The organism is Staphylococcus sp. HMSC071G07 (genome assembly GCF_001811435.1).
In the GTDB taxonomy this organism is placed as follows: domain Bacteria; phylum Bacillota; class Bacilli; order Staphylococcales; family Staphylococcaceae; genus Staphylococcus; species Staphylococcus pettenkoferi.
Window position 1 is genome coordinate 1 of sequence record NZ_KV804788.1, and the last position, 46493, is coordinate 46493.

At 41.1% G+C, this 46493-nt stretch carries 44 protein-coding genes and 1 pseudogene; 44 read left to right on the forward strand and 1 reads right to left on the reverse strand.

Features of this window, described 5'->3' with window-relative positions; all coding sequences use genetic code 11:
- The first annotated feature begins 1145 nt into the window (after positions 1 to 1145).
- The 20 genes and pseudogenes from HMPREF2802_RS11400 (at position 1146) to spoVG (ending at position 18108) form a co-directional block, all read left to right on the forward strand.
- On the forward strand, positions 1146 to 1997 hold the full coding sequence (locus tag HMPREF2802_RS11400; protein ID WP_070504797.1) for an SDR family oxidoreductase: 852 nt from the start codon (positions 1146 to 1148) through the stop codon (positions 1995 to 1997).
- Positions 1998 to 2322: 325 nt separating this feature from the next.
- A pseudogene (locus tag HMPREF2802_RS11405) lies at positions 2323 to 3403 on the forward strand (PTS sugar transporter subunit IIC).
- A gap of 185 nt (positions 3404 to 3588) precedes the next feature.
- Complete coding sequence (locus HMPREF2802_RS11410) at positions 3589 to 4932, forward strand: aminotransferase class V-fold PLP-dependent enzyme (protein ID WP_070504799.1); 1344 nt, start codon at positions 3589 to 3591, stop codon at positions 4930 to 4932.
- A 1-nt stretch (position 4933) separates the two neighbouring features.
- Positions 4934 to 5554: a dTMP kinase gene (tmk, locus tag HMPREF2802_RS11415; RefSeq protein WP_070504802.1), complete on the forward strand. Its 621-nt coding sequence runs from the start codon at positions 4934 to 4936 to the stop codon at positions 5552 to 5554.
- 30 nt (positions 5555 to 5584) lie between these two features.
- Entirely contained in the window at positions 5585 to 5914 is a 330-nt protein-coding gene (locus tag HMPREF2802_RS11420) for a cyclic-di-AMP receptor (protein ID WP_002473077.1), read from the forward strand.
- Between the two features lie 121 nt (positions 5915 to 6035).
- A complete protein-coding gene (locus HMPREF2802_RS11425) occupies positions 6036 to 6962 on the forward strand; it encodes a DNA polymerase III subunit delta' C-terminal domain-containing protein (RefSeq protein WP_070504805.1) in 927 nt (308 codons plus the stop codon).
- Positions 6963 to 6964: 2 nt separating this feature from the next.
- Positions 6965 to 7768: a PSP1 domain-containing protein gene (locus HMPREF2802_RS11430; RefSeq protein ID WP_070504808.1), complete on the forward strand. Its 804-nt coding sequence runs from the start codon at positions 6965 to 6967 to the stop codon at positions 7766 to 7768.
- Positions 7769 to 7782: 14 nt separating this feature from the next.
- The gene (yabA, locus tag HMPREF2802_RS11435; protein WP_049405774.1) at positions 7783 to 8121 is read left to right on the forward strand and encodes a DNA replication initiation control protein YabA; all 339 of its coding nucleotides are present in this window, start codon (positions 7783 to 7785) and stop codon (positions 8119 to 8121) included.
- A 112-nt stretch (positions 8122 to 8233) separates the two neighbouring features.
- Positions 8234 to 8959, forward strand: coding sequence for a tRNA1(Val) (adenine(37)-N6)-methyltransferase (locus tag HMPREF2802_RS11440; protein WP_070504811.1), 726 nt, complete (start codon positions 8234 to 8236; stop codon positions 8957 to 8959).
- The gene (locus HMPREF2802_RS11445; protein ID WP_002473035.1) at positions 8952 to 9200 is read left to right on the forward strand and encodes a GIY-YIG nuclease family protein; all 249 of its coding nucleotides are present in this window, start codon (positions 8952 to 8954) and stop codon (positions 9198 to 9200) included. Before HMPREF2802_RS11440 ends, HMPREF2802_RS11445 begins: the two co-directional genes overlap by 8 nt.
- Positions 9201 to 9202: 2 nt before the next feature.
- Positions 9203 to 10036 (forward strand): 16S rRNA (cytidine(1402)-2'-O)-methyltransferase, encoded by an 834-nt coding sequence (gene rsmI / locus HMPREF2802_RS11450; protein WP_070504814.1) that lies wholly within the window; start codon positions 9203 to 9205, stop codon positions 10034 to 10036.
- Between the two features lie 353 nt (positions 10037 to 10389).
- Entirely contained in the window at positions 10390 to 12381 is a 1992-nt protein-coding gene (gene metG / locus HMPREF2802_RS11455; protein WP_070504817.1) for a methionine--tRNA ligase, read from the forward strand.
- A gap of 122 nt (positions 12382 to 12503) precedes the next feature.
- Positions 12504 to 13274 carry a TatD family hydrolase gene (locus tag HMPREF2802_RS11460; protein ID WP_049409963.1) on the forward strand — a complete coding sequence of 257 codons (771 nt, stop codon included), beginning with the start codon at positions 12504 to 12506 and terminating at the stop codon, positions 13272 to 13274.
- A gap of 158 nt (positions 13275 to 13432) precedes the next feature.
- Complete coding sequence (gene rnmV, locus HMPREF2802_RS11465) at positions 13433 to 13981, forward strand: ribonuclease M5 (RefSeq protein WP_049405784.1); 549 nt, start codon at positions 13433 to 13435, stop codon at positions 13979 to 13981.
- Positions 13982 to 13993: 12 nt separating this feature from the next.
- Positions 13994 to 14884, forward strand: coding sequence for a 16S rRNA (adenine(1518)-N(6)/adenine(1519)-N(6))-dimethyltransferase RsmA (rsmA, locus tag HMPREF2802_RS11470; RefSeq protein WP_070504820.1), 891 nt, complete (start codon positions 13994 to 13996; stop codon positions 14882 to 14884).
- Between the two features lie 99 nt (positions 14885 to 14983).
- Positions 14984 to 15247 carry a Veg family protein gene (locus HMPREF2802_RS11475; protein WP_002473059.1) on the forward strand — a complete coding sequence of 88 codons (264 nt, stop codon included), beginning with the start codon at positions 14984 to 14986 and terminating at the stop codon, positions 15245 to 15247.
- A 381-nt stretch (positions 15248 to 15628) separates the two neighbouring features.
- On the forward strand, positions 15629 to 16477 hold the full coding sequence (ispE, locus tag HMPREF2802_RS11480) for a 4-(cytidine 5'-diphospho)-2-C-methyl-D-erythritol kinase (RefSeq protein WP_070504823.1): 849 nt from the start codon (positions 15629 to 15631) through the stop codon (positions 16475 to 16477).
- A gap of 14 nt (positions 16478 to 16491) precedes the next feature.
- Positions 16492 to 17346 carry a pur operon repressor gene (gene purR / locus HMPREF2802_RS11485; RefSeq protein ID WP_002473054.1) on the forward strand — a complete coding sequence of 285 codons (855 nt, stop codon included), beginning with the start codon at positions 16492 to 16494 and terminating at the stop codon, positions 17344 to 17346.
- Complete coding sequence (locus HMPREF2802_RS11490) at positions 17333 to 17707, forward strand: RidA family protein (RefSeq protein ID WP_002473070.1); 375 nt, start codon at positions 17333 to 17335, stop codon at positions 17705 to 17707. Before purR ends, HMPREF2802_RS11490 begins: the two co-directional genes overlap by 14 nt.
- Before the next feature lie 71 nt (positions 17708 to 17778).
- Positions 17779 to 18108, forward strand: coding sequence for a septation regulator SpoVG (gene spoVG, locus HMPREF2802_RS11495; protein WP_002473066.1), 330 nt, complete (start codon positions 17779 to 17781; stop codon positions 18106 to 18108).
- Positions 18109 to 18264: 156 nt separating this feature from the next.
- Here the strand turns inward: spoVG and HMPREF2802_RS12205 are convergent, their stop codons facing one another.
- Positions 18265 to 18432 carry a hypothetical protein gene (locus HMPREF2802_RS12205; RefSeq protein ID WP_161801801.1) on the reverse strand — a complete coding sequence of 56 codons (168 nt, stop codon included), beginning with the start codon at positions 18430 to 18432 and terminating at the stop codon, positions 18265 to 18267.
- A gap of 364 nt (positions 18433 to 18796) precedes the next feature.
- Here HMPREF2802_RS12205 and glmU point away from each other — a divergent pair, with 364 nt between their 5' ends.
- From glmU to lysS, 24 genes are all read left to right on the forward strand, one after another.
- On the forward strand, positions 18797 to 20158 hold the full coding sequence (gene glmU, locus HMPREF2802_RS11500) for a bifunctional UDP-N-acetylglucosamine diphosphorylase/glucosamine-1-phosphate N-acetyltransferase GlmU (RefSeq protein WP_070504826.1): 1362 nt from the start codon (positions 18797 to 18799) through the stop codon (positions 20156 to 20158).
- A gap of 293 nt (positions 20159 to 20451) precedes the next feature.
- On the forward strand, positions 20452 to 21417 hold the full coding sequence (locus HMPREF2802_RS11505; protein WP_002473064.1) for a ribose-phosphate diphosphokinase: 966 nt from the start codon (positions 20452 to 20454) through the stop codon (positions 21415 to 21417).
- A 128-nt stretch (positions 21418 to 21545) separates the two neighbouring features.
- Positions 21546 to 22208, forward strand: coding sequence for a 50S ribosomal protein L25/general stress protein Ctc (locus HMPREF2802_RS11510; protein WP_002473042.1), 663 nt, complete (start codon positions 21546 to 21548; stop codon positions 22206 to 22208).
- A 491-nt stretch (positions 22209 to 22699) separates the two neighbouring features.
- On the forward strand, positions 22700 to 22831 hold the full coding sequence (locus HMPREF2802_RS11940) for a teichoic acid D-Ala incorporation-associated protein DltX (RefSeq protein ID WP_002473071.1): 132 nt from the start codon (positions 22700 to 22702) through the stop codon (positions 22829 to 22831).
- 23 nt (positions 22832 to 22854) lie between these two features.
- Positions 22855 to 24312, forward strand: a complete 1458-nt coding sequence (gene dltA, locus HMPREF2802_RS11515; RefSeq protein WP_070504829.1) for a D-alanine--poly(phosphoribitol) ligase subunit DltA — start codon at positions 22855 to 22857, stop codon at positions 24310 to 24312.
- On the forward strand, positions 24309 to 25529 hold the full coding sequence (gene dltB / locus HMPREF2802_RS11520) for a D-alanyl-lipoteichoic acid biosynthesis protein DltB (protein WP_070504832.1): 1221 nt from the start codon (positions 24309 to 24311) through the stop codon (positions 25527 to 25529). Before dltA ends, dltB begins: the two co-directional genes overlap by 4 nt.
- Before the next feature lie 38 nt (positions 25530 to 25567).
- Positions 25568 to 25804 carry a D-alanine--poly(phosphoribitol) ligase subunit 2 gene (gene dltC, locus HMPREF2802_RS11525; protein WP_002473079.1) on the forward strand — a complete coding sequence of 79 codons (237 nt, stop codon included), beginning with the start codon at positions 25568 to 25570 and terminating at the stop codon, positions 25802 to 25804.
- A 14-nt stretch (positions 25805 to 25818) separates the two neighbouring features.
- Positions 25819 to 26976 carry a D-alanyl-lipoteichoic acid biosynthesis protein DltD gene (gene dltD, locus HMPREF2802_RS11530; protein ID WP_232587173.1) on the forward strand — a complete coding sequence of 386 codons (1158 nt, stop codon included), beginning with the start codon at positions 25819 to 25821 and terminating at the stop codon, positions 26974 to 26976.
- A gap of 199 nt (positions 26977 to 27175) precedes the next feature.
- Positions 27176 to 27748, forward strand: a complete 573-nt coding sequence (gene pth / locus HMPREF2802_RS11535; RefSeq protein WP_002473074.1) for an aminoacyl-tRNA hydrolase — start codon at positions 27176 to 27178, stop codon at positions 27746 to 27748.
- A complete protein-coding gene (mfd, locus tag HMPREF2802_RS11540) occupies positions 27745 to 31257 on the forward strand; it encodes a transcription-repair coupling factor (protein WP_070504834.1) in 3513 nt (1170 codons plus the stop codon). The genes pth and mfd overlap by 4 nt, the downstream gene beginning before the upstream one ends.
- Positions 31247 to 32785 (forward strand): polysaccharide biosynthesis protein, encoded by a 1539-nt coding sequence (locus HMPREF2802_RS11545; protein WP_070504837.1) that lies wholly within the window; start codon positions 31247 to 31249, stop codon positions 32783 to 32785. The genes mfd and HMPREF2802_RS11545 overlap by 11 nt, the downstream gene beginning before the upstream one ends.
- Entirely contained in the window at positions 32782 to 33972 is a 1191-nt protein-coding gene (locus HMPREF2802_RS11550) for a MazG nucleotide pyrophosphohydrolase domain-containing protein (RefSeq protein ID WP_070504840.1), read from the forward strand. Before HMPREF2802_RS11545 ends, HMPREF2802_RS11550 begins: the two co-directional genes overlap by 4 nt.
- Positions 33969 to 34232 (forward strand): RNA-binding S4 domain-containing protein, encoded by a 264-nt coding sequence (locus HMPREF2802_RS11555; RefSeq protein ID WP_002473046.1) that lies wholly within the window; start codon positions 33969 to 33971, stop codon positions 34230 to 34232. The genes HMPREF2802_RS11550 and HMPREF2802_RS11555 overlap by 4 nt, the downstream gene beginning before the upstream one ends.
- A gap of 14 nt (positions 34233 to 34246) precedes the next feature.
- Positions 34247 to 34648 (forward strand): septum formation initiator family protein, encoded by a 402-nt coding sequence (locus HMPREF2802_RS11560; protein WP_002473078.1) that lies wholly within the window; start codon positions 34247 to 34249, stop codon positions 34646 to 34648.
- Positions 34649 to 34826: 178 nt separating this feature from the next.
- The gene (locus tag HMPREF2802_RS11565) at positions 34827 to 35225 is read left to right on the forward strand and encodes a S1 domain-containing RNA-binding protein (RefSeq protein ID WP_002473075.1); all 399 of its coding nucleotides are present in this window, start codon (positions 34827 to 34829) and stop codon (positions 35223 to 35225) included.
- Positions 35226 to 35529: 304 nt separating this feature from the next.
- Positions 35530 to 36831, forward strand: coding sequence for a tRNA lysidine(34) synthetase TilS (tilS, locus tag HMPREF2802_RS11570; protein ID WP_242250005.1), 1302 nt, complete (start codon positions 35530 to 35532; stop codon positions 36829 to 36831).
- A complete protein-coding gene (hpt, locus tag HMPREF2802_RS11575; protein WP_070504847.1) occupies positions 36821 to 37360 on the forward strand; it encodes a hypoxanthine phosphoribosyltransferase in 540 nt (179 codons plus the stop codon). Before tilS ends, hpt begins: the two co-directional genes overlap by 11 nt.
- Before the next feature lie 356 nt (positions 37361 to 37716).
- Entirely contained in the window at positions 37717 to 39816 is a 2100-nt protein-coding gene (gene ftsH, locus HMPREF2802_RS11580) for an ATP-dependent zinc metalloprotease FtsH (protein WP_070504850.1), read from the forward strand.
- Between the two features lie 213 nt (positions 39817 to 40029).
- Positions 40030 to 40905, forward strand: coding sequence for an Hsp33 family molecular chaperone HslO (hslO, locus tag HMPREF2802_RS11585; protein WP_002473060.1), 876 nt, complete (start codon positions 40030 to 40032; stop codon positions 40903 to 40905).
- Between the two features lie 109 nt (positions 40906 to 41014).
- Complete coding sequence (gene cysK / locus HMPREF2802_RS11590; RefSeq protein WP_002473056.1) at positions 41015 to 41947, forward strand: cysteine synthase A; 933 nt, start codon at positions 41015 to 41017, stop codon at positions 41945 to 41947.
- A 263-nt stretch (positions 41948 to 42210) separates the two neighbouring features.
- Complete coding sequence (gene folP / locus HMPREF2802_RS11595) at positions 42211 to 43014, forward strand: dihydropteroate synthase (protein WP_070504853.1); 804 nt, start codon at positions 42211 to 42213, stop codon at positions 43012 to 43014.
- Entirely contained in the window at positions 42992 to 43363 is a 372-nt protein-coding gene (folB, locus tag HMPREF2802_RS11600; protein ID WP_070504856.1) for a dihydroneopterin aldolase, read from the forward strand. The genes folP and folB overlap by 23 nt, the downstream gene beginning before the upstream one ends.
- On the forward strand, positions 43356 to 43835 hold the full coding sequence (folK, locus tag HMPREF2802_RS11605; protein ID WP_070504859.1) for a 2-amino-4-hydroxy-6-hydroxymethyldihydropteridine diphosphokinase: 480 nt from the start codon (positions 43356 to 43358) through the stop codon (positions 43833 to 43835). Before folB ends, folK begins: the two co-directional genes overlap by 8 nt.
- 260 nt (positions 43836 to 44095) lie before the next feature.
- Positions 44096 to 45583, forward strand: a complete 1488-nt coding sequence (lysS, locus tag HMPREF2802_RS11610; protein WP_070504862.1) for a lysine--tRNA ligase — start codon at positions 44096 to 44098, stop codon at positions 45581 to 45583.
- Positions 45584 to 46493 lie beyond the last annotated feature (910 nt).

Genomic DNA, 46493 nt, shown 5'->3' on the forward strand with positions numbered 1-46493 from the left:
TCCGCAAGAGTAGGACGTTGCCAGGCAAACCGAACCCTTAAGGGTTCTTTTTTTTATACACTCGAAAGAAGCTTAACTTCTTTCCAAAAACCTATTCGAAGTAAATGAGCTCAGGATCGACGAAACAAGCGAAAGACGCAACGAGCTTACTCGAGGTAAGTGAGTAAGGAAAGAGTGCAGTTGAGAAAGATAATGACCTCTATTTACGAGAAGAGAAAGCTCCTTAGCGCCGATGGTAGCAGACTTACAAAGGTTTACAATTGCAAAGGCAATTGTATAAGTATAACTAACATACTAAAGTATGAAGTTATGCTTTAAGAGTAGGACGTTACCAGGCAATCATTAAAAGAGACCTGAAAAGGTCTCTTTTTTTCGTATATATAAAGGGATTGAATGAAAACGCTTGGCACCTAAGGAAGCGCAATGAAATAACGACGAGATTTTACAAATGTAAATGAGCAAGTTGTTTTATAAGCTGACGAAAGATGCGAGCGTTTGCCATCAATCACTTGAGCCCGTGAGGGTTCTTTTTTTACCATAAGTTAACCCAAAATTTGATTTCTTTTATCCATGAAAGAAAATGACTAAACTAAATACATTAGAAGAAAAAGATATTTACTTCCCAATAGATATAGGCTATTATAAAGAAAACATTAAAGGAGACATGCATCATGACACAAACAACAGATACAAGTTTAAAAGTTTATATTATATTGGGTTGAATTTTTGCAGGAGTAGCACTACTTCTTTTACCGCCTATTTTTGGTATAGCAAGTATTGTATTTGGAGCTTTAATTATTGCTAAGGGAAGAACATTGCATGGTATATTAATGATCGTTACAGCAGTTATTTGTACGCTTATCGGTTTGATAGCATCATTTGTAATATTTGCAAGTCAATCTGGATTTATTCTTTTCTAATTTAAAATGAGGCCTATTGAGGTCTCATTTTTTGGTTTATAAGTTGACTCAGACTTTATGATATTAGCTCTCTGAAGTATCTCGATTTCTCTCAACCTTCCAATCATTTTTCAACATTACCATCTATTGTATAAAACCAATTAATTGTCATCCTTTTCCACTTCAACTACACTTTATTCAAACCCAAAGACCTTATAGAAAGAATAAAGATAGGTGGTAATAAATATGAATATACTACTCACAGGTGCAACAGGACATTTAGGTACGCATATTACGGAACAGGCGATTGAAGCTCAAATTCCTAACTTTCATATCGGTGTGCGTAACAATAACAAAGTTCCTGACGACTGGACGCAATCAGTCAATGTTAGAACGTTGGACTACTTCGATAAAGACAAAATGGTAAAAGCCTTTGAAAATATCGATTTAATCATCTTTATACCAAGTATTATTCACCCATCATTCAAACGACTCCCGGAAGTTGAGAATTTAGTAGCTGCAGCTCAAGAAGCGCAAGTGTCACATATTATGTTTATCGGTTATTATGCAGATCAACATAACAACCCGTTCCATATGAGTCCGTACTTTGGATATGCGGAAAGATTACTGGCCTCAAGCCCGATCGACTACACGTATGTCAGAATGGCTATGTATATGGATCCACTCGTACCTTATTTACCTGAGTTAAAAGAACGTGGAAAATTAATTTATCCAGTAGGCGAAGGTAAGATCAATTACATTTCAAGAGCAGATATTGCAAAAGGCGTGGTTGCGTTACTCCAACAACCTGAGAAATGGGGTCAACGCTATTTGCTTGCAGGCTATTCATATACGATGCACGAGCTTGCTGATATCTTATCAGAAGTGGCTGATAGTCCTATTCAATACGACCCAGTGACGCGTGAAGAATTTGGTGAGATGTATGATGAGCCTCAAGGGTTCGGTCCGTTACTCGCCTCTATGTACCAAGCAGGCGAAATGGGACTGCTCGATCAAACTTCTGATGACTTTGAACGACTCACAGGCGAATGGCCTACGCCTTTTAAAGATTATTTAAAACAACATTACACTGAGTAATGCGAGTCATTATTCAATAACAATTGAAGTCCATAGTGTATTTAATACTTCAGCAACGTATAATATTTCGCTGAAGCCGAATGCATCTGTGGACTTCTTCTACTATGCATGATCTGAAAACCCTCCAACTCCGCCCTCATCTTCATATAAAATTTGTCACAATAATACGAAATTAAAGTAAATTTTATAAAAATCTAAAAAACTCAAATAATATTATTAATTATGTGTTTAATGCATCTATCTTCGGTTATTACAAGAAAGGTGACTATTTTATGAAGAAATTGAAACACATCCAATAATAGATAATAGAAGGGAGTTTTTTGGGATGCAAATGCTACTAGGTGGAGGGACATTGCTACTCCTACTCGTAGCGATGATTCTATTCTTGAAATTTGCACCTTATGGTAAGTCAGGGCTTGAAGCGCTATCAGGTGCAGCCTGTGCTTGAAGCGCTATCAGGTGCAGCCTGTGCGACATTCCTACCTCAAGCCTTTCTCAGCTATGTGATTGGCGGTATTTTTAATATTGAATTTATGAAACAAATCGGGGACAACCTCGGCAGCTTAGGCGGACTCGCAGTCGGGGTACTCACTTGCCTCAAGATGAAGACGAATCCTGTTTATGCGGTCATCATCGGTCTGGTTCTCTATAACTTCAGTTTACTACCAGCATTTATCGCAGCTTATCTCATCTCATTTGGACTGAAATTTATCGATAAGAAAGTGCCTGAAGGTTTAAATCTCATCGTTGTGATTCTATTAGCGCCAGCGATTACATATGGAATTGCTAGCCTGATCAATCCAGGTATCACACTCATGCTTGAAGCAATCAGTAACGCGGTCAATGTAGTAGGTGACAGCAACCCTTACTTACTCGCAGCGATTCTCGGTATCTTAATGCCTATTACAGGTATGACGCCGTTAAGTTCAATGGTTGTTGCCAGCTTCTTAGGCATTACAGGCAACCTTATGGCCATCGGTGCGTTAACTTGTATGGGTGCGTCATTCGTTAACTTTGTTTTATTCAAACGCTTAGGTATCGGTAACTGGGGTACGAGCATCTCTGTCGGTATTGAGCCACTTACTCAAATTGACAAGATTGTCCAATATCCACTCCAACTTTATAGCGTGAATGCGATTGTTGGGATTATCAACGGCTGTATCATTACGTTCAGCGGTCTGATCATCAATGCTGAAGGTGTCGCAACGCCAATTGCTGGACCTATCGTGCTCTTCGGTTTCAACGGTCCGGTTCAATCCATTATTACGATTGTAGTTGTAGCGATAAACAGCTTAGTTTGGAGCTTTATCTTTAGTATGATTATTAAACACTTCAATTTAGTGAATATCGATTTCAAATCGCTTTTCAAAGGTAAAAGTAAAGGCGCTCAAGGCAGTCAGTCTTAATTAGATTGTGCGAGCCGCAAGAGTGATAGAGACGGAGGTAGAATAGTCTTCTGCCTCTGTTTTTTTATTTGTTGTAAAATGACTGAAGTTACTCGCCCATTTATGACATACTCAAGAACGTGCTATAATAATTTCTAAAAGTGCTAACTTACTTAACGCAAAATTTTACGAAAAAAGGTGTCTGTATGACAACGCCACTTTACCAACGGTTACAACAATACATCAATAACGAAGCGATTTCGCTACATGTGCCAGGTCATAAGAATAATACGATAGGTCAGCTCGATAAGCTAAACTGGGCGATGGATATGACTGAGATTACAGGGCTAGATGATTTGCATCAACCTGACGATGTCTTAGCACAAAGTATGGCGGGGATAAATAAGCATCCTGACTATCAAGCGTACTATCTTGTTAATGGGACGACCTCGGGTATTCTTGCGGTAATGCAAGCTTTCAAATATGTGGAAGGTGACTATCTACTCGCACGCAATTCCCACAAATCTGTGTTCAACGGTCTAGATCTCGTGGAAGGTCAGGCGGAACTCGCAGCGACAACAGTGAGTGCTGACACGCATCAGTACGTCGCACCTCTATTTGATCAAGAACGACTTCAGAATAAACGTTTAGCTGTCGTTACTTATCCGAACTATTATGGTGAGACCTTTGATATCGCAAGTTTCGTCAACGCGTCTCATCAAGCAGGCGTACCCGTGTTAGTAGACGAAGCGCATGGTGCACATTTCGGTCTTAATGGCTTTCCGGAGTCAGCTCTGCAAACAGGTGCCGATTTCGTGGTGCAGTCTTACCATAAGACGTTGCCTACGTTAACGATGGGTTCAATCTTGTTTATTCATAAAGACGCGTCTCAGAAAGAAGCGGTCGAACGTTATTTAACGTATTATCAATCTTCGAGTCCGTCGTATTTAATCATGACAAGCTTGGAGTTAGGTCATGCATTTTATCAGCAGTTTCGTGACACACATTTTACCTATAAAAGAAATCAGCTGATCGCAGTGTTACGAGAACGCGGTTTAACCGTAAAGGAAGTGGCAGATCCGCTGAAGTTGGTGGTGTGTAGCCCGGGCTATGATGGTGAAACGCTTCAACTTAAATTTGAAGAACAAGACATCTACTGTGAGTTAGCGGATGATCGACAAGTGCTGTTGATATTGCCACTGTGGCATGAGGGAGATACGTTCCCGTTCGAGAAACTCATTGAACGCTTGCGCCGTATTCAAATTGATGAGCAAGCTTCAGAGACCTCAGTACCAGATTCAATGTCCTTAACGACAACACATGGGTATATCGCAAGTCAGCGAATGAACAAAGATAAAGCGGTCAGTCTAGAGGACAGTCTCGGGTGCGTCTTAGCAGAACCGATTATTCCTTATCCACCAGGAATTCCGCTTATGTTTAAAGGTGAAGTGGTCACGATTGAAATGATTGAACGATTACGTCAATGGTCAGAGCGACAATTACGCGTTGAAGGCCTGAGACACGATACTATACGAGTGAAGGATGAATGATATGTCAAAGTTTATTACCTTTGAAGGTCCAGAAGGGTCAGGAAAGACAACAGTTATACGCGAAATTACGCAGCGTTTAGAATCAGAAGGTTGGGAGGTCGTAGTCACACGTGAGCCAGGCGGTGTGAAGACCGGTGAAGATATCCGCAAGATTCTCTTAGAGGGAGAGGCGATTGATGATCGTTCAGAGGCCTTGTTATTTGCGGCGTCGCGTCGTGAACATTTAGTTAATAAAGTGCTTCCTGCTTTGCGTGAGGGAAAAGTCGTACTGTGCGATCGTTATATTGACAGCTCATTAGCTTATCAAGGTTATGCGAGAGGTATTGGAGTAGAAGAAGTACGTAGTATTAATGAATTTGCGATTAATGGATTGTACCCCGACCTTACGCTTTATTTAGATATTCGCGCTTCAGTGGGTATTCAACGTATTAATGATAATCAAAGAACCCAGAATCGTTTAGACCGAGAAAAATTAGATTTTCATGAGAAAGTAGTTGAAGGTTATCGCCAAATTATCCATAATGAACCTAACAGATTTGCTGTGATTAATGCGGAACAAAGTATTGAAGAAGTGGTCAACTCTGCGTATGAATCTATCATCAAATACTTAGAGAAAATATGATATAATGTTACGAAGAGGTGTTATGTTGTTATGAAGATGATTATAGCAATCGTACAAGATCAAGATAGTCAAGAACTATCAGATGAACTCGTAAAGCACGATTTCAGAGCGACAAAGCTTTCTACTACCGGGGGCTTCTTGAAAGCAGGAAATACGACATTCTTATGCGGTGTAGAAGACGAACGTGTCGATGACATCCTCAAGGTAATTGACGATACTTGTGGTAATAGAGAACAACTCGTTTCTCCAATCACGCCAATGGGTGGAAGTGCAGATTCTTACATTCCTTACCCAGTTGAAGTGGAAGTTGGAGGCGCTACAGTCTTCGTCATGCCTGTCGAAGCGTTCCATCAATTCTAACTATAACGGTTGCTTTATATGCCTTGGTTTCTGCGTCTAGATGAGATGATTGCTCCGCGCGATGTCTTTGAACAGCAATCACGCATATATAGCAGCCTTTTTACATAAAGGAGTCAAAGTGATGGATGAACAACAAATGTTGACTCAATCATACCAATCGAACCGGCTCTCACATGCCTATCTCTTTGAAGGCGATGACGCAGAGTCAATGAAACAAGTTGCGATGGACTTTAGTTCCATGATTCTGTGTGACGATGCGGAACAATGCCGCTCTAAAGTTGAGCATCACAACCATCCTGACTTTCTCTACGTCTCAACAGATGAGAACACGATTAAGAAAGAACAGATTGAGCGACTCGTACGTCACATGAATCAATTGCCAATTGAAAGCACGCATAAAGTTTATATCATCGAATCCTTTGAGAAACTCAGTGTCCAAGGTGAGAATAGTATCCTAAAGTTTCTCGAAGAACCTCCAGAGAACACGATTGCGATATTATTGACTACGAAACCTGAACAAATCCTAGACACAATCCACTCTCGTTGCCAACACATTCACTTTAAACCGATTGATAAACAACGTTTCATACAACGTCTAGAGGACCGTGATGTGCCTCGTGCGGCTGCTGAAATGTTGAGCACTTATACGACGCAAATTGAGACGGCTCTAGCGTTACATGAGGAAACAGATCTCCTTACTTTGCGTAAAATGGTCTTAAAGTGGTGTCAGCAATTAATGACGCAGTATTCTATGGCACTCATCGGCATCGTCGACTTATTGAAACATGCGAAGAATCGACGTTTGCAATTGCTCACACTCGCTGCAATTAATGGGTTCTTTGAAGATATGATGCATGTTAAAGTAGGTTTGGATCAACAATTAATTTACTCTGATTTAGGTGAACAATTTGAGCGTTTAGCTCAGAAACTGGACTATACACAAATTGTGTTAATGTATAATCGCATCACAGAAGCACATAAGAAGTTAAACCAGAATGTGAACCCTACATTAGTATTTGAACAAATCGTCATAAATGGGGTGAAATGACAATGCAAAATGTGGTAGGCGTATATTTTCCTAAAGCAGGAAAGCTTGAATATTATTCTCCACAAAGCTTCGATTTAAGTGAAGCACAATACGTTGTAGTTGAATCTACACGTGGTATCGAAATGGGCTACATTAAATATGGACCGTTAAACGTGGCGGATGAGGATGTCACTTTGCCTTTAAAGCACATCATTCGTGTAGCTACAGAAGCGGATAAAGCCCAATTTGAACAGAATGAACAGGATGCCGAAGTAGCATTCGACATATGTAAGACAGTCATCGATCAACTTAAATTGGATATGCGTCTCGTCAATTGTGAATATATATTGGACAAGTCTAAAGTGATCTTTAACTTCACCTCAGATGACCGTGTAGACTTCCGAGAGTTGGTAAAAATACTCGCTCAGAAGTTAAAGACACGCATTGAATTGCGCCAGATAGGGGTGCGCGACGAAGCAAAGTTGCTCGGTGGGATTGGTCCATGTGGCAGATCCCTATGTTGTTCAACATTCTTGGGAGATTTCGAACCGGTCTCTATCAAGATGGCGAAAGACCAGAACCTCTCACTTAATCCAACAAAGATATCTGGAGCGTGTGGCCGCCTGATGTGCTGTCTGAAGTATGAGAACGATCACTACGAAGAAGCGCGCGCACAGCTTCCAGATGTAGGTGAAGCGGTCGTTACCCCAGACGGACAGGGTGAAGTCGTAGGTCTCAATATTCTAGATATTTCAATGCAAGTGAAGATCGAGGGCGTTGAACAACCTTTAGAGTACAAGATGGAAGAATTAGAAGCATTGAAATAGGAGGCGTATGCACGTTGAATCGAACAGAAATATTTGAACGTTTAACGTGGTTAGAGAAGAACGTAGAAAGCATTAATCAGAATATGTCTGAGCTCAAGACGTTAGCTGTTGAACTTGTAGAAGAGAACGTCGCGTTGCAAATAGAGAATGAGAATTTACAAACGCTTATCGAGAAGAATGAATCAGCTAAAGATACTGACGTAGAACAGCGTAAACCTAAGAAGCCGCTAAGAAGTAAAGATAACTTAGCGATGTTATATAAAGAAGGTTTCCATATTTGTAACGGCGAGCTGTTTGGAAAGCACCGTAAAGGTGAAGATTGTTTATTCTGTTTAAAAGTGTTAGACGATTAATAAGCAATCAACGTAGTAATAGAGAGAAACGAAGGGATAGGATGTTTGCGATAGGCTTACTACAAGCATCGCCGTCCTATCCTTTTAATTTGAATGGAGGGCGTGGTAACTCATGTTACGTGAGCACGAGCGTTTAGATTATTTAACGAAAGAACATTTGCGCATTATTCAGAATGATGCGGTCTTCTCTTTTTCAACAGATGCCTTGTTACTCGCGCATTACACAACTGTGCGTAAGAATGACAAGGTAATGGATCTGTGTTCAGGCAACGGTGTGATCCCGTTACTGTTAAGTGCGAAGAGCACGCAATCTATTGAAGGTATCGAAATTCAGTCGCAACTCGTAGATATGGCTGAGCGTTCTTATCATTATAATCAACTATCAGACCGGTTGACGATGCATCATATGGATCTGAGGGAAGTTGCCACACATTTTAAACCTGCGCAATATTCATTGATTACGTGTAACCCGCCCTATTTTAAAATGAATCAACAACATCAACACCATAAAGAAGCGCATAAGATTGCACGACATGAGGTCATGTGCACGCTGGACGATTGTTGTAAAGCAGCGCGTCACTTACTCAAAGAAGGCGGTCGTTTCCTCATGGTTCACCGTGCGGACCGTCTTATGGACGTCTTAACGACAATGCGTCAGTACCGTCTAGAGCCCAAACGCTTAACGATGATATATAGTAAACCCGGCAAGCCTGCCCAGATGATGATTGTAGAAAGTCGACGTGGCGGCCAACAAGGCTTGGAAATCACTCCGCCGTTCTATATTTATACAGCAACGGGTGAGTATTCTGAAGAAATGCGAGTGATTTATTATGGATAAACATTATGTGTATATCGTGAAATGTAAGGACGACAGTCTCTATACAGGTTATGCTAAAAATGTGGAGCAAAGAGTCGCGAAACATAATAAAGGGTTAGGTGCCAAATATACGAAAGTAAGACGTCCGGTCGTGTTAGTTTATCAAGAAGTGTACGAAACGAAGTCAGAAGCATTGAAACGTGAGTATCAAATTAAGCAATATTCGAGAAATAAGAAGTTAGCATTGATTAAGGAGGGGTAGTGATGGCGACTTTATATTTAGTAGGAACACCAATTGGTAACTTAGCTGATATGACCTACAGAGCGGTTGATACATTACAAACAGTAGATCTCATCGCTTGTGAAGATACGAGAGTAACACAGAAGTTGTGCCAGCATTATGAGATACATACACCATTGAAGTCTTACCATGATCATAATAAAGAGAAAGAGACGGCACATCTCATCGAGTTATTACAGCAAGGAAATGACATTGCGCTCGTTTCTGATGCGGGATTACCATTGATTAGTGATCCAGGTTACGAGTTAGTAGTGGCTGCCAGAGAAGCACAATTACGTGTAGAAACGGTCCCAGGCCCTAATGCAGGTCTTACGGCATTGATGGCGAGTGGGCTTCCGTCTTTCACTTATACCTTCCTGGGCTTCTTGCCACGTAAAGACAAAGAGAAAGTCGAAGTGCTCAAGCAACGAATGTACGAAGAGAGTACATTAATCATCTATGAATCACCGTATCGCGTAAAGGACAGCTTACAAGCGATTGCGCGCGTGGATGACGAACGTCAAGTTGCGCTCGGAAGAGAATTGACGAAGCGATTTGAACAAATCGAAACAGGAACACCGAAGACGTTGATGCAGATGATTGAGCGTGAAGACATACGTCTGAAAGGTGAATTTGTCATCTTGATTCAAGGAGCTGCTTCAGAAGCTGATAATGCCTGGTTTGAAGACTTAACGATTCATGAACATGTCGACTACTACTGTGAACAAGGACAGAAACCGAAAGCAGCGATTAAACAGGTCGCGAAGGATCGACAGATGAAGACTGGCGAAGTCTACGATATTTATCATAAAGTTTAGTGCGAGATAGCGGTAGTTTCTGAGAAGGATAACGGCTTAGAGACATGAGCAAACGAGCGTTATAACATTGAAAATGACATAAGTTTAAATTTTGTGTTGGACCGTTTTACTAGCCAAAAAATCAAGATGAATCTGCCCATAGCATAGGTGAATTATGGTATTGTTAATAAGATAGGGCATTTGAAATACACACGACAAATGATTAAGAAAATAAAGAAATTCTAAATTCAATATGTGACGAATATCCAATACTATTAAGGTGCAGGATTGGCTCAATCAGCCTACCATCGTCCATTGAAACCATAGTTGAAGTTAGCTATTATTTATAATGTAAGAAATGAGGAGGAACACTGATGGCTCAAGAAACATTTTATATTACAACGCCAATCTACTATCCTAGTGGCAACCTACATATCGGGCATGCCTATACTACAACAGCAGGAGATGTCATTGCGCGTTATAAAAGAATGCAAGGCTATGATGTGCGCTACCTAACTGGAACTGACGAGCATGGTCAGAAGATTCAAGAGAAAGCGCTCAAAGCCGGCAAGACGGAGAAAGAATACTTAGACGAAATGATCGCGGGCATTCGCGCGTTATGGGACAAACTTGAAATCTCTAACGACGACTTTATTCGCACGACAGAAGAGCGTCATAAGCAAGTCGTGCAACAAATCTTTGAACGTCTGCTTAACCAAGGGGACATCTATCTCGGTGAGTACGAAGGTTGGTATTCTGTACCTGACGAAACGTACTATACTGAAACGCAATTAGTAGATCCAGTATACGAAGACGGTAAGATTGTCGGAGGTAAAAGTCCGGATTCCGGTCACGAAGTTGAATTAGTCAAAGAAGAAAGCTACTTCTTCAAACTTTCTAAATACACGGATCAGCTCTTAGAATTCTATGATGAAAACCCAGATTTCATTCAACCTGCTTCTCGTAAGAATGAAATGATTAATAACTTTATCAAGCCTGGACTTGAAGACTTGGCTGTTTCACGTACATCATTCGACTGGGGTATTCGTGTGAAATCGAATCCTAAACACGTAGTCTACGTGTGGATTGACGCACTAGTGAACTATATTTCTTCACTTGGCTACTTGTCAGATGATGACAGTTTATATCAAAAATATTGGCCAGCAGATATCCATATTATGGCGAAAGAAATTGTACGTTTCCACTCTATTATTTGGCCAATCTTACTCATGGCTTTAGACCTTCCACTTCCTAAGAAAGTCTTTGCGCATGGTTGGATTCTTATGAAAGATGGTAAGATGAGTAAATCTAAAGGTAACGTGGTGGATCCTAATGTACTCATCGATCGTTATGGCTTAGATGCGACACGCTATTATTTAATGCGTGAACTCCCATTCGGCTCTGATGGTGTATTTACACCTGAAGGTTTCGTAGAGCGTACGAACTATGACTTAGCGAATGACTTAGGTAACTTAGTGAACCGTACCATCTCTATGATTAACAAATATTTCGATGGTGAGCTTCCTGCTTACCAAGGTCAGAAACACGACATTGACCCAGACTTAGAACAACTTGCGACAGAAACAGTAGAAGTGTTCCATGAGAAGATGGACGAACTTCAATTCTCAGTCGCATTATCTACAGTATGGAAACTCATCAGTCGTACTAATAAATATATCGACGAAACAACACCGTGGATTCTCGCTAAAGACGAGTCTCAACGCGATATGTTAGGCAACGTTATGGCGCACTTAGTAGAGAACATCCGTTATATTGCGGTCTTACTACGTCCGTTCTTAACACATGCGCCGAAACAAATCTTTGAACAACTCAACATCAATACACCTGAATTATTTGAGTTTGAAAGCTTAACAACATATGGTGCATTAACTGAACCTATTATGGTGACTGAGAAACCACAACCGATCTTCCCACGCTTAGATAGCGAACAAGAGATTGCATATATTAAAGAATCTATGCAACCTCCGAAAGCGGATGAAAGTAACGAAAGTGAAGCGGCAGAAGAGGAAGAAGATAGCAAACCACAGATTGATATCAAAGCTTTTGATAAAGTAGAAATCAAAGCGGCCACAATTACAGATGCGGAACAAGTGAAGAAGTCTGACAAACTTTTACGCATCCAAGTTGAACTGGCTAACGAACAACGCCAAATCATCTCAGGTATCGCTAAGTTCTATCAACCTGAGGATATTATTGGTAAAAAGGTTGCAGTAGTGACGAACTTGAAACCTGCGAAACTCATGGGTCAGAAATCGGAAGGTATGATTCTGTCAGCTGAAAAGGACGGCGTATTAACGTTAGTCAGCTTACCTAGTGCCGTACCAAATGGCGCAATCATTAAATAAACGACTAACAGAACGCAAGTCAGGGAATAAGTTGAATGACGACAGGCTGCGAGTGGTGACAGGAGAGGTAGAACGCTTCTTCTGAGAGCTACTACAGCCTACCTTAATGGAGGAGTGTTAGTATGCTAATCGATACACATGTACATCTTAATGCAGAACAATACGACGAAGACTTAGAAGAAGTAATTCAACGCGCACGCGATAATGGCGTAGATCGCATGTTCGTTGTTGGTTTCGATACACCTACAGTAGAGAGAGCGATGGAACTCATCGACCAATACGACTTTCTATACGCGATTATCGGCTGGCATCCCGTTGATGCGATTGATTGTACAGAAGAGCGTCTCAACTGGATTGAAGAGCTTGCGCAACATCCTAAAGTCATAGGCATTGGTGAAACAGGTCTTGATTATCACTGGGATAAATCACCGAAAGATGTACAACAAGATCTATTGCGCAAACAGATTGCATTAGCTAAACGCGTAAACTTACCGATTATCATTCACAACCGTGAAGCGACACAAGATTGTGTAGATATCTTGCTTGAAGAACACGCAGAAGAGGTTGGAGGCATCATGCACAGTTTCAGTGCCTCTCCAGAGATTGCAGATGTAGTGATTAACAAACTTGGTTTCTACGTCTCTCTTGGCGGCCCTGTGACGTTTAAAAATGCGAAACAACCGAAAGAAGTGGCAGAGCACGTCCCATTTGATCGCTTGCTCGTCGAAACAGATGCACCATTCTTGTCTCCGCATCCTTATCGCGGCAAACGTAACGAGCCTGCCCGCGTGACTTTAGTAGCGGAAAAGATCGCCGAACTTAAAGGCGTTAGTTACGAAGAAGTTTGTCGTCAAACAACTGAAAACGCAGAACGTCTATTTAAATTATCATAGACTAAGACGAAAGATGTCGGTAAGACTGAAGATCATCCATGTGTTTACGTTCTTCACAGCCAACCGACATCTTTTTTAATAAATAGAGCTGCCAACGGAGAGAGGAATCTATACACTTCGTCAGGCGTGAAGATCATGAGAGAAAGGTGTCATCTATAGTGAAGATTAATGAGTTTATCGTCGTTGAAGGACGAGATGATACAGCACGTGTTAAGGAAGCGGTGCAGTGTGATACGATAGAGACGAATGGCAGTGCTATCAATCGTCAAACGCTAGAGGTCATCGCGCAAGCACAAGAGACGCGTGGTGTGATTGTCTTGACGGATCCAGACTTTCCTGGGGACAAGATTAGATCGATTATTACAGAACACGTGCCGGGCGTTAAACATGCGTATCTCGACCGGGCGTTGGCCAAGAGTAAGCGTGGTAAGATTGGTATTGAACATGCCTCAGAGGACGCAATTCGCCAAGCATTGTCACACGTGAGCAGTCCTTATGAAGAAGGAGAAGAATCGATTAGTAAGGCGACGTTGATTGATCTTGGGTTAATCATTGGTCCAGATGCACGTAGACGCCGTGATTTGATTGGAAGCCGTCTGCACATCGGTCATTCCAATGGTAAACAGTTATTGAAGAAGCTTAACGCGTTTGGTTACACTGAAGCTGATGTACGTCGTGCATTGGCTGAAAGCGAAGAAGAAAGGTAGGAACGTAATTCTATGGAGCATAAAGATATAGCGACACCGAGTCGAACACGGGCGCTGTTAGAACAACATCATTTTAACTTTAAGAAAAGCCTCGGTCAGAATTTCCTCGTCGATGTGAACATCATTCGTAAGATTATCGACGCTAGCGAGATTGACGCGACTACAGGTGTGATTGAGATTGGACCAGGGATGGGCTCGTTGACTGAGCAGCTCGCTAAGAAAGCACAGAATGTCTTGGCGTTTGAAATTGACCAACGTCTCATGCCAATTCTGGATGAGACACTCGCACCTTATTCGAATGTGCAAGTGATAAACGAAGATATTCTGAAGGCGGATATTGCGCACTATGTTCAAACCTACCTTGGCCATTGCGAACGTATCATGGTCGTAGCGAATCTGCCGTACTATATCACGACACCAATCTTGCTCAATCTGATGCAGCGTTCCCTTCCTATCGATGGCTACGTGGTGATGATGCAGAAAGAGGTGGGCGAGCGTTTAAATGCGCAAGTAGGAACGAAGGCTTACGGCTCACTTTCTATCGTCGCGCAATACTATACAGAGACGAGTAAAGTCTTAACCGTGCCTAAGACGGTATTTATGCCGCCGCCGAATGTGGATTCCATCGTCGTTAAATTGATGCAACGTCCATATCCTCAAATCGATATCGATGACGAAGATCGTTTCTTTAAGATGACCAAAGGCGCTTTCACACAGCGACGCAAGACGATTAACAATAACTACCAAAGTTTGTTTGTAGATGGTAAAAAGCATAAAAAAGCGATTACGGCATGGCTTGAAGCAGCGAATATTGATCCGAAGAGACGTGGAGAAACGCTAACTATTGAAGAATTTGCGACACTTTATGAGCAGTTGAAAAATTTTCCGGAATTGGAAATTTAAAATATTGACATCCTTATAGTAGGTTGATAAAATTGAATGTTTGTTTGACAAATCGCTTCAAATTGTGTTATTATACAATATGTAGCGAGGTGGAGCAATATGCCAAAAAGTATTGGAGACATCAAAAATTCACTTGATTGTCATTTAGGAAACCGAATTGTACTCAAAGCAAACGGAGGACGTAAGAAGACGATTGAACGCTCAGGCGTATTAAAGGAAACATACGCTTCAGTATTTATTGTGGAACTTGATCCTGAGAAACACAATTTCGGCCGCGTATCTTACACTTATACAGACGTGCTTACAGATAATGTACAGGTTTCTTTCGAAGAAGATAATCAGCAAGAAGCAGTTGCACACTAATTGAAGACAGTGATGTATTGTAGGTGAAATGAGATACATAATTTACTGCAGAGTGAAACAAGCGTAGGATGAGAGCTTAATGACGAGTTAAGATGCTTGTACGGCACGCAGACATCTACAATAAGAGGATAGGTTGAAGAGATATATTGGTAACGAACTTGCCAATATATCTCTTTTTCATTATGTGAAAACTTGCTACACTGTTAACTAACGACGCAAACGAATGATAATAATACTTAATGAGCAATTCAAAGGAGTAGTAACTCTTTTTATAAAATAGTTAATAAATAGACGATTGTAAATAGGAAAATAAGGACGTCAATATGCGGATTATGTTAAAATTTAAAGCAGAGAATTATTGAAACGAAAGAAGGTGGGAAGATGATAATAGAAACGGCTCCAGCGAAGATCAATTTCACATTAGATACACTGTTTAAGCGACCGGATGGCTATCATGAAGTTGAAATGATCATGTCGACGATTGACTTAAATGATCGCTTGTCTTTCGAACGTCGACAAGATCGACGCATCGTTGTGGAAGTCGAGCAGAATTATGTTCCTACCGATAGTAAGAATTTAGCGTATCGTGCAGCAAAGCTCATGACTGACACGTATCATCTCAAGCAAGGTGTCACCATTACGTTAGATAAAGATATTCCAGTTTCAGCTGGACTCGGTGGAGGGTCGTCTGATGCGGCAGCTACCCTTAGAGGTATCAATCGCTTGTTTGATTTAGGATGTTCGATGGAGGAGCTCCGTCAACTTGCGATACAAATCGGTACAGACGTCCCATTCTGTGTTCAAGGTCATACGGCCTTTTGTACAGGAAAAGGTGAACATATCCAACCGCTTAACAAACCACCTTCTGCTTGGGTTATTGTAGCCAAGCCAGATTTAGGTATCTCCTCACCAGACATCTTCCGAACACTCAATTTAGAAGAGAAACATGAGGTTTATACTCAATCGTGTTTACAAGCGCTAGAGATAGGTGATTATGAACGCTTGTGTCGTAGCCTCTCTAATCGGTTAGAGCCGATATCTGGGGAGAAACATCAAGAGATATTGAAGATTAAAGGCAACATGTTGCGCAGTGGCGCAGATGGTGCTGTCATGAGTGGCAGTGGTCCGACCGTATACGCACTCGCGCAGAAAGAACGCCAAGCTAAGAAAGTCTTCAATGCTGTAAGTGGTTGTTGTAATGAAGTATATTTAGTTAGATTGCTAGGATAGAAGGGATGAATAGAATGCGATTTAAGAGAAGTGAACGTATCGTCTTTATGACACAATATTTAATGAATCACCCAAACGAAGTGGTGCCACTCACTTTCTTCGTGGACAAGTTTAAACAAGCGAAATCATCAATTAGTGAAGATGTACAAATTATTCGCGAAACATTTTTAAAGGAAGGGCTAGGCGTTGTGAAGACCGTAGCTGGTGCAAGTGGCGGTGTAACGTACAAACCTAAGATGGGCGCTGAAGAAGCACGTAAAGTGGTTGACGAAGTGATCGACCGCTTACAAGAGAAAGATCGCTTACTTCCAGGCGGCTACCTCTTCTTGTCAGACTTGATGGGTAATCCTGCTCTACTCAACAAGATTGGTAAATTGATGGCGACGCTCTATATGGATGAAGATTTAGACGCTGTCGTGACGATTGCAACGAAAGGTATTTCCTTAGCTAACGCAGTGGCAAACATCTTAAACTTGCCAGTTGTGGTTATTCGCAAAGACAATAAAGTGACAGAAGGCTCAACAGTTTCAATTAATTACGTCTCAGGCTCTTCACGTAAGATTGAAACAATGGTATTATCTAAACGAACATTACCTGAAGGTTCGAACGTTCTTGTCGTCGATGATTTCATGCGAGCAGGTGGCTCTATTAACGGCGTGATGAATTTAATGAATGAGTTTAAGGCACGCGTAAAAGGGGTATCAGTACTTGTAGAATCCAAAGAAGTTAAACAAAGATTGATTGAGGATTATACTTCCTTAGTAAGACTATCGAACGTAGACGAATACAACCAAGAATTTACGGTAGAAGAAGGTAATAGTTTAGATAAGTTTGTACAGGAGGAGAGTCAACAACATGAGAGTGATTAATACTACTAAAGCACCGGAAGCTTTAGGACCTTATTCACATGCAACAGAGGTCAATGGTGTTGTCTTCACATCAGGTCAAATTCCACTAACACTGGAAGGAGAAATTGTGAGCGACGATGTGAAAGCGCAGACGAAACAAGTATTAGACAATCTTAAAGTTGTTCTTGATGAAGCAGGATCAGATTTAGATTCTGTCATTAAAGCAACTATTTTTATTGCGGATATGAACGATTTCCAATTTATTAATGAAGTTTATGGTCAATACTTTGAACAACACCAACCAGCAAGAAGTTGTATCGAGGTTTCACGATTACCGAAAGACGTAAAAGTTGAAATCGAACTTGTTGCTAAAGTAAAATAGTTTAAGGAATATAATTTTAATTAAAGATTGTTAAGCTTCTATACAAAGAGATACTAGGGGGGGCTCACTACATGAAAGTGACAGATGTAAGACTTAGAAAGATAGAAACAGACGGTAGAATGAAAGCACTTGTTTCAGTTACGCTTGATGAATCATTCGTAGTTCATGACTTACGCGTAATTGAAGGCAACTCAGGTCTTTTCGTCGCGATGCCAAGCAAGAGAACACCCGACGGTGAATTCCGTGATATCGCACACCCAATCAATTCAGACATGAGACAAGAAATTCAAGACGCAGTCATGAAAGTATACGATGAAACTGATGAAGTTATTCCAGATAAGAATGCGAAACCATCAGAAGATGATGCGGAAACAAGTGACTCAGAAGATACTGAAGCATAAGATTGAATACAGATGTGTGGCATGATTTGAAACATGACACACACCCTATAGAGATAGATTAATTGAGTTCTGATAGCAGATAAAGCTGTCAGAACTCAATTTTTTTGTTAAGTGAAGTGTAATATTGGATATAGTGAACACTAAGCTGTGGCGATCTTATGAATTGTTCTTTCGCTGCTCCCTATGTGCTTGGCGTCTTTTTTCTTCATCAGATAGGAAATTAGGATATTTATGAGGATTTCTAATTCCATCTACTGCTCCAAAAATGAGCACGATGATAAAGCATACTGCTGCGATACCTATCGTAATGACCCACCACCACATTGATTACACACCTCCTCATGTTATCTTTCAGTTCTACTTTAACATTTATAACAATAGAAAAATATACTAATTGTTAATAAAGAATAATCGTATATATTTCGAAAACTTACTTTAAATTAAAAAAGATGTAATAAGTGCGCTATAAATACCTATTGTTGAAGATTCTCCCCACACTCTTAACTTCTATAGCGAGCTGGCGTGCGTCTACCCCAATGCAATACCTCCCCAAATGAATCCTAATTTTTTGACGGAACAGTTAAATATTTTGAATTCAGTTTACATTCACCCTTTCGACCTTGAAAGGTAGTATTGCGTTAAATTATAATAGGATAGAAGTGTAATTTTTAATGGAGGGTTAGCATTCATGCATAGACGTGCAATCGTACTCGCAGCGGGCAAGGGTACACGTATGAAATCGAAGAAGTACAAAGTGCTACACGAACTTGCAGGCAAATCAATGATTGAACATGTGGTCAATAACGTGAAAGGTTCAGGCGTGGAGGACATTGTCACAATCGTCGGTCATGGTGCTGAGCATGTTAAGGAAACGCTAGGTGAGCAATCACAATATAGTTTCCAAGAAGAACAGCTTGGTACAGCGCATGCAGTTAAGATGGCTGAAGAACATTTTGCCAACCAAGATGGAACAACGTTAGTCGTATGTGGTGACACGCCACTCGTAACAGAAGAAACATTTCGCGCATTGCTCGAACACCATGAATCACATCATGCGCAAGCGACAGTGCTTTCGGCTACAGCGCCTAATCCATTCGGATATGGCCGTATCGTGAAAGACGAAGCAGGACAACTCGTAAAGATTGTCGAGCAGAAAGATGCAAACGACGAAGAGCAAGCGATAGACGAAATCAGTTCAGGCATCTTTGCCTTTGATAACGCTGTGCTATTCGACAAATTAGCTCAAGTGAAGAATGATAATGCGCAAGGTGAGTACTATTTACCAGATGTGTTGTCGCTCATCTTGGAAGATAACGGAACTGTGGAAATCTATCATACTGATGACTTTGATGAAATTATGGGCGTAAACGATCGCGTCATGTTGAGTCAAGCAGCTCAAGTATTACGTTTACGCATTAATGAGCAACATATGCGCAATGGTGTAACAATCATTGATCCAACAACTACATACATCGAAAGTGACGTCACAATCGGTATGGATACAGTTATTGAACCTGGTGTGAAACTCGCAGGTAAGACGTCTATCGGTGAAGATACGGTAGTCGGTCAGTATTCCGAAATCACGAATAGTACGATCGGCAACAATGTGTCTATTAAACAGTCTGTCATCGATGCATCTCACGTGGAAGATGACGTGAAGATTGGGCCGTTTGCACAACTTCGTCCAGAGTCCAATATTGGTGAGGGTGTGAAAGTCGGTAACTTTGTTGAGGTTAAGAAATCCGACGTCAAAGCAGGAGCGAAACTGCCTCACCTCAGTTATATTGGCGACGCTGAGATTGGCGAACGCACGAACGTGGGTTGTGGCTCTATCACGGTGAACTATGATGGTAAAAATAAATTCAAGACCGTCATCGGTAAAGAAGGTTTCATCGGTTGTAACACGAACCTCATCGCGCCTGTCACTTTAGGTGATCGTGTAACGACTGCAGCAGGTTCTACAATCACTGATGATGTACCAGAAGACAGTCTCGCGCTAGCACGTTCACGTCAGACGACGAAAGAAGGTTATTTTACTGACAAACGTTGATTCACAGTAAAGTGACGTAGTATCGTTAATGGATGTAAGCGTTTTTGCGTAAAAGGGTATAGTAAAGGAACAACATAAGAGAGGTAAGCAGAATTTCAGAATAATCGTATGGTAGGAAGAAGACGAGTGAACAGAAGGTTGCGCTAACGTCTTTCAGTAAGGCCTTGGTAAGTATGTTGCGGATAACTTGTAAGGGTGATTGCAACTGCCATCTTTTATATTGAGAAATGGACTTAAACTTTCGCACATGTTAAAGCATATTCGAATTGAACAAACTAATTGGAGGACTATAAATGTTAAACAATGAATATAAGAATTCTTCTTTGAAAATCTTCTCGTTAAAGGGGAATGAACCACTCGCTCAAGAAGTTGCTGATAGTGTAGGTATTGAATTAGGTAAATGTTCAGTTAAACGTTTTAGTGACGGTGAAATTCAAATCAATATAGAAGAGAGTATCCGTGGCTGTGATGTCTTTATCATCCAACCCACATCTTATCCCGTTAACTTACATTTAATGGAATTACTCATTATGATTGATGCTTGTAAACGTGCTTCTGCAGCAAACATCAACATCGTGGTACCTTACTACGGTTATGCACGTCAAGATAGAAAGGCGCGTAGTCGTGAACCAATCACTGCGAAGCTCGTAGCAAACCTTATTGAAACAGCAGGCGCTGATCGTATGATCGCACTTGACTTACACGCACCACAAATTCAAGGTTTCTTCGATATTCCAATCGACCACTTAATGGGTGTACCTATCTTAGCAGATTACTTTAAAAATGATACACAAATCGATCCAGAAGAATGTGTTGTCGTATCTCCAGACCACGGTGGTGTAACACGTGCGCGTAAACTTGCTGACATTTTAAAAACACCAATCGCAATCATCGACAAACGTCGTCCTAAACCAAACGTGGCAGAGGTTATGAACATCGTAGGTGAAATCGAAGGGCGTACAGCGATTATTATCGACGATATTATCGATACAGCTGGTACAATCACGCTTGCGGCTCAAGCGCTTAAAGACAAAGGTGCTAAAGAAGTTTATGCTTGTTGTACTCATCCTGTATTATCAGGTCCAGCTAAAGAACGTATCGAGAATTCAGCGATTAAAGAACTCGTAGTGACAAACTCTATTAACTTAGACGAATCTCGCAAACCAGAGAATACGAAACGCTTGTCAGTTGCTGAATTAATGGCTCAAGCGATTGTACGTGTTTACGAACGCGAATCTGTCAGTGTACTATTTGACTAATCGTAGCATTCTGTGTATAATGATTTCGTTCGTGATTTTACGGACAAATAAACACTTGCAAGCAACGGTAAAGTTGATGGGCAAGTGAGGAGCTCTAGACAGAGCAACTTTGAAAGGTGGAAATGAATATGGCTTCATTAAAGTCAATCATTCGTCAAGGTAAACAAACACGCTCAGAATTAAAGGCGTTAAGAAATTCTGGTAAAGTACCTAGTGTTGTTTACGGTTATGGTACTAAGAACGTTTCAGTTAAAGTTGATGAAGTAGAATTCATCAAAGTTATCCGTGAAGTTGGACGTAACGGGGTTATCGATTTAGGTGTAGGTTCAAAGACTATCAAAGTCATGGTATCTGACTACCAATTTGACCCACTTAAAAACAAAATCACTCATATCGACTTCTTAGCGATCAACATGAGTGAAGAACGTACAGTTGAAGTACCTGTACACTTAGTAGGTGAAGCTGTAGGTGCTAAAGAAGGTGGCGTAGTTGAACAACCATTATTCGACCTTGAAGTAACAGCTACACCAGAAAATATCCCTGAATACATCGAAGTTGATATTTCTGAACTTAATATCAACGATTCAATTTCAGTTGAAGACCTTAAGACTAAAGGTGACTTCACTATTGAAAACGACGAAAACGACTCAGTTGTTACAGTCGTACCTCCAACTGACGAACCTTCTGAAGAAGAAATCGAAGAAATGGAAGGCGATTCTGAAGCGGAAGAACCAGAAGTTGTTGGCGAAAAAGATGACGAAGAAGACAGTGAAGACAAAGAAGAAGAATAATCTTCTCTCTACTTCACACGAACAACTTGATAAAGTTGTGATGATGCAAAGCGCTATCTCCTTAAATGGAGGTAGCGCTTTTTGTAGCTGTGAGGGGTTGAGTAAGGGATGGTATGCAAGGTGCCGCTATAGAGAGAGCGAGAGCGCAAGAAATGTGTAGCGTGCTGCATGACATTGATCGTCTATTAACAAGGTGACAGAGCCACCATTAAATTCGTTCTCTAAGTATACTTATTAATCTATTAAAGTACACTTTTAAATAAAATCAGTCTGTATTATACTCTAATAGCAATGTATAATGAAATATTTTATAAATTCACATAAATTAATAGATTCGACACTATAATTACCGTTTAATAAAAATAGGTTAAACCTCAGACCTTAAATTAATTATCAATGAAAAATTTGACAAGATTTGTGGTTTGAATTACATTTAAATAGGATTTATAAGTGTGTAAATTTTTTATTAAGCAAAGAAAAGGGTAGTGTTTATGAGTAAAATTCAAAATCCATACATAAAGATTACATTATTGACGCTATTTTACCTCGTCATCATGGTTGTCTTGTATTTGATATACGGCACAGGCCAAACAGAGAATACATTTATTTATAACGAATTCTAAACTACATCGAGGAGTTTAATTAGATGAAAGACATATTACAAAGCATAGCGCACTTCAGTACAACTCAACCATGTACGAATGCGATACAACATGAAGATGAAACACTCACATACCAAGCATTAGACGAACAATCTACACGTCTTGCCCACATGATTCAACAGAGTACGAAACCCATCTTAGTCTATGGTCATATGTCACCTTACATGATTGTAGGTATGATTGGCGCACTCAAAGCGAATTGTGGTTACATTCCTGTAGATACTTCAATTCCTGAACAACGGATTCAATCGATTATTTCAAAGATTGAACCTGATTATATATTCAATACAACAGACGAAACTTTTACGAGTGATATAGCTGAAGTCATTACGATTGATCAGCTTGAGGATAGCTCGTCAACTGAAGGAGAGCTGCAAGGTATACAAGGCGATTCAATCGCGTATACTATCTTTACTTCTGGCTCAACAGGCGAACCTAAAGGAGTGCAAATTTATTACGATAGTTTAGTTGAATTTGCGAATTGGGTCGTAACTTTAAATGAGAATAAAGAAGGACAGCACTGGTTAAACCAGGCTCCACTATCATTCGACCTTTCAGTGATGGCGATTTATCCAGCATTGTTATCAGGCGGAACGATTCAACTCATCGATAAGACGATGATTAACAAACCGATGTTGTTACATGAGTTATTCCAACGCGAAGATATCAACGTTTGGGTTTCGACACCGTCCTTTATGGAACTGTGTTTAATGTTGCCTAACTTAGACGAGGCGTCACAGCCATCGATGCAGACGTTCCTCTTCTGCGGAGAAATCTTAGGACATAAGACGGCAACGATGTTAGTGAACAAGTTCCCGAACGCTAAAGTCTGGAATACGTATGGTCCTACTGAGGCTACTGTAGCGGTGACGAGCGTGTTAGTTACTGACGAGTTGCTAGCCAACAACGAAGTCATTCCTGTCGGTGTCCCACGCCCTGGTACAGAGCTGAGCTTGACTGAGGATAGCGAGCTCGTAATTACAGGTCAAAGTGTCAGTGCGGGGTACGTGAAAGACCCTGAACGTAGTGCGAAAGTCTTCTTCGAGCAAGATGGACGTCGCGCATATTATTCCGGAGATAGTGCCATTTATCGCGATGATAATTGGTATATTCAAGGCCGCGTAGATAATCAAATTAAGTTTAATGGTTATCGCATGGAACTAGAAGAAATCGAAGCGAAACTGAAGAAACAAACAGAAGTGAGAGAAGCGATTGTCGTACCGATTTATCGCCGTGGTAAAGTAGGTCATTTACTTGGCGTTGTAGCGACAGCAGCTCCTGTCGATGATGAGAAGCAAGCGACGCACGATTTAAAGGCGCGTTTGAAGAACGAACTACCGGACTATATGATTCCGCGTAAATTTGAGTTTGTCGAGCAACTTCCTTTAACAAATAATGGTAAGTTAGATCGCAAGAAAGTAAATGAGGTATACGGCTCATGACACCTTATGGCGACTTTCATTTCTTCTTAATTGCATTTATCGTTCTCATACCGATTATTCTGTTAGGTTTATTTGGCAAACGCTCTAAGATTTACAACTTTATTAGTACCGTAATTATGATTGTCTTGATCTTTTCAGATCACAAACATAATTTGTTCGGCAATGAATATCTCAGTTATCAACTTCTGAGTTTCATTCTGTATATTATTTGGCAAGTCGTGATTATCAAAGGTTACGAACGCGTGCGTACAGTGACAAATTCAACAGCACTTTATATCAGTGCCTTTGTATTGTCGATTATTCCGCTCGCGATAGTGAAGATTTGTCAAAGCTCATGGTTAGGCCATGGTCAGCTCCATATGCATAGTTCACGCTTAGTCGAACTCTTCGGCTTCTTAGGTATCTCTTATGTGATGTTTAAAAGTGTGCAGCTCATCATGGAATTACGTGACGGCTCAATTAAGAATGTTTCAATTATGAAACTCGTGCAATTTATCACATTCTTCCCGACGATATCTTCAGGCCCTATCGATCGTTATAAACGTTTCGTTAAAGACGACGACAAAACACCTGATGCGAAGACGTATCGCGGTTTATTGGAAAAAGCAGTGCATTATATCATGCTTGGTTTCTTGTACAAATATATAATTGCGCATCTTATCCATAGTTATGGCATCGTGCCATTACAAGCACATCACTTAACGACCTTTGTCGACTATTGGAAGTACATGTATGCATATAGTTTCTATCTGTTCTTCGACTTTGCGGGTTACAGTTTATTTGCTGTAGCGCTCAGTTACATTTATGGCATTCAGACACCAATGAACTTCAACCAGCCATTCAAAGCGAAGAACATCAAAGATTTCTGGAACCGTTGGCATATGAGTTTATCGTTCTGGTTCCGTGACTGTGTTTACATGCGCATCGTCTTCTACATGACTAAGAACAAGATGATGAAGAAGCCGTTAAATATTTCCAATTTCGGGTTCCTCGTGAACTTCGGAATTATGGGGATTTGGCATGGACTTGAATGGTTCTATATCATATATGGTTTCTACCATGCCGCTTTATTTATTCTATATAGTTATTATGAAAAATGGCGTAAAAAACGCTTTGGTAAGCTTAAGCATCCAGTATTCAACATCTTAAGTATTATTATCACTTTCCACTTTGTAGCATTTGGTTTCTTGATATTCTCAGGTGTATTATTTAGATAATTTTAAATAAAAAAGGATAGTTATAAAGGAGTACTCATATGGAATTTAGAGAACAAGTATTAGATATATTAGCAGAAGTAGCAGAAGACGACATCGTGAAAGAACAACCGGACATCGAAGTGTTCGAAGAAGGAATCATCGACTCCATGCAAACAGTTGGATTATTACTCGAAATCCAGAACCAACTTGGCATTGAAGTGTCTGTCATGGACTTTGATCGTGACGAATGGGCAACACCTAACAAGATTGTTGACGTATTGAACGACCTCCGATGAAGAAGTATCCAGCAATGATAGCTTTGGTGTTGAGCGCCATCCTGTTTATTGGGTTTCTATTAACGCCCGCCCAATGGTACCAACAGAAGTGGACGACATCTAAGCTATGCAAACAAAGCGTGTCCCTTTCTGACAACGTACTTAAAGGCACAGAGATTCAAAGTGCCATGTTAAAGAATGATGATTTCTACCCTGTTTACGGATCCAGTGAGCTCAACAAAGATGATCCGTATCAGTCAGCTATCTTGTTGAAGCACAAAGATCAACACATGTTCTACGTCGGTAAAGGTGGATCGACGAGTTTGATTCAAGCTATTACATTAGGCGCGCAATATTCGAATTTAAAGGGTAAAAAGATGACGGTGTTAATATCACCGCAATGGTTCTCAAAGAAAGGTGTTAACGATAACAACTACACAGGACGTTCTTCGAAAGAACAAGTTAACGCCATTTTTGAAAACAAAGATATCCCAGTTGACTTGAAGAAGCGTTACGCGAAGCGCTTGTTAGATTTCAAAGCGAATAAAGATAATGATTTTCTTAAAGATTACGTGAATGGCGATACTTCAGGTCATTTTATGAGCCCGTGGAAGATGAACAACTGGCAGAAGATTGAAGCGATTAAGAGTCACAAGCCAATCTCATTATCGCCGCTTAGTCAACGTGTAGACAAAGCGCCGGAGAAAGAAAGAGATTTCGACCAACTTGAGCCACAAGCGGTGAAGTTTGGTGACAAGCATAGTAAGAGCAACGAATTCGGCATCAAAGATCCGTACTGGAAACAGTTGCAAAAACATCGTCACTTCATTTCAAGAAATCATGAGTTTAAGATGAATTCACCTGAATTTAAAGATTTAGAGTTACTCACGGATACTTTGAATGCCTCAGGTGCCGATGTACAATACGTGATCTTGCCGGTCAACGGTAAATGGTATGATCATATCAATATCAAACCGGAGAAACGTTATAAAGTGTACGACAAGATTCAACATGTGATTGAGCAACATGATAAACATGGTACGATTTATGACATGCGTTCTGAAGACTACGAGCCGCATACGATGAGTGATGCTGTACACATCGGCTGGAGAGGCTGGGTCGTGCTCAGTGAACATATTCAAGAGCACATCGACGGTAAAGATAGAGCGCAGAAAGCAACAGATAATCAATAAGATTGTAATAAAGTTGGAATATCCTCAGCTACATCGAAAGTATAGAAGTTTGTGGCTGGCTAGTAGAGGATGTTCCAGCTTTTTCTATATCCATCGCATGATTCGCATACGACTTTGGGTAAAGAGTTATGTTATGATATACAGGAATACGTCTCGCGTGAGCAACGCGGAAATTAGCGCAACAAGCGGAGGTAACACAATGAAATGTATTGTTGGTCTCGGTAATATAGGGAAACGTTTTGAACTTACAAGACATAACATTGGATTTGAAGTGATTGATCACTTGATTGAACGACAACATTTTAAAATGGATAAACAGAAGTTTAAGGCGGCTTATACAATTGAACGTATAGGCAACGAGAAAGTGATGCTCGTGGAACCGCTGACGATGATGAACTTGTCAGGTGAAGCGGTCGCGCCACTCATGGATTATTATAATATTGATACAGAAGATTTACTCGTGCTATATGACGACTTAGATTTGTCTCAAGGGCAAGTGCGTCTGCGTCAAAAGGGTAGTGCAGGCGGCCATAATGGGATGAAATCAATTATTAAGATGATTGGTACAGATCAATTTAAACGCATTCGTATCGGCGTAGGACGTCCGACGAATGGCATGTCTGTTCCAGATTATGTCTTGCAGAAGTTCTCCAAGGAAGAAATGAAAGTCATGGAGAAAGTGATTGAACATGCGGCATACGCAGTTGAGGACTATATCGAAACATCTGATTTCGATAATGTAATGAATAAATATAATGGTGAGGTCAATTGAAATCAATAATAACGAACTATATAAACACAGATAAACGTTATCAAGAATTAGATAGTGTAGTTGGACAGAGCAATGTGCTAGTGACAGGCCTCTCCGCTTCAGCGAAAGCTGCCATCATAGCGGAGAAGTTCTTGAACAGCCATGAGCAGATGCTCGTGGTAACGAACAATCTCTATCAAGCTGAGAAGCTAGAGCAAGATCTTTTACAATTTGTCGATTCGACAGAGTTATACAAATATCCTCTTCAAGATATCATGACTGAAGAGTTCTCTACTCAAAGCCCCGAGTTCATGAGTGAACGTGTGAGAACCCTCACTGCACTCGTAGAAGAACGACGAGGGTTATTTATCGTGCCATTAAATGGTTTGAAGAAGTGGCTCACACCTGTCGAATTATGGAAGAATCATCAAGTCGAACTCGAAGTAGGAGACGACATTGATGTCGATGAATTTCTCAATAAACTCGTCAACATGGGTTATCGTCGAGAAAGCGTCGTGTCTCATATTGGTGAGTTCTCTCTACGTGGGGGCATCATCGATATCTATCCGTTGATTGGTGACCCTGTCCGTATCGAGTTGTTTGATACAGAAGTGGACTCCATCCGTGATTTCGACGTGGAAACGCAACGTTCCAATCAGAATCTCGAGCACGTGCACATCACGACAGCGAGCGACTATATTATTACAGACGAAGTGCTTAAACAGACGAAGCGTAACGTGCAAGCTGCCTACGAAGAGACACGTCCAAAGATTGATAAAGCTGTGCGCAATGATTTGAAAGAGACGCTTGAAAGCTACCAGCTCTTCGAATCAGACTTCTTCGATCATCAAGTGTTGCGCCGTCTCGTTGCCTTTATGTATGAGCAGCCCGCGACGTTGATTGATTATTTTAAAAATAACGCAATTGTCATCGTGGATGAGTTCAACCGTGTGAAAGAGACAGAAGTAGCGCTAACAGTAGAAACAGAAGACTTTATGTCTCAACTGATTGAGAGTGGTAAAGGTTTTATCGGACAGCAATTTCTGAAAGACGATAGTGTTGAATACTTGTTAGAGGATTATAAGATTACATACTTCACCCTTTTTACAGCAACGATGAATACGAAGATTGAGCATATCATCAAATTCTCTTGCAAACCTGTACAACAGTTCTACGGTCAATATGACATCATGCGTTCAGAGTTCCAACGCTACGTGAATAATGACTATACCGTAGTTGTCCTCGTGGAAACGGAATCGAAGAAAGAACGCATTCAATCGATGCTCAATGAAATGCACATTCCGACGTTCCTAGATACGGTGAGCAACGATATCACTGGTGGCCAAGCCGTCATTACGGAAGGCAGTCTATCTGAAGGCTTTGAACTGCCGTACATGCAATTGGCCATCGTCACTGAACGTGAGCTGTTTAAATCTAAACAGAAGAAGAAACGCAAACACACGAAGACCATTTCAAATGCGGAAAAGATTAAATCGTACCAAGACTTAAAGGTCGGCGACTATATCGTTCATGTGCACCACGGAGTAGGACGCTATTTAGGCGTAGAGACGCTTGAAGTGAATGGTATCCATAAAGACTACATTAAGCTTCAATATAAAGGTACCGATCAACTCTTTGTTCCTGTCGATCAGATGGACCAAGTTCAGAAATACGTCGCTTCAGAAGATAAATCACCAAGATTGAATAAACTGGGCGGTTCAGAGTGGAAGAAGACGAAAGCGAAAGTTCAACAAAGCGTTGAAGATATTGCTGATGAACTGATTGAACTATATAAGGAACGTGAGATGGCACAAGGTCACAAATTTGGCCCTGATACGCCAGAACAACACGATTTCGAAATGGATTTCCCATTCGAATTAACGCCAGACCAAGCGAAATCCATCGATGAGATTAAAGGTGACATGGAACGTACCAAACCGATGGACCGCTTGCTTTGTGGTGACGTAGGTTACGGTAAGACTGAAGTTGCCGTACGCGCAGCTTTTAAAGCAGTCATGGAAGGCAAGCAAGTCGCGTTTTTAGTGCCAACGACGATTCTCGCTCAGCAACACTATGAAACGTTAATTGAGCGTATGCAAGATTTCCCAATCGAAATTCAGTTGATGAGTCGTTTCAGAACGAGCAAGGAAATCAAACAAACGAAAGAAGGGCTGAAATCAGGTTACGTCGATATCGTCGTAGGTACACATAAATTATTAGGTAAGACGGTCGAGTACAAAGATTTAGGTCTTCTCGTCGTCGATGAAGAACAACGCTTTGGTGTGCGTCACAAAGAGAAGATTAAACAACTCAAGACAAATGTCGATGTGTTGACACTGACAGCCACACCTATTCCACGTACCTTACACATGAGTATGTTAGGTGTGCGTGATCTTTCAGTTATCGAAACACCACCTGAGAACCGCTTCCCGGTCCAAACTTACGTGGTCGAACAGAACACTAATTTTATTAAAGAAGCCTTAGAACGTGAACTCTCTCGTGACGGACAAGTCTTCTATTTATACAACCAAGTTCAGTCGATTTATGAAAAGCGTGAACAGCTACAAATGCTGATGCCTGACGCGAATATCGCCGTTGCACATGGTCAGATGACCGAGCGTGATTTAGAGGAAACGATGCTTAGCTTTATCAATCACGAGTTCGACATTCTCGTGACAACGACGATTATTGAGACAGGTGTCGATGTCCCTAATGCCAACACGCTGATTATTGAGAATGCAGACCGCTTCGGACTCAGTCAGTTGTATCAATTACGCGGTCGTGTCGGACGCTCAAGTCGAATTGGCTATGCGTACTTCTTACATCCGATGAACAAAGTGTTGACTGAAACGGCAGAAGATCGCCTTCAAGCCATCAAAGAATTTACGGAACTCGGTTCAGGATTCAAGATTGCGATGCGTGATTTGAATATACGTGGTGCAGGTAACCTCCTCGGTAAACAACAGAGTGGCTTTATCGATTCCGTCGGCTTTGATTTATACTCTCAAATGCTTGAAGAAGCTGTTAATGAAAAACGAGGTATTAAGGAAGAGAAACCTGACGCGCCAGAAGTCGAAATTGAACTCAATATCGATGCGTATCTACCAGCGCAATATATCCCTAACGAGCAAGCGAAGATTGAGATTTATAAAAAGCTCCGTCAGCTAGAAACGATGGAACAACTCAGAGATGTTAAAGATGAACTCATCGATCGCTTTAACGAATATCCACCAGAAGTGGAACGCTTGTTAGATATGATGGAAATCAAAGTCTATGCTTTACATGCAGGCATTACTTCCATCAAAGAGCAAGGTAAACAAGTCGAAGTTCTACTCTCTCAACAAGGTACGAATGACGTAAATGGTGAAGCATTATTCAAAGCGACACAACCGCTTGGACGAGCGATGAAACTCGGTGTGAAAGAAGGACAAATGAAAGTGAATTTAAACAAGAGTGCCAACACCCTCGACAACTTGAAATTCTTAGTTAAATGTATAGAGGAGAGTATGACAATACAAGATGAAGACTAAATCAAAGACCGCATTTAATGGGGTTGTCGTTCTCACAGCAGCTTTAATCATTATCAAGATATTAAGTGCGCTTTACCGCGTACCTTATCAGAATATACTAGGTGACTCAGGACTTTATGCCTATCAACAAGTGTATCCGTTATTAGCGCTGGGAGGCATCTTATCGGCTACGGCTATACCAAGTGCGACGACACAAATCTTTGAAGCGGAACGTTCAAGTGCGCGTTATACACGCATGTTAATTGTCGTACAAACACTCGGCATCAGTTTGTTTATCATCTGTTTTATCTGTGCACCATGGTTAACCCGCTTGATGGGCGACCCTAGTTTGACCACTATATTGAGAGTAGCGAGCGCTAGCTTTTTATTCATTGGGATACTAGGCGTCTGTCGTGCATATTATCAATCTGCACAGAACATGAATCCGCCGGCTATTTCCCAGGTAATAGAGCAGCTCATTAGAGTGAGTATCATCTTTATCGCTATCGGCTGTTTCGTCAAGCAGGACTGGACCGTCTACCAAGCTGCAACACTTTCGATTGGTGGCTCCGTTATCGGTGCGTTAGGGGCGAGCATCTTTTTTATTTCACGCCGTCCCTTTAAACTCACGTTAGCCGAGGAAACGCGTACGTCGATTGATTGGCGCCATTTCTTCTTAGCCGTCGTGATTTTCTCAGTGAGTCAAATACTCGTTCTGTTGTGGCAAATCGTGGATAGCTTTACCGTTATTCGTCTGTTAAAAGCAGTAGGTGTCCCTTTTAAAGAAGCAATCGAACAGAAAGGCATCTTTGATAGAGGTCCGTCCTTTATTCAAATGGGGCTCATCATTACGACGACGTTTAGTTTCGTCTTATTGCCCTTACTGTCTAAAGCAGTGAGAGAAGAGGAACATCATCTCGTCAGTCGTTATACCAACGCATCGTTAAAGGTAACGATTCTCATCAGTACTGCGGCAGGCGTTGGTTTGATCAACTTGCTGCCATCGTTAAACATCGTCTTCTTCCAGAATAACAGTCTACCAGGAACGTTGAGTGTCTTTATGCTGACGGTGATTTGTGTCTCGCTTATTATGATGGACATCGCGTTGCTGCAAGTGAAACAGCAAGAGAAGACTGTTCTTATTGGTTTAGTCGTAGGTCTCTGTAGTAAAATAATAGGTAACCTACTTCTCATACCTACCATTCACACGCTAGGTTTGAGTGTCAGTACAGTACTTTCGCTCGCGATCTTTGCTGGCATCTTACACCGCAAAGTGATGCAGCTCTACCCATTGCATCGCATGAAAGCATATGTGGGTAAACTCATCCTTGTGATGTTAGGCATGACGATAGTTGTTCAAGTGCTCATGTTCTGCTTTCCAATACACGGACGTATCAGCGGCCTGATTACGTTAATCATCAGTGCGTTAGCAGGTATTATCACTACAGTTATTTTAGTAGTCAAATTGCGCTTATTATCTTATAAAGAAGTGAAACACTTACCATTTGGCGACAAACTATATCAGTACAAGAGAGGAAGACGTCAATGACACATTCAATTACGATAGTAGGATTAGGTAATCATAGCTTAGAGGATATGACTTTAGGTGTTTATCGTTATTTGAAAGAACAGTCGCTGGTCTACGCGCGAACGTTAGAACATCCGGTCATCAACGAGTTGCAAGACGAAGTTCGCTTTGAAGGCTTCGATCATCTCTATGAGGCGCACGAACAATTTGAGGAGGTCTACCAAGCGATTACAGATGAGCTGATTGCTGCAGCGCAAGAGCAGGACGTCGTTTATGCAGTTCCAGGCCATCCTCGCGTTGCAGAGACGACGACACGTTTGTTGTTTGAAGCAGCAGCTAAAGATGACACATTAACAGTGCAAGTTTATGGAGGACGAAGCTTCCTCGACGATGTGTTTGAAGCGGTTCAAGTGGACCCTAATGACGGCTTTACCTTACTTGATGCGACAGCGCTTCAAGCTGATCAACTAAACATTCGCAATCATACGTTAATCACGCAGGTCTATAGTAGTCTCGTAGCAGGCGATGTGAAGATTACCTTGATGGAGCGCTATCCTGATGACCATCCCGTTTCCATTGTCACAGGCGCGCATGCGACAGGGGCGACGCGTCAAACGGTGCCGTTACACGAGCTAGACTTTGAGAGCGAAGCCTTTACGAACCTGACGAGCGTCTTTGTCCCACGTGTTGAAGCGGCGCAAGCTTACTACAGCGATTTCACTTATGCGACTGAAGTGATTGATTTACTTGTGGATGATGAGAAAGGCTGTCCTTGGGATAAAAAGCAAACGCATGATTCACTGAAACGTTATTTACTCGAAGAATCTTTCGAACTCTTTGAAGCGATCGATAACGAAGATGATTGGCACATGATTGAAGAGTTAGGGGATATACTTTTACAAGTATTATTACACACAAGTATCGGTAAGAAAGAAGGCTATTTCGATGTTGGAGAGGTCATTGCAAGTTTGAATGATAAAATGATTCGTCGACATCCACATATCTTCGGTGAAGCACATGCGGAAGATGAATCTGATCTACAAGAAATTTGGGCTGAGGCCAAGCGTAAAGAAGGTAAGCAAACGCGTGTGAAGTTTGAAAAAGTATTTGCAGAGCACTTCTTGAAGTTGTATGATAAGACAAAAAATAAAGATTTGAGCGAAGCAGAATTGAAAGAATATATTGAACGAGGAGGTCATGAAGCATGAGATTAGATAAATATCTCAAAGTGTCTCGTCTAGTGAAACGCCGTACTTTGGCGAAAGAAATTAGTAGCCAAGGACGCATCACAGTGAATGGCAATGTGGCCAAAGCAGGCACAGACGTCAAAGAGGGTGACGAACTCGTCATTCGTTTCGGTCAGAAGATCGTGACGGTCAAAGTGACTGGATTAAGCGAACACGCGAATAAAGCGAATGCGAAAGGTATGTACGAAGTTGTGAAAGAAGAGAAAGTAAGCGAGTCTTAAGAGAGGGGCACGTCATGAGTAAGAAAGTACAAGACATCGGCAATCAGTATACCTCATATGAGAATAAGAAGAAAAAGCGCATCCAAGCCAAGAAGCGCGTGGTCCGTCGCCGTATGACCTTTATCGGTGGCTTGTTACTACTCGTCATCATTGTCCTATCTATCATGGTTGTTGCGCAGAAGCATCAGAATGACCATGATGCACATATTCGACAACAAAAAGAACAGAAGTATCAAAAGCAACAAGACGAAGAACTAGCATTGAAAGAAAAACTGAACAATCTTAATAAGAAGAGTTACATTAAAAAAGTTGCACGTGACGACTATTATTTAAGTAATGATGGTGAAGTCATCTTCAAACTGCCTGATGATAAATCTAAGAAGGATGATGCTGGATCGAAAGATGATAAGAAATAACGATTGATTGCAATCGTGTAGGCATTTTAACCTACGTGATATAGTGCTCATCATGCACTGCAATACAATCACACAGGAGAAAAAATAATCTTTCGGTTCATTCTACCATTGTTAAATTATCTAAACAGGCATATAATAGTGATAACTTGAAATCATACCGGGAGGATTTATTTACAATATGTCAATCGAAGTAGGAAACAAGCTTAAAGGCAAAGTCACTGGAATTAAAAAATTTGGCGCATTCGTTGAATTGCCTGAAGGTAAAAGTGGCTTAGTGCATATTAGTGAAGTGGCGGACAATTACGTTGAGAACGTGGAAGACCATTTATCAGTAGGGGACGAAGTGGAAGTGAAAGTACTTTCGATTGCTGACGATGGTAAGATTAGTCTTTCAATCAAGAAAGCGAAAGATCGCCCACGTCGTCATAACCGCAGATCACATCATAGATCATCTCAAAATAAAGAAGCAGATTTTGAGAAGAAATTAAGCAATTTCTTAAAGGACAGTGAAGATAAATTAACGACAATCAAGCGTCAAACAGAATCAAGACGTGGAGGTCGTGGTGCACGTCGTTAATTGCGACGTAGCTTTCTAGAGCCGTACTTCACTCAATTGAATCATACCTGTATTCTAATACGCCAATAGACATCCGATATAGTTGATATATATATATACGAACGTGTGATGTGAGGTGAAATAGAGGCTAGCTGAGCATTCGAGACAAAGGGAAGAGATGTTCAGACAGCCTCTTTTTTATGAATCTGATACATAAGTCTTAAAGTAGTCAAGGATGGCAAGAGTCAATTCGCATTGTTGATTATTGAGGCTATTTGACGAGAGATACGCTTATCATAATGAAAGGGGGTCTAGACAGTTGAAAGTGAACGAAACGTTGTGGGGCGAACAAGAGCATGTTGTCTTAGCGGTGTCGGGCGGTATCGACAGTATGTGTTTGTTACATACGTTAGTGCATGATTTATCTGAGACTTATCAGCAGTTGAGTTGTTTGCATGTAAATCATGGGTTGAGAGCGCAGTCAGAGAACGAAGCTCAGTTATTACAAGACTATTGCACGACGCATGACATTCCGTTGTACTGTACTCGCTTGGATTTATCAGCAACAGTAGCAGCAGGCCGCAGCATTGAATCTCAAGCGAGAGAGGCGCGCTATAAATGGTTCGATCAACAGATGCGAGCGATTGCAGGCGATGTCTTGCTTACAGCTCATCACCAGGATGACCAAATTGAAACCATTTTCTATCGCTTGTTCACAGGACGTTCTACGCGCAATAGTTTAGGTATGGCCGACACGCAGCACCGTCATAATTATCGACTCGTACGACCTTTACTTGAAACTTCGAAAGCAGCGATTCAGCAGTATCAACAGCAGCACCTAGTTCCGTTTTACGAGGATGAAACGAACGCCTCCAACACATATGTGCGCAATGATATTCGAAATCGCATTTTACCTGAGGTGGATAACAACGCGCAACTCGACCCTGCACAGCTATTACGGTTAAAAGAATGGCACGACGCGCAACGTCAGCAAATTCAACAGCAGGCACGGACCTTTATTCAACGACAAAGTACAACAACAAGGCGTCAACCATACTATGAAGTCAGCAGAGAGGCTTTCGGCGAGTTATCGTACAATGTTAAAGTAGAAGTATTGGATCAACTCTTCGCTTCGATCGGCGACCATCAACCGCTATCAGAGAAGATGTATCAAGCCTGGTTTGAACAAATTGAGGGGACGGTTGCTCAAGCAGAAGTCCACACTACAGATAAATGGATAATTCGTATAGCTTATGATAAATTTATAATAATGGCTAATTCAAGCAGTGGTGAACCATCATCTCCACTAACGATTCGTGAAGCGGGTACGTATCACTTTAATCATTATGAAATTGTAGTACGACAAGAACTACCTCAAGACATATTGCCATTAAGAGTGAGAACGAAGAAAGATGGAGATCGTGTTGCGCTCAATCATCATACAGGGACGAAGAAGATCAGCCGTATATTTATAGACCAGAAAGTCGTGATCTCTGAAAGACAGCGTATGCCGATTGTTGAAGCGGCGAACGGAGAGATTATCGCTGTGGGCTCCCTTTATGTGCGGAAGCCATACCAGCAGCAATTAGCTATTCAAGATATAGGAGAGGTAGTATATGAAGAATGATTTACAAGAAATCCTGCTCACAGAAGCAGAGATTCAAACTTTATGCCAAGAGTTAGGACGTGAGATCACAGAAGCATATCGAGGTAAAGACTTGGTATGTGTGGGTATCTTAAAGGGTTCAGTGATGTTTATGGCAGATTTAATCAAACATATTGATACGCACATCACTATCGATTTCATGGACGTTTCTAGCTATCATGGCGGTATTGAATCGACTGGAGAAGTTCAAATTCTTAAAGATTTAGGCGCTTCTATCGAAGGTAAAGATATATTAATCATCGAGGACATTCTTGAAACAGGCACAACATTGAAGTCTATTACTGAATTATTGCATGCGCGTCGTGTGAACTCATTAGAGATTGTCACTTTATTAGACAAACCTAATCGACGCAAAGCAGATATCGAAGCGAAATATGTAGGTAAGAAGATACCTGATGACTTTGTAGTCGGCTATGGTCTCGATTACAACGAGAATTATCGTAACTTACCTTATATCGGTACACTTAAAGAAGAAATTTATAATAAATAATGCAGTAAGATTTAATCATCTATTGTGATGATATATACTTACTAATTAGGGCAGTATTTACATATTAATTGTGGTTCGCCCCTAACGTTGTCGTATACCATGTCTGAGTGGGCTTCCACCACTCAGCATGCTTATATATAACGTTACACATTTACTGAATCATGTCTTTATACTTATTAGATGTATACGTAAATTCATATGTTCAGAAATGCTTAGATCTTGTATAGAGATCGTCCAAGCCTGAGTCTCTACCTTTGTTGTAGAGGTTGTGGCGAGAGTTTGTTTGCTAGCTTGCAAATGAATAATTATGTTAAAATTTTGGTTAGTTTTATTATAGAAGTAGGAGGAAATCGCACATGCAGAAAGCCTTTCGCAATTTGCTCGTCATTGTAATTGTCGGCGTCATCATCTTTGGCTTATTCTCATGGATCAACGGTAACGGCAACTCGCCTAAACAGTTGACATACAACCAGTTCGAGAAAAAGCTTAACGATGGTGATTTGAAATCACTCGAAATTAAACCAGAGCAAAATGTCTACATGGTAAGTGGTAAGACGAAGAATGATAAAGATTATTCTTCAACAATTCTTTATAACAATGATAAAGAGTTAGAAAAAATTACTGATAAAGCGAAAAGTCAAAAAGACTTGAAACTAACAGTTAAAGAGGAAGAAAAACAAGGTGTCTTCAGTCAAATCTTGACGTCACTCATTCCAGTAGTAGTCATCTTTATCCTCTTCTTATTCTTCATGAGCCAAGCCCAAGGTGGCGGTGGCGGCGGTCGTATGATGAACTTTGGTAAATCCAAAGCGAAGATGTACGACAGTCAGAAGAAACGTGTTCGCTTCTCTGATGTAGCCGGTGCTGATGAAGAGAAACAAGAATTAATTGAGATCGTTGACTTCTTGAAAGACAACAAACAATTTAAACAAATGGGCTCTCGTATCCCTAAAGGTGTCCTCTTAGTAGGACCTCCAGGTACAGGTAAGACATTACTTGCACGTGCTGTAGCTGGTGAAGCTGGTGCACCGTTCTTCTCTATCAGTGGTTCTGACTTCGTAGAGATGTTCGTCGGTGTTGGTGCGAGCCGTGTGCGTGATTTATTCGAGAACGCGAAGAAAAACGCGCCTTGTATCATCTTCATCGATGAGATTGATGCGGTAGGTCGTCAACGTGGCGCTGGTGTTGGTGGCGGTCACGATGAACGTGAACAAACATTGAACCAACTCCTCGTTGAAATGGACGGCTTTGGTGAGAACGAAGGTATTATCATGATTGCCGCTACTAACAGACCTGACATCCTTGACCCAGCCTTATTACGTCCAGGTCGTTTCGACAGACAAATTCAAGTGGGTCGTCCTGATGTTAAAGGTCGTGAAGCAATTCTGCATGTTCACGCGAAGAATAAACCACTTGATGAAACAGTGGATCTTAAAGCGATCTCTCAACGTACACCAGGTTTCTCTGGTGCCGACTTAGAGAACTTACTTAACGAAGCATCTCTCATTGCTGTACGTGAAGGTAAGAAGAAGATCGATATGCGAGATATTGAAGAAGCAACTGACCGTGTTATTGCCGGTCCAGCTAAGAAATCACGCGTTATTTCTGAGAAAGAGCGCAATATTGTAGCGCACCACGAAGCAGGTCATACTGTTATCGGTATGGTGCTTGACGAAGCAGAAGTGGTACACAAAGTTACGATTGTACCTCGTGGTCAAGCTGGTGGTTATGCGATGATGTTACCTAAACAAGATCGCTTCTTAATGACTGAACCAGAATTGCTCGATAAGATTTGTGGCTTGCTCGGTGGACGTGTATCTGAAGATATTAACTTTGGCGAAGTATCTACAGGTGCTTCCAACGACTTCGAACGTGCTACAAATATCGCGCGTAAAATGGTTACCGAATATGGTATGAGTAAGAAACTTGGACCACTTCAATTCTCAAGCAGTAATAGCGGCCAAGTCTTCTTAGGTAAAGATATGCAAGATGATCCTGAATACTCAGGTCAAATCGCATATGAAATTGATAAAGAAGTACAACGTATCATCAAAGAACAATATGAACGTTGTAAACAAATCTTGCTTGAGCATGAGTCTCAATTGAAACTCATCGCTAAGTCATTATTAACAGAAGAAACATTAGTAGCAGAACAAATTCAATCACTCTTCTACGATGGTGTCTTACCAGAAGTCGATTACGATTCTGCTAAAGTAGTGAGCGAAGAAGACCCGGACTTCAAAGAAGGTAAGTACGGTAAATCTTATGAAGATATTCGCCGCGAACAACATGAACTCAGCAACACATCAGACAACGAAAGTCCTGATAGAGACCGTCGTGAATCTGAAGGATCAGAAGAAAATGAAGGTGAGTCAACAGGTCACGAACAAGCACCGAATATTGACAAACCAAGCAACCCAAGTGATCCGAACGATCCTAGCAATAGAAACGAATAAAGCAATCTGCTTGAAAAAGTCTCTTTCCGCTATCAGTATTTGGTAGTGGAAAGAGTTTTTTTAACTTGAATATAAAGAATAAACGTTGTAAAGTTTATGGCAACTTAAAATAAGTGTTAATAGATAATGACTAAAGAACATGATGAGCGCGACGAACTCAAGAGGTCTTATTCAGTTAACCTAAACAAGAAATAGATAAAGGAGAAAGTAATTATGACACAAGATTATATCGTTAAAGCGCTTGCTTATGATGGCCAAATTCGTGCCTACAGTGCGCTTACCACTGAAACAGTTCAAGAAGCTCAAACGAGACATTACACATGGCCTACTGCTTCAGCAGCGCTCGGTCGTACGATGACAGCAACTTTAATGATGGGCGCAATGTTGAAAGGGGATCAAAAGTTAACAGTTACAGTAGATGGCCAGGGACCTATAGGTAAGATTACAGCTGATGCAGATGCGAAAGGGAATGTGCGCGGCTACGTGAGCCAACCCCAAACGCACTTTCCGCTCAATGATGCTGGCAAATTAGATGTGAGACGTGCAGTTGGTGTAGACGGTGCGCTTTCCGTAGTTAAAGATGTCGGAATGAAAGACTATTTCACAGGTTCAAGCCCTATCGTTTCTGGGGAGTTAGGCGACGACTTTACGTACTACTTTGCTAAAAGTGAACAAGTGCCTTCCTCAGTAGGCTTAGGTGTGCTCGTCAATCCCGACAACTCTATCAAAGCAGCTGGCGGTTTCATCATCCAAGTGATGCCAGGCGCCGACGACAAAGTCATCAGTCAACTTGAAGACGCCATTTCAAATATGACACCGGTATCTAAACTGATTGAACAAGGGTTAACACCTGAAGAAATTCTTGAAGAAGTGCTCGGTAAGGACAATCTTCAAATATTAGAAACAATGCCAGCACAATTTGAATGTAATTGTGGACATGATAAGTTCTTAAACGCGATCCGTAGTTTAGGAGAAGCAGAAATCGAAAGTATGATTAAAGAAGATCACGGTGCAGAAGCACAATGTCATTTCTGTCGTAATAAATATCACTACAGCGAAGAAGAACTCCGCGACTTACTCCCAAATTAGGGGAGTGAGTGCATTACAGTTGTTTTTACTGAAAAATCTGATAGAATTAAAGTATATCCGAGGAGACAAGTAAGTTTTAAAAAACTGTACTATAAAGGAGCTAATAACTATGGCAAAGAAACCAGTAAACAATGTTGTTGAAGTCATTGGAGATACACCTGTAGTCAAATTGAACCATGTCGTTGGTGAAGACGCTGCAGATGTATACGTTAAATTAGAATATCAAAACCCAGGCGGCTCAGTGAAAGATCGTATCGCTTTAGCAATGATCGAACAAGCTGAAAAAGACGGTAAGATTAAACCAGGCGACACAATCGTAGAGCCTACAAGTGGTAACACAGGTATCGGTCTTGCATTCGTATGTGCAGCGAAAGGTTACAAAGCAGTATTTACAATGCCAGAAACAATGAGCCAAGAACGTCGTAACTTATTAAAAGCATACGGAGCTGAACTTGTATTAACACCTGGATCTGAAGCGATGAAAGGTGCAATCAAGAAAGCGAAAGAATTGAAAGAAGAATATGGTTACTACGAACCACAACAATTCGAGAACCCAGCTAACCCTAAGATCCACGAATTAACTACAGGTCCAGAACTTGTTGAACAATTCGAAGGTAAGACAATTGATGCATTCTTAGCTGGTGTAGGTACAGGTGGTACGTTAACTGGTGCAGGTAAAGTCTTAAAAGAGAAATATCCTGACATCCAACTCGTAGCTATCGAACCAGAAGCTTCACCTGTCTTAAGTGGTGGCGAACCAGGTCCACACAAATTACAAGGATTAGGTGCAGGTTTCGTTCCAGATACGTTAGACACAAACATTTATCAAGAAGTTATCAAAGTAGGTAACGAAACAGCTATGGAAATGTCTCGTAAAGTTGCGAAAGAAGAAGGTATCTTAGGTGGTATTTCTTCTGGTGCAGCGATTTACGCAGCAATCGAGAAAGCGAAAGAACTAGGTAAAGGTAAGACAGTTGTTACTGTATTACCAAGTAACGGTGAACGTTACCTTTCTACACCTTTATATTCATTCGACGACTAATTGTTATTTTAAGCGAGCACTTGAAGTGGGAATCCCATTTCAAGTGCTTTTTTAGATTGTAGGGTTGATTGACGAGTTAAGGTAAGGATTTTCGTGGTTTATGCGCTTCGGCGGGATGCGGTGTTGTGATGATTAGAGTGAAAGCGTAGAGATCTAAACGCATTTTAACTTTACATATTTAACTACTGAAAAAAGAGACATTTCAAGTTATCATGATAAAGTAGACTATTTTACCATACTAAAACGAATGGAGGCCGATGTGGGTGGCACATACTAAAATTATGGGAATCTTAAACGTCACGCCGGATTCGTTCTCTGATGGCGGTGAATACAATTCTGTAGAGAAAGCGCTACAAAGAGCGAAAGCGATGATTGAAGAAGGCGTAGATATCATAGACATCGGCGGCGTTTCTACACGCCCAGGACACGAGGAAGTTGCGCTTGAAGAGGAAATGGAACGCGTGATCCCAGTCGTGAAAGCACTAGCAGAGTTAGATGTTCAACTCTCTGTGGATACGTTCAGAAGTGAAGTGGCTGAAGCGGCTCTGAAACATGGAGCGACGATGATTAACGATCAATGGGCAGGTCTTTATGACCCAGAGATATTTAAAGTCGTGGCGCAGTATGACGGCGAAATCGTCTTGATGCATAACGGTGACGGTCAGCGCGACGAACCGGTTATGGAAGAGATGTTAGTGAGATTATTGAAACAAGCGAACCAGGCCGAACTTGCGGGAATTCCAGAGCAGAAAGTTTGGTTAGACCCAGGAATAGGATTTGCTAAGACGCGCGAAGAAGAGAAAGAGGTCATGGCGAGGCTAGACGAACTCGTAGCTACTGGTTATCCTGTATTGCTTGCAACGAGTCGAAAGCGTTTTATCAAAGAAATGGCAGATTATGAAACGAGAGCGAAAGAACGTGACGAAGCGACAGCAGCGACAACAGCTTATGGCATCATGAAAGGTGTGAAAGCGGTCCGCGTACATAATGTGGCCATGAATTACAAGATAGGTCAAAGTATGGATTACTTGAAGGAGAATGAAGATGCAAGACACAATCTTTCTTAAAGGGCTCGAATTCTATGCGTACCATGGAGCTTTAGATGCTGAGAATGAAATTGGCCAACCCTTCCTCGTCAATGTTCGACTAAAGGTTGACTTAAAAGCGGCGGGTGAATCTGATAGCGTAGAGGATACCGTGAACTATGCCGAAGTCTATGAAGACGTCAAAGCTATCATGGAAGGTCCACCAGTCAACTTGATTGAGCACCTTGCTGAACGTATTGCAAAACGTATAAATTCACACTATAATCGTGTAATGGAAACGACTATAAGTATTACTAAGCCAAACCCACCGATTCCAGGACATTATCAAGGTGTAGGAATAGAGATTGTGAGGGAGAATACGAATGACTAAAGCGTATTTGAGTCTAGGTAGTAATATGGGTGATCGCGAATATCACTTGCATGAAGCGCTCCGCTTGTTAGATCAAGTGGAAGGTATTGAAGTGCGTGACGTTTCGCCCATCTACGACACTGCACCGATAGGATATACTGACCAAGATTCGTTCTTGAATCTTTGTGCGAGCGTTGAAACAACGTTAAGTGCGCACGATTTATTGCATCATTGTCTTGATGTGGAGCAACAACTGCATCGTGTGCGTAAGATTCATTGGGGACCAAGAACTTGCGATATCGATATCATCTTATACGGTGAGGAACAAATTCAGGATGATGAACTCATAGTCCCTCATCCACGCATGGAAGAACGTGCCTTTGTGTTAGTGCCACTTCAAGATATTGCGTCTGATGCCATTGAACCGAAGACACAACGCCGTGTTAGTGAAATCCCTGTTCCCGATGATCGAGTGCAACGTATTGATTCATAGAAGAGAAAGGGCGAAATTCCTTTATTACAGCTCACTAGTCTAGTAGAATTAATAAGGTGAATAAATTGGCGTAAAGATACTACGCAATCATGCTTCTGGATATCACACAGGTGAAAGTAGAAGTGATCGCGTCTGCAAAGCTTTTACCTTTTAAAAAAGATAGGAAATAAATTGGTGTAAATCGATAACGCTAAGCATTCCTGGTTAAAAGGTATGGAGACCGAAGTGGACAATACAACAAGCGTAAAGGAGAGAAAGAAATGTCAGAAGAAATGAACGACCAAATGCAGGTCCGTCGTCAAAAATTACAAGAATTATACGATTTAGGAATCGATCCATTTGGTCAGAAATTTGATCGTACAGATATGGCAGAACCCCTACATGAACAATGGGATCAATATAGTAAAGAAGAGTTAAAAGAAAAAGAAGACGAAAGTCATGTTACTGTAGCAGGTCGTATCATGACGAAACGTGGTAAAGGTAAAGCTGGATTTGCGCACATTCAAGATCTCACAGGCCAAATTCAACTCTATGTACGTAAAGACCAAATCGGAGAAGACCAATTTGCGATTTGGAAGAGTGCTGATTTAGGTGATATCGTCGGCATCGAAGGCGTAATGTTCAAGACAAATACAGGCGAATTGTCTGTTAAAGCAAAAGATTTCACGTTATTAACTAAAGCGCTTAGACCTTTACCAGATAAACACCATGGTTTACAAGATATTGAGCAACGTTATCGTCAACGTTACCTAGACTTAATCACGAACCAAGATAGCACGCAAACTTTTATCAACCGTAGTAAGATTCTTCAAGAAATGCGTAACTTCTTGAATAAGAAAGGTTTCTTAGAAGTTGAAACGCCAATGATGCATCAAATCGCTGGTGGGGCGGCTGCACGCCCATTCGTAACGCATCATAACGCGTTAGACGCTACGCTTTACATGCGTATAGCTATTGAATTGCACCTCAAACGTTTAATCGTTGGTGGACTTGAAAAAGTATACGAAATTGGACGCGTGTTCCGTAACGAAGGTGTATCTACACGTCACAATCCTGAATTCACTATGATCGAACTTTACGAAGCTTACGCAGATTTCCATGACATGATGGATATCACTGAATCTATGGTGCGTCATATTGCGCAAGAGGTATTAGGTGAGACGACGATTCCATATGGCGAAGAACAAGTGGACTTAGGTTCAAGCTGGAAACGTGTACACATGGTAGATGCAGTCAAAGAAGCTACAGGTGTGAACTTCTATGATGTGAAGTCTGACGAAGAAGCACGTGACCTTGCGAAAGAACATGGTGTTGAAATTACAGATCACATGAAATATGGTCACATCGTTAATGAATTCTTTGAACAAAAGGTTGAAGAATCATTAATCCAACCAACGTTCGTTTACGGTCATCCTATTGAAATTTCACCTTTAGCTAAGAAAAATCCAGAAGATCCACGTTTCACAGATCGTTTCGAATTATTCATTGTGGGTCGTGAGCATGCGAATGCCTTTACAGAGTTGAACGATCCAATCGATCAAAGAGCACGTTTCGAAGCACAGTTACAAGAACGTGAAGAAGGAAACGATGAAGCGCACGAAATGGATGAGGATTTCTTAGAAGCACTAGAATACGGTATGCCGCCAACAGGTGGTTTAGGTATTGGTATCGACAGACTTGTCATGCTATTAACAAACTCACCATCTATTCGCGACGTATTGTTATTCCCATACATGAGACAGAAATAATATATTTGAAGCGGAACAGTCTGACTGAGGTCGGGCTGTTCTTTTTTTATGTGTGATTAGAGGGAGCGAGGGGGGGGAGAATTGCGCATAGAGGAGAGGGGGAGTGGATCTTGTGATGGGGTAATGACTTGTGGTGCAGTGTGAGATTCCGAATCAATAGAGATAGCATTCTGGCGTGTGGTGGTGAGTTGGTTGGGGGGTAGTTGCGGTGGAGAGGAAGAGTGGAGGTAGTCGTGTAATAAGTTCGGTGGGCAGTTGAGAGAGGACTATGAATTTGTTGGGAAGTTCAAGAGTGCGAATAGCGTGGCACGTAATAGAATGACTAGGAAAGTCGCTATGAGGTTTTAAGAGATAAGATAGTAACAGAATAGGCAATCTATTATCGAAGGTGGTATTAATACGTGCAGGAGGCAGAATAAAGAAGTGACGATTGTGTAGGTGTAGAAGCTGATAGTGGTTTAGACGATTGAGAGGTAAGCCGAAGCCTAGTTGCGGAGAAATACATAGATAGTAAAAGGGGAGTGTATGGTTAAGTTTTCGGAGTTAGCTGATTATCAAGAAACGTTATAGAGATGGACAAAGCAAAAAATATTAAATTAGTGTAAAAGAATCACTAGTCAATGGACGGATATATGTGCTAGACTATATAAAGTCTTGAAGAAGAAACGAGCGAAATTAAATCTCTCATAAAAAAGTTCAAACAAACTGTTGACTTTTTAGCTGAGATGAATTACTATAATAAAGTCGTCTTAAACAAGACAGATTGTTTGTAAATGAATTGCAAAGAAATTTTAACAGAGTGTAAAATTAACTGTTGCAAATGAGTTCGAAACAATGTAATATAAATAGAGTGAAGAAATTGTCTGGTGATGATGGTAAAGAGGTCACACCTGTTCCCATGCCGAACACA

Bases quoted from the DNA above. Each gene is read 5' to 3' on its own strand.
- HMPREF2802_RS11400 (WP_070504797.1), top strand. From the start codon at position 1,146: ATGAATATACTACTCACAGGTGCAACAGGACATTTAGGTACGCATATT.
- HMPREF2802_RS11410 (WP_070504799.1), top strand. From the start codon at position 3,589: ATGACAACGCCACTTTACCAACGGTTACAACAATACATCAATAACGAA.
- tmk (WP_070504802.1), top strand. From the start codon at position 4,934: ATGTCAAAGTTTATTACCTTTGAAGGTCCAGAAGGGTCAGGAAAGACA.
- HMPREF2802_RS11420 (WP_002473077.1), top strand. From the start codon at position 5,585: ATGAAGATGATTATAGCAATCGTACAAGATCAAGATAGTCAAGAACTA.
- HMPREF2802_RS11425 (WP_070504805.1), top strand. From the start codon at position 6,036: ATGGATGAACAACAAATGTTGACTCAATCATACCAATCGAACCGGCTC.
- HMPREF2802_RS11430 (WP_070504808.1), top strand. From the start codon at position 6,965: ATGCAAAATGTGGTAGGCGTATATTTTCCTAAAGCAGGAAAGCTTGAA.
- HMPREF2802_RS11440 (WP_070504811.1), top strand. From the start codon at position 8,234: ATGTTACGTGAGCACGAGCGTTTAGATTATTTAACGAAAGAACATTTG.
- HMPREF2802_RS11445 (WP_002473035.1), top strand. From the start codon at position 8,952: ATGGATAAACATTATGTGTATATCGTGAAATGTAAGGACGACAGTCTC.
- rsmI (WP_070504814.1), top strand. From the start codon at position 9,203: ATGGCGACTTTATATTTAGTAGGAACACCAATTGGTAACTTAGCTGAT.
- metG (WP_070504817.1), top strand. From the start codon at position 10,390: ATGGCTCAAGAAACATTTTATATTACAACGCCAATCTACTATCCTAGT.
- HMPREF2802_RS11460 (WP_049409963.1), top strand. From the start codon at position 12,504: ATGCTAATCGATACACATGTACATCTTAATGCAGAACAATACGACGAA.
- rsmA (WP_070504820.1), top strand. From the start codon at position 13,994: ATGGAGCATAAAGATATAGCGACACCGAGTCGAACACGGGCGCTGTTA.
- HMPREF2802_RS11475 (WP_002473059.1), top strand. From the start codon at position 14,984: ATGCCAAAAAGTATTGGAGACATCAAAAATTCACTTGATTGTCATTTA.
- ispE (WP_070504823.1), top strand. From the start codon at position 15,629: ATGATAATAGAAACGGCTCCAGCGAAGATCAATTTCACATTAGATACA.
- purR (WP_002473054.1), top strand. From the start codon at position 16,492: ATGCGATTTAAGAGAAGTGAACGTATCGTCTTTATGACACAATATTTA.
- HMPREF2802_RS11490 (WP_002473070.1), top strand. From the start codon at position 17,333: ATGAGAGTGATTAATACTACTAAAGCACCGGAAGCTTTAGGACCTTAT.
- spoVG (WP_002473066.1), top strand. From the start codon at position 17,779: ATGAAAGTGACAGATGTAAGACTTAGAAAGATAGAAACAGACGGTAGA.
- HMPREF2802_RS12205 (WP_161801801.1), bottom strand. From the start codon at position 18,432: ATGTGGTGGTGGGTCATTACGATAGGTATCGCAGCAGTATGCTTTATC.
- glmU (WP_070504826.1), top strand. From the start codon at position 18,797: ATGCATAGACGTGCAATCGTACTCGCAGCGGGCAAGGGTACACGTATG.
- HMPREF2802_RS11505 (WP_002473064.1), top strand. From the start codon at position 20,452: ATGTTAAACAATGAATATAAGAATTCTTCTTTGAAAATCTTCTCGTTA.
- HMPREF2802_RS11510 (WP_002473042.1), top strand. From the start codon at position 21,546: ATGGCTTCATTAAAGTCAATCATTCGTCAAGGTAAACAAACACGCTCA.
- HMPREF2802_RS11940 (WP_002473071.1), top strand. From the start codon at position 22,700: ATGAGTAAAATTCAAAATCCATACATAAAGATTACATTATTGACGCTA.
- dltA (WP_070504829.1), top strand. From the start codon at position 22,855: ATGAAAGACATATTACAAAGCATAGCGCACTTCAGTACAACTCAACCA.
- dltB (WP_070504832.1), top strand. From the start codon at position 24,309: ATGACACCTTATGGCGACTTTCATTTCTTCTTAATTGCATTTATCGTT.
- dltC (WP_002473079.1), top strand. From the start codon at position 25,568: ATGGAATTTAGAGAACAAGTATTAGATATATTAGCAGAAGTAGCAGAA.
- dltD (WP_232587173.1), top strand. From the start codon at position 25,819: ATGATAGCTTTGGTGTTGAGCGCCATCCTGTTTATTGGGTTTCTATTA.
- pth (WP_002473074.1), top strand. From the start codon at position 27,176: ATGAAATGTATTGTTGGTCTCGGTAATATAGGGAAACGTTTTGAACTT.
- HMPREF2802_RS11545 (WP_070504837.1), top strand. From the start codon at position 31,247: ATGAAGACTAAATCAAAGACCGCATTTAATGGGGTTGTCGTTCTCACA.
- HMPREF2802_RS11550 (WP_070504840.1), top strand. From the start codon at position 32,782: ATGACACATTCAATTACGATAGTAGGATTAGGTAATCATAGCTTAGAG.
- HMPREF2802_RS11555 (WP_002473046.1), top strand. From the start codon at position 33,969: ATGAGATTAGATAAATATCTCAAAGTGTCTCGTCTAGTGAAACGCCGT.
- HMPREF2802_RS11560 (WP_002473078.1), top strand. From the start codon at position 34,247: ATGAGTAAGAAAGTACAAGACATCGGCAATCAGTATACCTCATATGAG.
- HMPREF2802_RS11565 (WP_002473075.1), top strand. From the start codon at position 34,827: ATGTCAATCGAAGTAGGAAACAAGCTTAAAGGCAAAGTCACTGGAATT.
- hpt (WP_070504847.1), top strand. From the start codon at position 36,821: ATGAAGAATGATTTACAAGAAATCCTGCTCACAGAAGCAGAGATTCAA.
- ftsH (WP_070504850.1), top strand. From the start codon at position 37,717: ATGCAGAAAGCCTTTCGCAATTTGCTCGTCATTGTAATTGTCGGCGTC.
- hslO (WP_002473060.1), top strand. From the start codon at position 40,030: ATGACACAAGATTATATCGTTAAAGCGCTTGCTTATGATGGCCAAATT.
- cysK (WP_002473056.1), top strand. From the start codon at position 41,015: ATGGCAAAGAAACCAGTAAACAATGTTGTTGAAGTCATTGGAGATACA.
- folB (WP_070504856.1), top strand. From the start codon at position 42,992: ATGCAAGACACAATCTTTCTTAAAGGGCTCGAATTCTATGCGTACCAT.
- folK (WP_070504859.1), top strand. From the start codon at position 43,356: ATGACTAAAGCGTATTTGAGTCTAGGTAGTAATATGGGTGATCGCGAA.
- lysS (WP_070504862.1), top strand. From the start codon at position 44,096: ATGTCAGAAGAAATGAACGACCAAATGCAGGTCCGTCGTCAAAAATTA.